This window comes from Williamsoniiplasma lucivorax ATCC 49196 (genome assembly GCF_000518285.1).
Lineage (GTDB): Bacteria > Bacillota_I > Bacilli_A > Mycoplasmatales > Mycoplasmataceae > Williamsoniiplasma > Williamsoniiplasma lucivorax.
Genome location: NZ_JADH01000013.1, coordinates 1 through 41,097, shown reverse-complemented (window position 1 = coordinate 41,097; position 41,097 = coordinate 1). Strand labels below are relative to the sequence as shown.

The window sequence follows — 41,097 nt, the reverse complement described above, 5'->3', positions numbered from 1 at the left end:
ACTAGCGTAGGGAGTCTAATCAGATGTTTTTTTGTTATCTCTTTAAAGGAGATTTTTTTATGAAAATAGCATTTACAAAAATAGAAAAACCACCATTGGTTAAAATGGGTATGGGTTTTGCAATTACATTTTTTCTCATTATGTTAAGTTTACTGATTACATTTTGTTTGATGAAAATATCGTGAACAAATATTAATGATGGTGAGGTGTTTGAAAATATTAAAACGATGATGATCATGGTCTTTGCTTTAAGTTTAGCTTTTAGCATTCTGATTGCCATTAGTTGGATTCTATCTAATTTAGAAAAAATTATAGACAATAAGATGCAATTTATATTGTTAAGTATTTTGTCTTTCAATTTTGTTAACATTGGAATTTTAATTTATTTATTCCACAAAAACAAAATTGAAAATACTCGAGAAAAAATCACATGAAAAGGCATAGCTCATCGTTTTGGTTTTAGAAAATTAACAGTTTATGATGTTGTTTTATGCGGAATGTTTACAGCCCTAACCATTACTTTTGAATATGTTGGGCAGTTTTTACCACAGCTACCTAATGGTGGAGGTCTTGGTATAAGTTACCTTCCCTTAATTACCCTGGCGGTAGTTTCAACACCAATTCTAGCAATCATTGCCGGAGGTACAACCGCTTTAATTGCTTTAGCTTTTATTGGTAATAGTTATATTATTTCGGCTTGGTCATATCTTTTGGATTATTTTATCCCAATGATTATTCCGGGAATTGTTGGATTCTTTAAATTCAAAATTAATTCTGATAAAGATTATGTCAGTTATGTTAATTTCATTATTATTGGTTTCTTTACTTTCTTAGGAATTTATATTTCTCAAACATTATCAGGGTATTTTGTTTGAGTTGCTACTTTTGGTCCTAGTTGAGGAGAAAGCGGATGAGCTTATTCAATTATTTACAATGCGATTTCCGTTTGAGCATTAGCTTATCCATTTAACCAAGTGTTAATGGTACCAACTATTAAAGCCGCTAAATTAGCTAGCCGTTATAGATCTAAAAGATAAACTTGATAAGTTTAAAAAATCTATTTTACAAAATAGATTTTTTTATGAAAATTTAACCTTTTCCAAAACAACTAAATATAAAGAGTATATTTTTCTATTCCAAAAATAAAATATTTTTGTGCTCAGTTATCTGGTTCAACCTTAATTATTAAATTTTTTTCATCAAAAATATATTTGTTTTCACCAATATTATTTTTAAAGTTATGGCGTCTTACTAATGTGCCCTTTTTATATTCATTATTTATTCCGGCTCTTTCAATACTAAATGTGCTTTCACCATAAGTTGTTTCTAGTTTCAAATCCTTATTCCAATGTTCTTGGTCCAAAATTTTATTTATATTAAAAGTTTGAACATTTTTTAATTGATCACTTTTAGCATATTTAATTAAACTTTGGTTTGGGTTAACAATAAAAATTATTGCTAAGAAAGTTGCAAAAAAAGCAATTGACACACAAAATCTAATCAACCATTTCTTTCATTTTATTTTTTGCAGTTTTTTATTTCAATATGCTAATCCAAAATAATTTAATGTTTTATTGCTATATTTAAAGAGCAATTTAGCAATAAATAAAAACGAAACCAAAAGAAGGGGTGTTCCTGGAATTGTGATTCAAGTTATGGAACTAGCTTCTCAAAAATCAAAATTTAAATAAAGTAATGTAGCAACAAAAAAACTTGCCACAGGTGTAAGAACAGCTAGAATAATTAATGCTATTCCTCCTAATAAAATAAAAGGTTGCAAAAACAACGAAAATGCATTTAAAAATTTTTGTTTTTTTGTTCTAGCATCACGATTAAGACTTTCGGGATCAATATTATATTTTTTGTATAAATTTTTAACCAAAACTTCAATAGGTTTTGCATCTGATATTAGATCATTAAACTCATTACCTTCTTTAATGTTTTCTTCAAAATAATCAGAGTAGATTGAAATTATTTCTTCTTGATATTCTGGCTTTAATAAAGCAATATGTTTTTCCAAATCTCGAAGTCATTTGTTAGATTGCTTTTTGGATTTTATAATTTTCATTTTATTCCTGCTTTCTGTTAGTTTTGTTTTTTGGGTGGTAAAACAGTTATTTTAAAACTGTCCTTTAATAGCGCGGAGTCTTCATATGCTTTAATCATAATTTCATCATCCTCAGTTAATTTCTTTGGAAGGTGAAGAATTGAATAGTCTCTAGCCAATTTAGCACCTACTACTTTATTAGAAATTCATTGTTCAATTTCCTGGATTGCCTCTTCTTGGTTCATTTCACCAAAAAGTTTTATATTTCATTCAGAAATAGATATTCTTCTATCTTGTTTTTTCACAAAAATAACCGCATGACCTTCTAATCATTTTGATTTTGGAGTTGCAATCACATGTATTTTTTCATATTCGGCAGTGACTTCACTTCCTTCAATTGTGTAATCATTCTTAAATAAGGCTCTTGGTTCAATTGCATCAATGGCTTTTGTAATTAAAGTTTGTACAGCATTTAATAACATTCCATGCTCAATCTCAACAAATAAATTATCAATTGTTTTTTTATTGCTGGTTTGGGGTTCATTACAAGCAACAACCGTGCTTGTGAGCATCGGTATAATTGTGATGCCAGACAATATCATGAGTGTTTTTTTCATTTTATAAATATCTCCATTTACTCTTTATTTTTTTCGTTTTGTTTATGCTCAATAAGAAAATCACAAGCATTATTTATTTCGGTCATCCTTTCATTTGTGTTGACTTGCAAATTTTTATCAGGATGATGTTGTTTTGCCATTTTTCTACGAAGTGCTTTAATTTGTGGAACTGAAATGTTTATATTTGGATCAATCCCCAACAATTCATATGCTTCAAATATTGGATCTTGGTTTTCTTCCCTTCACTTGATATATCCCTCAATCCATTCAGATGAGCTGCGGTGTGAAACATTCAATTTTGAATCATCATCACTAAACCCAATATGCCAAAAACTTCATTCTGGAACATCATCAGGTCATGTGTTAGTGCCAAAAAATAATTTAGCAGGATTTAGTTCATAATTTACACAAGGACGATCAAGATCTTCCCAAATTTCTCAAAAATCTATTTTATCAAAATTTAAAGAATACAAAAATTCTAATTGTTCATAACTATAATATCCTGTTTCATCATAAAATTTGGATTTATCTATTTTTGTGTCTCATTTCCAAATGTTTTCACTAGATTTTGATGCTTTTGCAAATAAATTTTTTGTGCTCATTATTTCAGGATCAAGTCCACTGGGGATTATTTCAGTTGTGAGCGGAAGTGGGTAAGCTCTACCATATTTATCCCACCCCAATATTAAAATTTCTCTTGTTCCTTCAGGAGCTGGTCCAGCAACAAATTCTTCTTCTCCACTTTTAACATCCACATATTTTGTCTTGGACTGATTTTTTCATTTATAAAAAATATCAATCAAAGGAGATGAAGAAGAAGATGTTGGTTCACCATAAAACTTACGAAGCACATGATTCTCACGAATCTTATATATAATTCAACCAATTATAACGATCCCAATTAAACAAGCTAAACCAATACCTATTCACATTAAAATATGCCCAAAATTTACGACTAATGAATAAATAACAACAACAAAAATAAGAAATCCAATAATTGATTCAACCATTTTAATAACTCCCTTAAATTCTTTAATAGAATCATCGATAGAAAAATAATTTCTATAATTAAATTATAATATTAAAATTATTTTTTGATATAAAAAATAAAACCTCCCAATTTGCTACTTCATTTGTTATTTAGCATATCTTTCAAATTCTCAACTTTGTCTAAAAAATTATTTATAATATATCTTACAACTTGATGTTGTAAGAGGTAGATTTAATATGAACCAAAATATTAGTGACACAAATTCAAAAAAAATTATTGAAACTGATAGAAAATGATATCAGCTTTCAGATAAAAAAATTGCAAAAATTTATAAAACTAATTTGAGTATCGGCTTAACCGAACAAGAAGCTACTGAGCGTTTAAAAAAATATGGCCCAAATTGCTTACCTTCTTCAAAAAAACCAAATATTTTTGTAATTTTTTTGAAAACTTTCTTAGATCCATTATGTATTATCATGGCTTTAGCTGGTTTAATTACAATTATTGCCGGGATCATTAATCAAGAAATGTCAATTCCTGATGTGGCTGGATTATGTATTATTGGCTTAATCATCATCACCAATTCCTTGATTTCAACTTATCAGGAAATTAAATCAATGAACTATATTTCTTCTTTGGGAAACAAAGAAGAAATCTTAATTTCAGTTTTAAGAGATGGTGTAATTAAACAAGTTAATGTCGAATTTTTAGTGCCCGGAGATGTTGTTTATTCCAAACTTGGAGAATTTATTCCAGCAGATTTACGCATTGTTGATCAATCAGTTTTAAAAATTGATGAGTCATCATTAACTGGTGAATCTGAACCAGTAGAAAAAAGTGCTGAAGTCATTAAAGAAGATAACCTTGTGATTTCTGATCAAAAAAATATTGCTTTTATGTCAACAATGATTTTAGAAGGAAAATTGGTTGGCTTAGTTTTAAACACGGGATTAGATTCAGAAATTGGCAAAATTGCTTCTAAAATTACCACTCATAAAACTAATCGCACACCTTTAGAAAAGAAAATTAAAGCTTTAACAATTCGGATTGGGATTATTGCCCTTATTTTTGGAGCCCTTTTACTAGCCTTTTCTTTGTTTATTCGAGATGAATTACCTGTTGCCTTGCAAGCTTGAAATACTTTACTTTTATTAGCTGTCTCAGCAGCAATTAGTGTTATTCCTGAATCACTTACAATTATTGTTAAGTTGTGTATGATGATTGCTACTAAAAAAATGGATAAAAATAATGTGCAAGTTAAAAATCCAAAATCAATTGAAACACTGGGGAATGTCAATGTGATTTGTTCTGATAAAACCGGCACTTTAACACAAAACAAAATGCATGTTGACCAATTTTTTGTTGACTTTAAATACCACCCCAATCCAAGTCAAATTACGAAAAATAAACATTTTTTAACTGCTTTTGCTTTATGTAATGATGCCATCACCAATCCTGATAACCAAATTCTTGGTGGGGCGACTGAAGTTGCTATTGTTAAATTTTTAGAGCAACAAAAAATAAATTATTTAAATCTGAAAAAACTTTATCCCCGAGTGGACGAAATTCCTTTTGATTCAAAACGCAAAATGATGACAACTGTGCATAAAAATAAAAATCATTTTACTTCATATACTAAAGGAGCTTTTGATTATTTATTAGCCAATTCCACACAAAAAATTATTGATGGAGAAATTTCAGCTTTAACCGCTGAAGACCGCACCACCATCGAAAATCAAGCTTTTGAATTTGCGAGAAAAGGAATGCGAGTTTTAGGGATTGCTTTTAAAAATTTAAAATCTCTTGATGATGAATATGAGAATGATTTAATTTTTATTGGTGCTGTAGCCATTATTGACCCACCACGTCCAGAGGTTAAAGAAGCAATCAAAACCGCTAATGATGCTGGAGTGAGGGTGGTGATGATTACTGGTGATCACAAAATTACAGCCCAAGAGATTGCTCAAAGATTAGGGATTTACACTGAAAAATATAACCAAGTGATCACTGGAGCTGAAATCGACACTCTTTCTCAAGAAGAGTTATCAGAAAAAATTAAAAGCACGAATGTTTTTGCACGAGTAAGTCCTGAACACAAAGCAGTGATTGTTAAACTCTTACAAGAACAAAAAAATATTGTCGCGATGACTGGGGATGGAATTAATGATACCCCAAGTATTGTTAAAGCTGATGTTGGAATTGCGATGGGAATTAGTGGTACTGAAGTTACTAGAGAAGTTAGTGATGTTATTTTAAAAGATGATAACTTTAAAAGTATTGTTTATGGAGTGCGAGCCGGGAGAAATGTGTATGAAAAAATTAAGTACTCCATTTCATTTTTAATTGCCGCTAACATTAGCCAGGTCTTAACCATCCTTTTTATTTTATTAGTCAATAAAGGGGTTGCTTTAAATTCGGTTAACATTTTATTCCACATCTTTGTCATTGAAACAATTGTAGCCATTCCAATTGGGATGGGTTATGACCGCAAAGGTGTGATGTGAAATCCACCCCCATCACACAAAAAAGAATCACTACTTAAAGGGATTAAAATGCAAATTATTATTACTACTACTTTGAGTTCACTGTTTGCAATTTTAAATTATGAATTTGCTAAATTTTTTACTGATAATGATATCTTAGCGCAAGAGTTTGGTAAAACTGGAGTTTATATTTCTATTATGTTTGCCCCTATTGTTTATTCATTTTTATACAATAATTTCTTTTTACCAATTAACCAAAAAGGTCTCTTGATCAAAAAGAAAGAAAAATTTATTCTAAATAAACGTTTACTGATTTTTTCTTTTTTAGCTTTATTTTTAGCAATCATTACTTTAGTTCCGGTTGAACAAATTAATAAGTTTTTTGATTTTAGTACTATTGGACTACCCGCCGGATTAATTGCCATTTTTGTCACCAACACGATTTTAACCATTCTCTCAATTTGATTAACTTACCAAGGATACATCAAAGTTAAAAATTGGTGATGGAATAAAAAGAGCCATGAAAAATAAATTTTCATTTCCTTTATTTTAATTTTTTAAACCCCCTTCCCAAATTGAAAATTTTCTTCAATTTCAGAAGGGGTTTTTTAAATAAACATCGAGATTTTGTCTATTTTAAGGACAAAAAAAGCGCTCTCACTAGCCAGGATTTACTTCTAACAAAAAAGTAGAAAATGTAGAATAGAGTTGTGGTAATAACACAAATGGAGGTAAAAATGAAAAATTTATTAACATTGTTAGGTTGTATTGGTTTGGTGGCAACAACAGCTACAACTGCTGTTGTTGCCACAAAAATGACCAAGAATCATCAGGGGCAATTAGCATTTCTGATATTCATATTGGTGATAAAGAAGTTGGCTTTAATATGAAAAGCTTGCAACAAGAAGTTCATAGCAAAATTATAGGCAAAATACCTGATGTAGAATTTGGGAAAGACTACACTATTGAAGGTGATACTAAACAAGCAGGACACATTATTGTTAAAGCAACAAAAGATTCAAAATGATTAGTTGACCAGTTTGAAATTAACATTGTTAAAGATGCGGGCAAGCATGTAGAAACTGCGAAAAAAAGTTTGCAAAAAATAAAATCAGAAGATGTTAGAGTTGAGTATAATATGGAACTTGTAAAAAATAAGATTTTGCTTGATGTTTATAAAATAGCACCGGAAGCAAAACTTGGTATAGACTTTGTCATTCAAGGTGATACAAAAGAGGTTGGAAAAATTGTGGTGAAGGCAGTTAGTTCTTCTAAAATATTAAAAGATCAATTTGAAATTAAGGTTATTTCATTATCAAGTAAAATAGTTAAGGAAAGTTTAAAACAAATCAAATTTACACCAGATCTTCGTATTGGGGCTGATATGAAACAAGTAAGGGCAAAAATTTTGGATAAAATTCATGAAATTGCACCCGAAGCAAAACTTAATGAAGATTTTGAAATTAAAGGTGACACTAAAAAAGAGGGTGGAATTTTAGTAAAAGCTAAACCTAATTCTAAGTTCATTAAAGATAGTTTTAAAATTAAAGTTGTTAAACCAAAAAGTTGAATTGAAAAAATTAATATTTCACATAAAATTGATATAAATCAGGTTAAAGTTGAGGATGATCTGGAACAAATCGAAGCTGATGTTATGGATGCAATTTATGCATTAGCACCAGATGCACAACTTAATCGAGACTATTGGATTTCTGGAAACACTAAAAATAAGGGAAGCATTCAAGTCCAAACACAAGAATCATCAAAATGACTTGAAGGTTCAAAAACTATTGCTGTTGTTTCTAGAAACATTTCGATACCAATTGATAAAAGAGTAACTATTAGAAAATTACACATTCGTACTTTTCCAATAAAAACTAAGATCGAAAACATATACTCTTGAGTTGAAGAGGAAATTCATACAGTAGCACCAGAAGCCAAAAAAGATATTGACTATCAAGTTATCGGGAGTACAAGAAAACCGGGTATAATTATGGTTCGATCATTACCGAACTCCCAATTAATTAAAAACAGTTTCCAAATTCCAATTCTTGATGTACATTAACAAGAGAAATGTTAGAAAGAATTTTGAACAATAAGTTTTTATTAAATAAATGATAATCAAAAACAACACTTTAATTAATTAAAGTGTTGTTTAATAAATATCCAAGAACAACTATTAGTGGTTGCCTTGCAAGAGGTAATAGCACAGCACTAACCATTCGCTATCTTAACCCTGAACACAACAATGGTGTTCTTCACCCGAACTTCCCGAGTATGTCTGGGACATTCTAAGCATCCCGACTCATATTTATTATACAACACAATTTATATTTTAATAATAAATGTTGTTTTTGATTACTAAATCCATTTTGGTTGGTAATACTATCAACGAAATAAATTAATAAAAGCTTATTTCTGATTAAAAACTCTTTTAAAAATTTGTTTGGTTTGACGATTGAAAAATTGCTTATCAAACAAAGTATCAAATTCTTGTTTAGAAATGAAATTCAAAATATCATTATTCAATAAAACTTCTTTTAAGTCTGTTTTTTCAACCATTGAAATAGTTGTACATTTTTGAATTAAATCATAAACTTCTTCACGAGTAACTAAAGCATTATGCATAATAATGTAAGTTAAAACACGTTGCGAAAAATAAATATTATGAGCTTCATCAATATGTTTTTGGATTTGGACTTTATTAATTTGAAGATTTTGTAATGTATCATTCATTCTTCTTAATGCATAAACTAGAGTATTGAAAATGTCAGGAAACATAATTCTTTCATTTGATGAGTGTGAGATATCTCTCTCATGTCATAAGTTATTATTCTCAAAAGCCAGATTTGTGAATGCACGAATAAATCTTGATAATCCTGCAATATTTTCAGAACTAATCGGGTTCTTTTTGTGGGGCATCGAACTACTTCCTTTTTGCCCAGCACTAAATCCTTCGGCTAATTCATTAACATCACTACGTTGAAATAACCTAATTTCTGTGGCAATTTTTTCTAAAGTTGAGGCCAGATTACCAAACACAGAAATTAGAAAAGCGTGACGATCACGTTGAGTAACTTGGGTTGATAAACTATCAACCCCCATTTTCATTTTCTTGGCCACAAAGCTTTCGACTGCTAATTCTAAATTGGCATAGTTCCCCATTGAACCTGATATTTTCACTAGTTCAATATCTTTTCTTGCTAGCTCTAAACGTTTGATTTGACGATTAATTTCTTCATACCATAAAGCAAATTTTAAACCTAATGATGTTGGTTCTCCATACATCCCATGAGTGCGCCCCATGATCAAAATTTTTTCATTTTTTAAAGCTAATGACTTTAAGGTTTTTAATAAATTTTTCAATTCTTGTTCAACAATAACATTAGAATTTTTGATTAAAAAATTTTGTGCCGTATCAACAATATCTGTTGATGTCACACCCAAATGAATTCATTTGCTTTCGTGGCCAATTTGTTCACCAAGCATTCTTGTAAAAGCCACAACATCATGTTTAGTTTCTTGTTCAATGACCAACATTCTTGGTAAATCAACTTTTAGTTGACTTAAAGCGGCTAAATCTTTTTGCGGAACAACTTTTAATGATGCTCATGCTTCAACAATATATTTTTCAACATCTAATCAAACTTGGTATTTGTTTTCATCAGTTCAAATTTTTTCAATATCTGCAACAGCATAACGACTAATCATCAAATTCACCTTTTAATAAAATTGTTTGTTCACGATCTGGTCCAACTGAAAACCCTAAGAATTTTGCTCCTGAGTGTTCAGCAATTGCTTTCATATAGTTTTTGGCATTAGTTGGTAATTCATCATATGAACGCACTTTGGTAATATCTTCATTTCATCCAGGCAGCTCAATATAAATTGGTTTACATCTTTGTAATTCTTGATCACTAATCGGCATGGTGGTAATTGTTTTGCCATCAAGTTCATAAGCCACACAAATTTTTAAAGTTTCTTCAGCATCTAAAACATCAAATAAAGTTAAGAATAATTCGTCAATCCCCCCAACTCTTACAGCGTATTTCATTGCCACTGCATCAAATCAACCAACACGACGTGGACGTCCAGTGTTTGAACCATATTCTCTTCCACGTTCACGGATACGGTTACCAATTTCATTAACTAATTCAGTCGGCATCCCCCCGGTTCCCACACGCGTGTTGTAAGCTTTTGCCACCCCAACAATTTTTTGAATATGTTTATAGTGAACACCACTTCCAATTGAAGCGTTGTTTCCACTAGTATTTGAACTTGTTACAAAAGGATAAGTTCCATGATCAATATCTAAAAGCACCCCTTGTGCTCCTTCAAATAACACAAAATTATTGGCTTCAATTGCATTAGCGACCATTTCTCCAGTATCTAAAACATTGTTTTTAACAACTTCAAAATTAGTCATTAAATTATTATAAATTTCCTCAAATGTAAATTGGACATCTGAGTTATACAAGTTTTTTAAGATTAGGTTATGATAATCAACTGCTTCTTTTAAAATCTCTTTAAAATTTGGCAGTAATAAATCATAAACTCTAATTCCACAACGAGATGCTTTATCAGCATATGTTGGACCGATACCACGTTTAGTGGTTCCAATTTTATTATCTTTTCGTTGCTCTTCTTGCATTTCATCGATTTTTAAATTATAAGGCAAAATCAAATGTGCTCTTCCCGAGATAAATAAGTTTGATGTATCAATACCAGCTTGTTTTAAACCAGTTAGTTCGCTGACTAATTTCTCTAAATTAACAACTGTTCCATTCCCAATGATATTTTTAACATTCTTGTTAAAAATTCCTGATGGAACAATGGTGACTTTATAACGTTTACCACCAAATTCGATCATGTGTCCAGCATTATCACCGCCAGCATAACGCACAACCATTTCCGCTTTTTGGGCAAAATAATCAGTAATCTTACCTTTACCTTCATCTCCTCATTGTGTACCCACCACAACAATAGTTTTAAAATTTCTTTTCATATATATATCCTTTAATTACTTTGTAATTATACCAATTAAATATTTTTTATGATTTACAAAATAAAAAAGTTGTTGGTTTTTGCAATAAAAAAACCAAATCACTAGCATCATTTTTTATGCTAGTGATTTGGTTAATTATTTTGGTTATCTTTAGCGTATTGTGATTTCAAATAGAATAATAACATTTGAATATCGGCTGGATTAACCCCAGTGATTCTCGAAGCTTGCCCAATGTTTAGCGGACAAACTTTTTTTAATTTTTGGCGAGCTTCAGTTGCCAGATTGGCCACATGATCATAATTTAAATCAGTTGGAATTTGTTTCTTTTCTAATTTATTGAAACGTTCAACTTGTTCAAGCTCTTTTTTGACATAACCTTCAAATCGCGAATTAATTGTAATTGATTGAACTTGGTTCACTCTTAAATTTTGCATGCTTGGAATAAAAGGAATTAATTCATCAACTGGAATGTTTGGCATTTTGATTAATTCATATCCAGAATATCCTTGTTTTAATTTGATGTTATATTTAGTATCTAAAATTTCAGCCAGTGGAGATTTGGGGGTAAATCTCATGGTTTTTAATTCTTCCAAAGCATTTTCATTTTCTTGTAAATAGTTTAAATATTCATTTCATTCGGCATCTTGAATTAAACCAATATCACGACCATATTGTTTTAAACGTTGTTCAGCATTATCATTTCTTAACAATAAGCGGTGTTCAGCACGACTAGTTAATAAACGGTATGGTTCTCAAACACCTTTGTTAATTAAATCATCAATCATGACACCAATATAAGCTTCATCCCTTCTTAAAATTAATGGTTCTAGATGATCAACTTTACGAGCAGCATTAATCCCAGCGATCAACCCTTGACCGGCAGCTTCTTCATATCCACTAGTTCCATTAATTTGTCCGGCTGTAAATAAATTATTAATTTGATGCAGTTCTAAACTTGGTTTTAATTGCATTGGATCAATACAATCATATTCAATAGCATAAGATCAATGCTTAACTCGCATGTTGGCAAAACCTGGTAAGCTTTTTAACATTTTTTCTTGAACATCAATCGGCATTGATGTTGAAAAACCTTGAATATATCAAGTGTCTAAATTTTTTGATTCTGGTTCAATAAAAATTTGGTGTCGGTCTTTGTTGGCGAATCTCACAATTTTATCTTCAAAACTAGGGCAATATCTCGGTCCAATTGATTCCACATCACCAGCATACATTGCTGATTTATGTAAGTTTTCTTCGATGATTTTTTTAGTTTCTAAAGTTGTGTGAATTAAATAACACATCTCTTGTTCTGCAATAGGGGTAAAAGTTTTGGTTGAAAAACTAAATGCTAATTTAGCATCAGTCCCTGGTTCTGGTTGGGCTTGCGAAACATCAACAGAATCTTTATAAATACGAGCTGGTGTGCCTGTTTTGAAACGAAATAAATCAATCCCTAATCTTTTTAAACTACCACTAATACCTTTAGTAGTCATCTCACCATTTGGTCCAGATTCAGTTTTTTCATTCCCTTGTAAAATCAATGATTTTAAATATGTTCCTGTTGTTAACACCACAGTTTTAGCATGAATAATTGTTTCATCAGCCAATTGGACACCAATAATTGTGTTGTTTTCAACAATTAAATCTTGAGCAACACCAACAATCAAATCAAGGTTAGCTTGATTTTGAATTTTGTTAATCATGTATTTTGAATACTCTTCTTTATCAGATTGCACCCTTAGTGCTCAAACCCCGGGTCCTCTCGATGAATTTAATAATTTGGTTTGCAGCGCAGTTGCATCAGCAGCTTTAGCCATTTCTCCACCTAATGCATCAATTTCACGCACCACAATCCCTTTAGCAGGCCCCCCCACACTGGGATTACATGGCATCAAAGCAATTTTGTCTGTATATAAATTAATTAATCCTGTTTTTTTATTTAAACGAGCAGAAGCTAGCGCAGCTTCAACTCCAGCATGTCCGGCTCCAATAACCAAAACATCATAGTTTGTTTGTTTCATATATTAAACTTCCTTTTAAAAATTAAGTTCGGCATATCTTTGACATATACTAATTAGTTTTGTTATCATTCTTTGACAATAAATAACTATCTTTAGTTTATACTTTTTTCTAAAATGTTCAAATAAAAAACGCAAACAAAAGTTTGTGTTTTCCAAAAAATAATTAATTATTATTTGCTGACTTTGAAAGTAACTGTGATAAATGCATCAGCATCAGCATATGCTTGAACTATCGCTCTATCGTGATTAATGTTAGTGATTACAAAGTCACCATGTTTAATTGGATTATTTGGATTAGCTTCTTTATTTATATCAATGATTTTATTTTCAATAGTTGTGTAACTATTATTTGGAATGGTTCCTAAATCAGTTTTCACAATCAAATTTTCTAGCACTTGAAATTCGACTATAATTTCACCACTATAACCTTTGAATTGACTAATTTTAGCTGATGTTAAAGTTCATTTTGAAACCATGAAGTCATCTCGTTCAAATCCTAAATCTTTATTTTTATTATAAAATTTGTCCCTGATAACTTGTTGATTGTTATTTTCTAAAACCCCTAATTGTAATCGCTCACCCGTCACAACTGTGTTAATATTTTTTAAATTATTTAGTTGATCTTGAGCTTCTTCTGCTAATGTATCACTACGATCTTTCGGAGGAATGCGATTAGTACATGCTGTCAATGTAGATGCACTCAAAACCATTATTCCAACACTTCCAAATATTGTTAATAACTTTTTCATAAAAATTCCTTAAAGAGTTAAAACTCTTACAATTATTTTATTTATTTTGTTTATTCTAATCAAGCATTTTTACTATTTTTAAAAAAGTATATAAAATCCTAAAAAAATTATTTTAATCTTTGATAAATGATTTTTTTGTCTCCTAATTTTTTAAATTTAATTGTTTTAAATGTTTTTAACTCAGCAAAACTAAATTCAACATTTGTTAATCCAACTTGTTCAGTCATTAACTCGTAGTTCTTAACTAAAACTGGTTTTAATAAATAAACAATAATTGCCAGCGTTCTTTGTAATGTGGCCATGACCATTTCCAGCTCTTTTGTTTTACCAAGTTTTTCTAGATTTCATGGTTCTTGGACTTCAATAAATTTATTAGCAGCAGCCCCAAGATCTAAAACAACTCGCATTGCTTCACTAATTTTATACTGGTCCATTAATTCAATATATTTATCAATTGTTTGATGTCCTAGTGTAATTAAATCAAAATCAACATTCTGGACATCTTGAATTTGACCAGCAAAATATTTGGTAATCATATTATTCACACGGCTAATTAAATTCCCGACATTGTTCGCTAAATGGGCATTAAAACTTTCTACAAATAATTCATTAGTAAAATTACCATCACGATCAGTTGGTAATTCATAAGCAATATAAAATCTTAAAGCATCAGCACCATATTGTTCAATATATTGAATTGGGTCCACAACATTTCCTAAAGTTTTACTCATCTTTGTATCTTTATTCAAGATTCATCCATGAGCTAATAAGTGGTTGGGAATTCTTAAATCTAAAGCTTGTAAAATTATTGGTCAGTAAATAGCATGAAAACGGACAATTTCTTTTCCAGCTAATTGTAAAATTTCACTATCTTCTGCTCAAAACTTTTTAAAGTTAGCATCATCATTTTGCAAATATCCTAAAGCAGTAATATAGTTGGTTAGGGCATCTAATCAAACGTAAACAATATGTTCTGGATCTTCATTAATCGGAATCCCTCATTTAAACGAAACTCTTGTCACTGATAAATCCTGAATCCCTGGTTCCACAAAGTTTTTTAACATTTCAGTACGACGATATTCAGGAATTAAGAAATCTGTTTTTAACAATTCTTCAATAAAATTTTGGAATTTGCTTGTTCTTAAAAAATAAGTATTCTCTTGAACTGTTTGTGGTTTATCATTAGAAATTTTGCAAATTCCATTTTCAATTTGGTCGGGAGATAAAAATTCTTCACAACTCACACAATACAATCCTTCATAAAAACCTTTGTAAATTAAATCTTTTTCAACAAGTGTTGAAAAAATTTTTTTGACAGTTTCTTTGTGATAATCATCAGTCGTACGAATAAATTTATCGAATTTAATATCTAGTTTTTCTCACAATTCATTAAAGTTGGTAATGATTCCATCAAGATATTGTTTTGGTTCTAATCCTGCTTCCTTGGCTTTTTTTTCAATTTTCTGACCATGTTCATCACTTCCGGTTAAAAAAAATGTTTGATAGCCTTGCATTTGTTTATATCTTGTTAAAATGTCAGCAAGGGTTGTTGTGTAAGCATGTCCAATGTGCAACTTACCGCTTGGGTAATAAATTGGTGTGGTTACATAAAATTTTTTTGGCATATATGATACCTCTTTCTTGGAATATTCTACTATAAAAAATGAATAAATGAATTTTATTCATCATCATAATTATTTTCGATTAATGCTGAAAAAGAGAAATGCTAAAGTTGTGATCGAAACACTAATGATCATCGAAAAAACTAAACCTTGTCATAAATATTTTAAAAACACCAGTCCATCTGTTGGCATAATAAGCTCAATATTTTCTGGACTATTGATCATCGACGAAGAAAACATAAAGATTAATCAAACAATATATTTGATTGGATCAACATAACCAAGAATGTTATAAAATAAATTTTTTTTCATAATTGCTGGATCTAAAATTAAATCCGAAACCATTAAAATATATAAAATTAAAAGTGCTAAAACAATATCAGCAATAAGCCTTTTTTTAATTTTACCAACAATCAAAATTGCTAATGATAAGGCTGTTGTGACTAATAAAATATAGCTAAAAATAAAGCCAAGATAGTTCAATCAATAATCATTTAATTGTTCGATAAAAGTCATCAAATTTTTCAATTGAAAAATTTTATCAATTAGTCAAACCGAGAATAAAGAAGAACAAAAAGCGAGAAGAACAAAACAAATGTTGATAAAATAAAATGCTAACAAAAAACCATTATTTGTTAATCCACTCATTCTGATTCTTTTAATCAAAATCGAATCCTTTCAATCAGCTAAAATCGTGTTGACTAAAAACATTGAACCTAAACAACCAATAGAAATGATCCCCCCCATTAACGGAGGTCTAACTTCTGATGCAAAAAAGAGACTAATAATGGCATATGCTAAAATAGTTAACAAAATTGGAAAAACAATCAAAAATAAATATGTTTCGGAACTTTTTAAATATGTTTTAAACATTAAACCAATTGTTCTGGTTTGGGTTGTAAATTTGTTATTAATTTTATTTTCAGTTTTTTGGTTTTTTACTAATTGCATAAATATATGTTTCTCCTAAAATTTGTTGGTCATATTTTTTATAAATTGGTTTAATCCCAATTCTTAATTCTTGATCAACTGGCAAGTTTTTAACGTAATAAATATTTTGGGTTGTTTCGCCTAATCGAATTTTTTTGTTATCACTATCAATAGCATAAATTTCATAGTAATCAAGATTAGTTTTATCTCCATTAAATTCTCATCCAATTCTTGCATTCAACGAGGTTTTTCTTTGCACCACATATTCTGAATTGAAATTTTGGATAGTACCAAAATTACTATTAGATAGTGTGGCTTGAGGCTGTCTTACCAAGGAAAATTGACCAACATTAAAAACCACATTTTGAACATCTTGTAGCGGTGTGAGAGCAAGACCAATTTTTGATAATTTTTGGCCTTCTGGAATTGGGTTTGGTATTTTAGATAAATCTAAAGTGATATCTAATCAATTAGAATCAAATTTATCGGGGGTAATAACTGGTTTTAATGAATAAAATTTAGCAAGATCTTTGTATCTAGTTAAACCATCAGTTTGTGAATGGTCTTGGGTAAATGAGCCATCAGATAAAACCACATTGAAATCAAACATTTTTTCTAAATCTGTTATCGGAATATGTCTTGAATCATTCAGTTTGGTATTTTCTGTTGCAAAATTTCCTTGAATTTTAAAAGAGATTTTTTGATCACTCAATTTGCTTCTATCTAGATTGGCTCCCATGATATTTCAGAGAATTTTTTGGTTTTGCTTAGCATCAAAACCAACCACAGAACCATCCATATTAATCTTTTTACCTAAAGCAATTGAATTACCTTTTTGATACATATTGTAATAATCATAAAATCCTGAGATTTGATTTTGCGGAAAATTTTCTAATTCTGAATTGTATGTTTTGGTGGTATCAAACTGTTTCACATCTCATTTATATGTTGGTTGAACATCTGCCAAACGTCGATTTGATCATGGGTATGCTTCAATTAAATTACCTTCAGCATCTTTAAAATAAATTCCATTTCCTGTGGAAAAATTAGTCACTAAATCATCTTCTAATTGGTTGTTGATGATTGTTGCTTCTTGACGAGCATTACCTTCTCCTGATGAATAAACATAATTACCATCTTGATCTTTGGCAAACATTCATTGACGTTGTTTTAAAGATAAATTATTATTATGTTTTTTTCAATCTTCAACTTTGGCAAAAGTTGGCAAGACGTCAAGTGTTTTAATGAGTGGTGCTCTTTGGGTTTCGTTTGGCCATTGACCTTTAACTCATTGGCTATTTCAACCATTATTGGTCATTCCATAATCACTTGTAAAATGACTATCAACTTTTCAATCATCAGGTTGGAATTTCGCTAATTCGGCATCACTTTTTGGTGTACCATCTGGATTAAGTCAACTAATTTTTCCTTTTTGTCCAGCATCATATTGTGGGTCTGCTTCTGATGCGTAACCACGGACAAAACGATTTCTTCCGGTAAATAATAAATCATCAGCCAGATTAGCCACTTGTTGAGCATACATATTTTCTTTTCATCAAGGTAAAAGTCCAGAATTTTTTGCTGCTTGATATTCACTTGTTTGCTCCATGATACCTAAAGCTTCAGCACCATAACCAGCTCCACCATCACCTTCGAAAAACCCAGCTGAAAGTAAGGGGTTTCCAAAAAATCTAACGCGATTATTTTGATTTAATGCATTAGTCCGATCATAAGAATTAGTGAATGGTGAACCATCATAATTTCTCGCTTCAGTTGTGATTGTTCTTGTATCATAAATTCCTCTTAACCCAGTGCCTGAAAGCTCCACAAGTGAGAATAATTTGTATGGGTCAAGATGTGGATTAAAACTCATCACATCTTTCATATTGTATGGATCAAAATCAAAATTTTGTTGATAAAGTTGAGATACTTTCACCATATCAGCAGTTTCGGGATAATCTGGACGACCAGCAGAATTGTATTGCAAACTAAAGTTGACATAATATTCATTTTGTAATTTAGCAACTTTGGGATCTTTTGATTCTTTAATAATTTTATTCATTTGTTCAAAAATAGTTTTAACTTCACGATAGTCTAAAATAGAACCATTCGGTAGACCTCCATTTGCTTCATTGTTTCAAAACCAACCATCAAGATTCATATAAGTGGCCATATTGATTAAAATTTGGGCAATCAAATAATTACCTTGATTATCTTTCTTTAAAAAATCTCTTAACATCCTTTTAGAGAGTCCATGAAAACCATCTAAAAAGACATTTCCAAAAACATGCGTTCCATTTTTGTGTGCTTGTTCAACAAAATCTGCTGGCGGGATTTTAATTAGTCCTTCAAATCAAGACCCACCTCAACCAGTCATGTAATCGGTGTATTGTAAGTTTGGAAAGGCAATTTCAAAATTGTTTTTTAAACCAATATTTGTGGTTGCTGGAACCCGCTTTTCAATATTTGGGCCTGATAACATTTGACAAAGAATTTGGGCATTTTGTGTTGCTGCTCACGGAGCAGCAACACGCATTGATTTTGCAGCATGGGGAATAGTTGGCACATTGTACTTCGCATCCATATCATTTTCAGGACTTCATGTTAAAAAAGAATTTAACTCTTGAAATCTAATTGCTCGACTAGTCAAACCAAAATCTAAACCAATATTTCCATTTGGTTGAAAAAGTTTACCAGTTGGTGCGCCGGTCACACCTTGTTTTGTGATTGAATCATGATATTGATAGCCAGTGTGAAAATTGGTGTAATCAAAAACCGAATCTCAAGCATCAGCATAAGTTGTATCAGGAGCAACAATATCTCGATTTTTCTTTAAATCAATTGGTTTAATTTTAATGCTTGGGGCACGATCACCATAATCAGAACTCCAATCAAAATCAGGTAATGTTTCAAGATATTTTCTAATACTTGTATTGCCAATATTAATTACAATAAAATTAGCAGTCATGCCAATGACTAATGTTGATATAATAAAAATCGGAAAAATTTTTTTCATAAGTTTTTACCTCCAGTTAAATAACACAAATGACAGTGGTGGTGTTGTACATAACAACACCCCTGATACCAGTGATGGAATTCACATTTTTGGAAATGATAAATAACCAAATACATAATCAATAATCTGGGTCACTCCTAGTGGGTCAATGTTAGCATAAGAATTGATAAACAAGAGCACTCACATGAAATATCTTCCTGGACTAAAATAGCCAATAATAATCATCCATTCTCATTGTGAAGACATTTGACTATTAATAATAATGTCAGAAAAAAGTAATGTGAATAATAAAAATGAAAATAAAATCACACGCACATAACCATTTTTACGAACTTTAAAAACAACAATCAAAATCATTGAAAAAAGAAAAATTGCAAAGAGAGTTAATATTAAAAAAGAAAAGATGAAAGTGTAGGGAGTAAAATTATCCAATGCTAAATTAAGAAAAGCTATTGTTGCTGCCATAAACATTTGTTCAGAAAATGGTATGGATTTAGCGATGATGACAAAAAATAACATATTGATCACAACCGATAACATAAACAACGGAATAAAAATTAAATATAAAATTAAGATGAAATTATATTTAGAAACCCCATTCATTTTAATCCGTTTTAAGATAATACTGTTTTTCCAATTAATCAAAGTTTGAATTACAAAAAAGTTAGAAAATATCAGATTTACACCTAAGAAGTTAATCAACATTGGTGGATAAATATTAGCACTAATGGCAATTGTTCAAATAAATAAAATCAATAAGAGCGGGAAGAGCGGGAAGATTAAATACAAGATGTAAGTTTTAGGATTTTTCACCATTAAGGTGAAAAATAATTTAAAAGTTTTGCGAAATGAATCAAGTTCAAAGTTTAAATTGTTATATTTTTTCGCCAGCATAATGTTTGATAATCATCTTTCTGATACTTCCGTGTTTCTTTACAACATCTTTGACATTAGCATCTAAAATCAAGTTGCCTTGTTCTAATAAAATAATCCGGTTACACATGATTTCCACTTCTTCAGGCATATGGGTAATCATAATCATTGTGGCCTGTTTTTCTTTTTGATATTGCTTAAAATAATCAATCAATTTAATCTGCATTTTCAAATCCAAACTAGTGATTAACTCATCTAAAATAATTACTTCTGGTTCATTGGAAACTGCCAGAAAAGCATTAAACCTTTGTTTTTGACCACCAGATAAGTTGGTTAAATCTGCTTTTAAAAAATCATTAATTTCGAACATATCGATAATCGTGCGAATTTGCTCTGATTGAGCAAATTTTTTACCTAAATAAAATTTGATAATATCATTAGTAGTAGTTCCTTTTGGTCATTCACCTTCTTGAAATTGAATGCCTAATTTAGTAAATTTTTCAGGTGTTTGGTCATCAAAAAAGACAGTTCCAGTAGTGGGAATTTGTAACCCTGCAATAATTTCAACAAGTGTGGTTTTTCCAGAACCATTACTCCCAATAAAAGCTACACTTTCACCTTGTTTAATTTCAAAACTCACATTGTTCAGTACGATGTGATTTTTGAATTTTTTCATAATATTATTAACTTTAATTGCTTTAAGCATCTTGTCCCCCTTTATATTCTTGCAAGGCAGCCGCATTGATAATTTCATCAGACAAAGGAATCTCATTGAGATTTACAACAACCTCATCTTTACTCTTAACTACAAAATCAATGGTGTTTTTTCCCTGTTTGGCTAGTAGCATGAAATGATTTTCTCAATCAGATATAACAAATTTATCTGGAATGACTAAGTCTGGAATGACTGTTTTAATTACTTGATATGTTGCTAAAGCTTGTTCTTTATAACTGATTTGATAAAAATTTAAAAGCATAAAGATTTTAAATTTAGGATGTTCTTTTACTTTATCAAGCAATTGTTGATGATTTAAATTAGTTTGTTCGGCAACTCATGTAGATAATTCATTTTGATAGATGGTAATATTTTTTGCAAATTGATCCAGTTCATAATTATATTGATCAAAACGGACTTGAATTTCTAATTTTTTCACAACTATTTTTGCTTCAATCTCCTCAATTATTTTTTCAGATTTGTGTTCTGCTTTAGCTTTTGCTAAGTCTAAATTTAATTGATTGAGTTCTTTGGCTTTATTTTTTTGATAATTTGCTTTTGTTAAATCAGCCATTTTACTAGCAAAATAATCTTTTAATCCTGATGTTCAAAGATTATTAATTTGATCATCATAAATTTTTAAACTCCTAATCTCATCGAGAGTTAAGTTGACCAAATTTCTCAAATCAGGATTTAAAGGAATATTGGTTAAAGCGATCGCACCTTCTTTAACAATGTTTCAAATAATGTAAGCATAATTATTAGAAGTTAAATTAATCAATTCAAATGGTACTAAATTATCTAAATCTTGACCTTGGATTTGATATGTTGTGGGATCTTGAGTAATTTTAAATAAATTAACATTAGCCAACATTTCTCGCAAAACATAAGCTAAATAAAATTGAAAATCCATGCCTTTTTCAATTTGAAAACTAATGTAATCATTCATTGATGTGTCATCCATTGTTTTGTTTTTTAATGCAGTATCATAAGCAAGATTTTCCACATTTTGAAAGTATCGTGTTTTGTTTTTAATCGCATCAACTCGTAACATTTCTCAACCTGTTTTAGTTGTAGGTTGTCTAAAATTTGCAATCGCTCAAAGTGAATTAGAAGACGCATTGAAATTAAAGCCGGTGACGACTGTAATGATTGGGACAGCAATTAAAGATGCACTTATTATTGTTAATGCAATGAGTTTTGTTTTTTTCATTTCTTTCATTATATATAGTTGAACAAAAAATAATATAAAAAAAATTAAATTCAAGAAATTTCTTTTTCTTGAATTTAATTGTATTTATTCATAATGTTTTGAAAGGTGTCTCCATTAATTCAATCTTGTAAAAATGATAATGAATTGTAAATGCTTTGGTCCAATAATTCTCGTTCTTCTTTAGTGAAATTACTCAAAACCCAGTCAGCCATCATGCGTGAGTTTTCAGGTAAACCAATACCCAATCTTCAACGATTGAAATCTTCACCACTTAAATGTTGAATCATGCTTTTAATCCCATTATGTCCAGCAGCAGAACCAGACGTTTTAAACTGGTTTTTTCCAATCGGAAAATCTTTTTCATCATGAATAACAATTACATCTTTTTTATTAATTTTATAATAGTCCATAATTTGACGAATACTAGCGCCTGAATTGTTCATGTATGTTAAAGGTTTGACAAATAAAACTTTTTCATTATTGATTGTTGAAAGATAAACCGTGGCATTAAATTCATTTTTCTCTTTAGTAAACCCATATTTAGCCAATAATAGATCGAGAGCCATGAAACCCGCATTGTGCCTTGTTTTTTGATATTCGCGACCAGGATTACCCAAGCCGATTATTAATTTCATTATTTATGATCTTTGATGTATTTGTCAATATGTTTGGCTAATTTACAACGAGCAGTATGATAAACATCAGTTAAGGAATGGTTTTGGACAGAAGCTTCAATCATGTTTGCTAATAAGTGGGCAATAGAGATGATTTTTAAACCATCGAATTTTTTGGCTTCAGGAATTTGAATGGTGTTTGTCACGACAACTCTTTTGACGATTCCTTCTTTCACAGCATCATTCATTCGTTTGACAGCTTCACCATTAAATAAACCATGACAAGCAAAGATGTAAACATCTTTAGCCCCGGCTTCTTTAAGTGCTTTGGCAGCATTAATAATGGTTCCACCAGTATCAATCATGTCGTCAATGACAAAACAAGTTTTCCCAGCAATATCTCCTAAAATAAATTCAACTTCGGCTTGATTTGGGGCTGGTCGTCTTTTAGCAATGACTGCAATTCCATCAGTCATTGCTCCTGTATAAGAATCAACATTATGAACACGCGTTAACCCACCATAATCTGGAGAAACCAAAATACAATTTTTATGGTCTAATTTTTCATCGATAATGGTGTTAACAATTTCAGTTGCCAATGTTTCTGCAGTTTGGAAATTTTCCATTGGAATATCAAAGAACCCCATAATTTGTTGTGAGTGAATATCAATTGTAATCACTTTATTAGCTCCAGCTTTAGTTAATAAATCAGCTACTAATTTAGCAGTAATTGGTTGTCTTCCTTTGGCTTTACGGTCTTGGCGAGCATAACCATAATACGGAATCACCACATTAATTTTGGCAGCATTTCCTCTTTTAAAGGCATCGATAGCAATTAATAATTCCATTAAATTTTCATTAACTGGTTGACTTGTTGATTGAATAATATAAATTTCTCTTCCACGAACAGAATCTAATGATTGAACTAAAAGTTCACCATCTGCAAATTTCATTGTTTTAGCTGTTTTTTGTTTGATATTTAAAATATCACACACTTCGTTTGTCAATTCTTGGCTAGCTGTTAATCCAAAAATATTGATTTCAAGTGGTTGTTTATTGTGCGTCATTTTGTTTTCCTTTTTTTACACTGATAATTATTTCTATATTATTTATAATATTACTTTTAGATAAAAAAGGAAACCTTTAAATTTGGTATTTTAAAATAATTTTGCAAAAATTGGAGTAAAAAAAGGAAAATCTTGCTTGGCATAGAAATAATTATACCAATACCTATCTAACAACCTACCATTTATCTTTTGAGAATTATGAAATGTTTTGTAGTCAGGTTTGAAATAGTCAAAAATGATTTATTATTTAAAAGATTTTATAACTCCTAGCCCAAAAAAATAAAGTGCTTTTTTACTATTATAAAAACGGATTAATTAGCTAAATGGAGTTAATTATTTGATAATTTTTTGGTAAAATAATGTTGTAGAAGGAGAATATAAATTATTAAATCTACAAACACATAATTACTATTTCTTTCTACAAGAAAAAACCAGTATATTTCAAATATACTAGGGGTAAATTATATGAACAAAAATCATAAAAATATTTTTTGTTTCATTTTTGATGAACAAGGGATTTTCGAATTTGCAATAGATAAAGAAAATGCAGAAATTTTACATTTGTTATCTAATCCCGAAAAAGTGGCAACAAGAAAAATTTTGAAAAAATGAATTAAAAAGTTTAGTGACGAACATTTAATAATTGAGGAAGAAATGGAACAAAAATTATTTCAATCTAAAGTTATGGCAGCTTTAAATCAATTAACTGGTGATGTTGGTGAAATCAAAGTACGTTTAACTAGTCTAGAAGTTAAAGTTGATAAACTTGATGAAAAAGTAACTAAACTTGATGAGCGTGTAACTAATTTAGAAGTTAAAGTTGATAAACTTGATGAAAAAGTAACTAAACTTGATGAGCGTGTAACTAATTTAGAAGTTAAGGTTGATAAACTTGATGAAAAAGTAACTATTGTTGACAAACGATTAGTTGTTGTGGAGGATCAAGTATCTAAATTAAATGATGCCGTATTCAATAAATAAGAACATTTTATTCTCACTTGTTACATGCATACTTAAATTAACAAAATCTAACAAAGAACTCATTTTGAGTTCTTTTTTATAAAAAACATTATGTTGTTTTGTAAGTTTTGTGTATAATTTATAAGTTATTTTAGGAGGTTTTTATGAGTATTGTCCACATCAAAAATTTATCACATCAAAACGGTGACAAATTTTTATATGAAGATGTCACTATCAGGGTTAATAAAGGAGAACACGTTGCTTTAGTTGGTGCTAATGGAACTGGAAAAACAACTTTATTTGATCTAATTGCCGGCAAAGATGTTCCTGATCATGGTGAAATTGAAATCCATCCTAAAGCTAAAATGGGTTATTTGGATCAACATCATGATGTTGATATGCAAATTAAAGTCATTGATTATTTAAAAGAAGTTTTTAATCATTTATATGAAGTTGAAGCACAAATTAATAAAATTTATGAACACATGGCAATTGAATATCGTGAAGATGATTTAGTGAAAGCACTTGCTTTACAAGATGAGTTAAACAACAAAGGTTTTGATACAATTGACAAAACAATCGGAAACTTAGTGGCTGGTTTAGGAATTAATATTGAAAACTTGGAAAAACAACTTGGTGAATTAAGTGGGGGGCAACGTGGTAAAGTTATGCTGGCTAAATTGCTTTTAAAAAATGATGATTTTATTTTATTAGATGAACCAACTAACTTTTTAGATATTGAACAAGTCGAATGATTAGCTAAATTTTTACAAGCTTATGAACATGCTTTTCTAATTATTTCTCATGATACTGAATTCATTAATAAAACAGTCTCAATTATTTACGCGATTGAAAATCGCGAAATCAACCGTTATGTTGGTAACTATGATAAATATTTAGAACTTTCTGCTCAAAGAGCAGAACAATATGATGCTGCTCGTGCTTCTCAACAACAACAAATTGCTAAATTAAAAGATTATGTTGCCAGAAATGCAGCGCGTGCTTCAACAGCTCGTAGTGCCCAATCACGCCAAAAGCAATTAGATAAAATTGACGTCATGCAAGAGCGTCGTGATTTAGTTAAACCCAAAATGAGTTTTAAATATAAACGTCCATCTTCGGCTGTTATTGTGAAAGCTGAAAACTTAGAAATTGGTTATACTTTCCCTTTAACTCATCCATTAACTTTTGAATTAAGGGAAGGACAAAAATGTATTGTGCGTGGTTATAATGGAATTGGAAAGACTACATTTTTAAACACAGTGGCCCATACTTTAAAACCTTTATCAGGAAATTTAATGGTTGGAAGTGGTGTAGATATTGCTTATTTCCATCAACAAGAAAAATTTGAAGAAATGACTCCAATTGCTTATTTGATGAGTCTTTATCCAAAAATTCTCGAAGGTGAAGCACGAGCAACGATTGCTAAATTCGGAGTTAAATCTGAATTAATGTTAAACACCATGGACACCTTGTCAGGGGGAGAACAAACCAAAGTGCGACTAGCTGCTTTAAGTTTAGAACCAGCCAGTTTATTAATTTTAGATGAGCCAACTAACCATATTGATGTTTTAGCTAAAGAAGCACTATTAGAAGCGATTCAAGCTTTTCCGGGTACAGTTTTATTAACAACTCATGATATTAATTTTGAAACTAAATGAGCTGATAAAGTTTTAAACTTTGAAGATTTGGTTGAATAAATGTTAAAACACCAAGATATTTCGTTTGGAATATCTTGGTGTTTTAATTTAAATCATTTTCCTTTTGTGTAGTTGGTTTAATTGCTTTTGGATATTGTATTGTGCTGAACCCTCACAATATTGTTGCATGTGTTGATCGGGCTTTTGATCGCTATTTTGCACATTATTTTATGATATACATCAACATATTAGTTGGTCAAATCATGCTTTCAAATAATTTTTTTGATTATCAAACTAGTTATCGTGTCGGTATTTAAAATAAGATGTGTTTTTCCATTTTTTAGATAATATTATTTCTTAATGTTTAAAAACTTATTATAGAACTTTTAGTTAATTTTTAGGGGGGGATAAATTTTTTTTTAAAATTTTGATAAGATGATTTACTTTTAAAAAACTTTGAATAAGATTTTATAAAAGAACTAGAAACAATAAAGGTAAATAATGAAAAAGAACATGATGTTATTAGGAGGCTTTTGTGTTGCTGTTGCAACATCAACTACAATTGTTGGATGTCTTCAGAAAAAAAATGAAGTAATAAAAATAGATCTTGAGGAAATCAAGGATTTTGATATGCAACTTGGTGCTTTAAATAATAATGAAAAAGACACAATTATTGCAAAATTTATTGCTAAAAATCCTAATAAAAAAATAGTTGCTGCCGGCTTAGATATTGAAATAAATGCAACAACCACCTCTAAAGCGATCATTAAGGCCAAAGATACTTATGATCTTTATACTGGTCGTGTTGAGGTGAGTTTTACAATCAAAGAAAATATTAACAATCTTAATTTAATATCAGACTTAGGGTTATTGCAAGATGATTCCCACTTCAACATTATTACAACATTTATTAGTAAAAATCCTAATAAAAATTTAGTTGCTAATGATTTAGAAGTTCTGGCAAGCAATGACAACATAGGAGACAACCTAAACCGTTTTAATCATGGTTATGTAATAGTTAGAATTAGTGTTAAAGACTCTTCAAACAATTATCAAGGAATCATTGATGCAAGTTACAATGTAGAAGAATAGACATTTTCTTATTATCATGAAAAAAATCACCAAATTACCCATCTTTATTTAACAATTAATTTAATAAACGCAAGCCCATCAATGGTTATCATCACTCATGTAAAAAAACAAAAATTACAAGCACAAAACTTGTAATTTTTGTTTTTCTAAAGCATTCTATTTTTTGGCAATGACTTCAATTTCAACCAAAGCTTCTTTAGGTAATTTCGAAACCTCAATCGTGCTTCTTGCTGGTTTATGATCACCAAAATAATTTTCATAAATTTTGTTTACAATTTCAAAGTGATCAAGGTTAGTTAAAAAGATAGTCGTTTTAACAACATTCATTTTATTAAAGTTAGCTTCTTCTAATATTGAATTAATATTAATTAAAACTGTTTGCGTTTGGTCTTCAACTCCAACAACTAATTCACCAGTTTCTGGATCACAACCAAGTTGTCCAGAAAGATATAATGTTTGGTCCGGTGCTAGAATAGCTTGTGAGTACGGGCCAATTGCTTGTGGTGCATTGTGTGTGTTTATTTTTTTCATTTTTATTCCTTACTGTTTTTCTTTATTTCGATTGTTTGATTTGTAACTATTGGTCCATTTAATTTAACCATTAATTCTGTTTTAGTTAAATTAGTTAGTTCTAATTTTCCCTCAGTCTTTTTGTATTTGTTTTTGATTTTAAGTTTTAAAATCAAACGTGGAATCAAGATCGCATCACTACCGTCTTTTAAACTACGCATTTTCATATCAAGAGCTTTTTCTTTTAAGATTGATAATTCTTTAAATTCTTCTGAATCCAATCAATCTGGTAAATCACTAACTTTTTGTAAAGTGATTTCACCACTTGCTAAACGTTTTTGATGTCTTGGGCGAATCCAAGCAAAGTACCAAATAATGGCCAGAACTGTTAAACCAACAAAAGTTAAGATTTGAAACTTATGTGCATTTCAATCAATAAAATACATCACACATTGGTAGAACAAGAAAACTAAGGCAAACATTCAAAACACACAAACAATTAAATTAGTTTTTGTTTTCTTTTTAAAAGTTAGTAGTAAAGCAATCACAATTACTGTTCCATAAATAATAAACATGACAATTGATTTAAAACCAACAATCGCGGCAAAATCAATTGATTTATCTTTGGTAATAAAAGGTAAAACAAGTCAAATCATCCCAAAAATAACAGTCAGGATAATATTTAAGAAAATCGCACGGATTGCTAATCCTGTTTCGTCTTTTTGAGCAAGTTTAGCTGAAATCATTTTTTGTTCAGCTAATGGTTGTAACATTCCCCCACTATAATATGTTCCTTGCATAAAGTTGTTTAGGTTTTGGGCAATTAAAGAAATTGCCACAAAAACTAAAGCCCCAGTTCCCATGACCATTTCAATAATTGCATTATTTGGGTTTTCAGGGAAGAAGCTACCAAGTCCTCCAATTAAGAAAACTAAACCAATTAAGTAAAAAACCACCGCAATTGCTAAAACAATCATAATTGCTTTTGGCATTGTTTTTTTAGGGTTTCTCACATTATCTCCAATTGTTGAGAATGTTTCAAAACCAGTGAAAGCATAGAAGAATGCTGTAAATGCAGTGTTAAAATTTCCCACTGTTAAACTCCCAGTTCCTAGTGCTTCATCAAAATTTTTACCACTATTACGAGCCATGATCACCATTGCTCCGACATAAACCATTAACATCACAATTCATTTAATAATACTAGTGATATTTGTGGCAAATTTAAATATTTTTGTCCCTAATAACACAGTTAAAGAGATTGCAATGTAAATTCCAATTGATATTAAGTTTAAATATAATTGTGTTAATTCTTCACTCCCTCACATTGTTGGTGAGTATAAACCTTGTAGAGAAATTGATAATAAAACCAAAAGGTTAGCAGTTGCTGAAATGGGAATTAAAACATATTGATAAATCCCAATCATTCATCCGGCAAAATGACCAAATGTTCTTCTTGAATATTCAAATGGTCCTCCACTTCGTTCTGAAAAGATGTTGGCGCATTTAGCAAAAGCTAAACCAGCAATTCCAGCCACAAAACCACCTAAAAGGATAATTCAAAAGAGATTATATCCAACCCCTTCGGCCCCACTAAATGTTTTTGATAAGATTAAAACAAAGCTCATTGAAACGGTGTAATCAAATCCTAATCATATTAGTTGTTTTAAACCAATTTTTTGGTCTGATGGTCTGTCTTTACGCTTAAACATATTTTTTATTTTGTCTTTATTCATAAAAAACCATAAATTCTTTCTATATTTTATTGGTGTGACACACCAATAAAATAAAATTAAAAAGGCGTTTAAACATTAGAAAATAAATCAGAAATTTTATTTTCCTACTTTCTACACACTTTTTATTTTTTTATTCTATCTATTCTTAAATTCTGTTAGAACTGCTTTTATTTCCTCAATTCCTTGAGCTAATTCAGCTCTTGGTAAGCCGATATTGACTCTAAATCAACCTGGTTCAGCTCCCATAAATGAATCAAAGAAACTGACAATCACACCATGATTGAAGAGTTCTTTTTTTAGAGCCACTCAATCAAGATCAAGATTAATTTTTGTTCAAATTAAATATGAAGCTTCAACATTCATTGGTTCTAAGAAACCAAGTTTAGTAAATTCTTCTTTAATGAATAGGTAGTTATCATGAATGTAATTTTTCATCGCTTTAAATCATTTAAATGATTCGTCATTAGCATAGGCCGCAATCAAAGCAGGTTGGAAAAAGACATTTGGTGTCATTACTCGACTTTGTTTATAAGTATTCATAACTAGATCCATAGTTTTTTGACTTGAAAAAATCATATATGAACCATACAATCCAGCTAAGTTAAAACCTTTGTTTGGTGAATTAACCACAATAAATTCTTTAACTTTATCAGCAAATCTTAAGATTGAATTATGTTCACCTTTTAAGACTAAGTCACCATGAACCTCATCAGATAAGATGAAGACATTGTGTTTGTTACAAATTTCAATAATTTTTAAAACTTCATCATCTCTTCAAACTCTACCACCTGGATTGTGTGGGTTACATCAAAGGAATAATTTTACTTTGTGATCAACAATTTGTTTTTCAAAATCATCAAAATCAATATGATATTCATTGTTTTTATGAACTAATTTATTAGCCACTAATTTACGTTTAGTATTTAAAATCACTTCTTCAAATGGTTTATAAACTGGTGTTTGAATTAAAACACTTTCACCTTCTTTGGTAAAACATTTAATCACTTCAATCATGGAATTAACAATCCCATCAACAATTTGAATCATACTTTTATCTAAAGTGATATTGTGAAGTTTTTTATATCATAAAACGATTGCTTCGATTGCTTCATTTTGAATATAACCATAACTATAAGTTGCTTTGTTGGCTCTTGTTTTAATTGCGTCAACAATTGGTTTTGGTGTTTCAAAATCCAAATCAGCAATTCATAAACTGTGTAATTTTTTAGAAAAATTCACAGGGAATGTTCTTTTTAGATGTTCTAAAGATCATTTTTTTTCTTCGTGGTTGCTTCTGTCTATTTTTTTGTCAAATATGTTATCCATACTAACTCCTTCTTCTAACTTTATTGGTGCTTAAATATTTAAATTGGTAATATTGAATATCAAAAAGAAAATCTTTCCAACATTGATGGTGTTAAACATGTCTAGTTTTTTAAAACTTTATTTACAAAAAATAATCATAACCCTTTAAGAGCAAGTTTTTAAATGTAATAACACACTCTGTTAGACTACTATTTACCAAAATATAAAAGCAATCCTTTGTCATTTTTTTATCTAGACATTGTTATTTTAACTAAAATAAATTCCAATTTATATATATTTCTTAGAAAATAAATTCCAACCGCTAGTATTATTGAATGATTTTTTGCTATTTAGAATTGGAAAACTAATTGAAAATCTATTCAAATTGGTGGAAAAAAATAATTAACAAAATAAGCAAAATTTTTAGAATAATAAATCAAATAACTTGATTCAAACTTATTATTAATTTGAAAAATTTTTAACAAAATAACCTTAGTTTTACACATTTTTATTATTAAAAATCAATTAGAAATAAATTATTTTAACCTTTAATTTTTTAGTATTTTTTTGGTGTTAATATAGGAGCAAGGAGGCATGTTGAAACTTGACTTCAACTAATAAAAATATGGAAATTATCAAGAAGATAAAACAAGCTATTGAAAGCTACGACACTATCATCTTGCACAGACATATCATCCCCGATGGTGATGCATATGGCTCTCAACTGGGTTTAAAATATTTAATTCAAAATAACTACCCCAAGAAAAAGGTGTTAGCTGTCGGTTTAGACATAAATTACCTGAAATTCATTGGTTCAATGGACACTAATGTTGCGGATTCAAAATATGATAATGCTTTAGTCATTGTCACTGATTGTGCCAACATAGAAAGAATTGACGACCAACGTTTTTCAATGGGTAATTTTTTAATTAAATTAGATCATCACCCCAACACTACTCCTTATGGAGATTTATTATGAGTCGATACTAGCTTTACAAGTGCTAGTGAAATGGTTGGGTATTTAGCCCAACAATTAAATTGAAAAATTAGTCCTGAAACTGGACGGGTTATTTATCACGGAATTTTAACTGATTCATTACGCTTTTCAATTTCAGCAACAACCCCAAGAACACTCGAGGTAGCTGCTCATTTATTGAAAAGTGGTTTTGATTTAAATGCTTTACATTTACAAATGTACAATAAACAATTTTCTGATTTAAAACTTCAAGCAGAATTGATGCAAACAGCTAATTTTGTTGAACAAGTTGGTTATATTGTTTTAACTGATGAATTGTTAAAAAAATATCATTTAAGATATGACGAAAATGGAAAATTTGCCAATTTATTGAGTGGGATTGATGGCATGGAAATTTGAATTACTTTTGCTATTCGTGAAGACCAAAAATACCGTGTCGAATTTCGCAGTAAAAGAATTCCTGTCAATGAACTTGCCACCAATTGAGGTGGTGGTGGTCATAAATTGGCAGCCGGAGCAATCATTGATAACCTCGATCAAGCAAAACTAATTATTCAAGAAGCACAAGAACTAATTAAAAAGGCAGGATAACAATATGCATTTTAAAAAAATCAAGAATTCAAAAATTCTTCAAATAGTCGCAGCACCAATTGGTTGTATAAATTTGTTGTAGGGGTTGGTGTAGAGATTTTAGATCATATTCCAACTGTCAAAAATATTTTAGCACAGATATAAAAAAGGTGTTGAATAGTGTCAAAAAAATATTTAGCATAGCAAAATAACCTTATTCAAGGCTTTTTTAAGTTAAACCACTCTTATATTCAATAAAAACTAAAAATGTCTTGTAATGGAGAGATTTTGGGGCAAATACAAGAAGTTAATAATTGATTAAACGCATAAATTGTTATTTATTTTAAAAGCACGCTCATTCAGAATGTTTTTAAAAACAATGTGAGAATAGATTTTTGAACCATAACCTAAAGCAGATTTGACTAAACGGGAAATCTCACACTCTGCTGAAACACCAATATTCCAAGCTGCACCTTGATTAATAATTCCTGTTTTATTATTTTTAAAATATTTAGCTACTTCATCAGTTGCTAGTTCTTGTAAGATTGCATATAAAATTTCATATTTACCATTTTTGAACAAATCTTTAGTTATGTAAAACAAATCTTTACCCACGATGCTCGTTGGAATATTGTACATAGTATGTAGTATGGAGTATGTAGGTATGTAGTATGTAGTGTTGTTATAAAATGTTGTTCTTAGTTTTTTAATTGCATGATAACGATCTAAAATGTAATCAGCATGTAATCATGAAGCAACATTTTTAATTCACCCAGCTCCATCTCCACCAACAACTAAATGACAATTTTCGACATTAGTATAGAACTGTTCTAAGTGTTCGAGTAATCGCTGGGATAATTGTTCTGTAGTTAAACTTTCTTCTTTGCCTAATCAATAAACAATTTTTTTATTAGCTAGTTTTTTGCGTTTACGAGAGTTATTGTTTCAGGCATAACCTGTACAAAAAGTAGCTACTCGGACTTTAACGTCTTTGTGACGTTTAATTTTTCTAATTTTATTTCTAACTTTCAAGCGATCCAGATTAACAAAAGTATCATCTAAAAAGATGTAAATTGTTTGTTTGTTTGGTAAAGCTATTTTATTATTTACATGTAATCTTTTTTCTTCATTTTTAACAGATTTAAAAATATTAGAAATCGACATTTGAGATAAATTAGCATGAGGAAATAAATCTTGAATATCACGATATCGTTTCCCGTCTCCAATATAGCTTTTGATCTCTTCAACTAAGTCGGGATGAATTTTTACATATTTAGGTAAATTTATTTTTTCTTCCAGCAATGATAGATATTTATCTTTAGATTTAGTATTATCCATATAGATACGTCTATTAAATGTTAAGATTCCAAACTTTGTAGAGATTGTTCTGGGTGCAACTTTTATTAGTATGTATCTTTTTTTATCTCTATTTTTTAATAACTTATAATCTAATTCTTCTAGTTCTAATTTCTTTTGGTCTAGAATTTTTTTATATTCGAGTTTTTCATTAATTCACATTTTTTGATACCTCAAAATTAATTATACTAAATAACCTATGTAGTATGTAGTGTTTAGTATGTAGTATGTAATATGTAGGATAGAAAAATATAAATCGACATTAGTCGATTTATAAATTTTTATAGTATTACACATTTATCGGGTCTTGGAAAACGAAATAAACTCGAATAGAACCCGTTATTTTTAATTTTTTTGCTTCTGCAGAAGCTTTTGAAATAATATTTAAGTCATTGGTATCTCAGGTAAAACCTAGTTGTTTTGTATAAATACCACCATAATTTATTATTTTTATCGCTTCAATCCCTGATTGAGTTAATTCAACATCATAAAAACCATCATAATCTTCATTTTGTGTTTCAGTTTCATTTATGTTCGATATTTTTAAATAGTTACTTTCTGTTGTACCAAAAAAATCTTTTCACTTTCCGCCATTCAAAATGATTTCATCAGTAATTTCATTAATTGTGTCATTTAAATAAATTTCATCTCTATCTCAATCTAAATTGTGAATAGGATTTCCTACAGGGGTATCATTTCAATGTATTGGATATTTAAATTTTTTAATGTAATTTTCAAAAGTTATTTCATATTTATTTTCAGGATCAACAGGTGGAGTTGGTTCTGGTGTTGGAGTTGGGTCTGGATTAGGTTTTTCATTCCCACCACTATTGGTATTTTTATTTTTATCACATGCAATAACAGTCGCTACAGCACTAATTGTAACTGTTAAAGACATTAAAGATAATAAAAGCTTTTTCATTTTTGACACCTAATAACTATTAACTTTAGTAAGTTTTGAAATAGTCCCTTCGCTAATTAAATGATACCAAATTTTATCCTAAAATTATGCTATCTCCTGAAAATGGCGGTGTCCATTCTTTTGGTACCAATTCTTGTACCAAAAGAGTTATGAACACCTGCTCCACCAAAAAATCCCGTGTCCAACTCGGGTCTTTTTGTTTTTTACAACAAAATTATGGCATTTCATGCCTTGATTTTGTGTAAAAAGGTGGAAACAAGATAAGAGGGAGTACCTTCACATCAAAAATTTTAATATTGAATATTCTTTTCATAGAAAAGAATATCATAAAATAAAACAAAACGAGTACTAATTATAAAAAAGAGTACTAATTTTAGTACCTTTTCAACATTTGACTTAATTTTTAGCCAAAATAAAAGCACTTTTTAAAGTGCTAATTATTGTTCATATTAACTCTTTTGCGGAGAATTATTTTGTTTAATTCGACAATTTTTTGTCTAATTTCAGGAGTCATTTCCCCTGTCTTTTTTAGTTCAATAAGTTGGTTCATTAAATTTTCTAAACGTTCATCTGTTAAAGAATTGGTTAAAATTTCTTGTCGAACAACATTAGAATTTTCATCAGTCATCATTTCTGTAACTGCATCAGTTGCCGCATTTTCTTTTTCCAATTCTTTAGCTTTCTTAGTTAAAGGGTCATAAAGTTTAATGTCATAACCCTCATTGTATAAGAAGTTGTTTTTAAATTGTTCTTGAACAGTTAAGGGTGAATGATCATAAACTTTATTGCCTAAATAATCGATAAAATTATTTTCTCCAATTCAAGTAGGTAAGAGATAAGAAATATACTTCTTGTCATTTAACAAAATGGCTACAAGTGGTTTTTTCAATTGCTCCAGTTCTTCGATTGGAAGTAAAGGTACTTTTTCTAAAGATTCAGATGTGCTTTCTTTTGTATCTTTATCGTTTGAAGAAAAGGTACGTTTTAATTCTGTTGTCATTCCAAAATCTTTAGAATACTTTTCATAATCACTACGCTCTTGAGAAGAAATGAAGTAAGTTAATTGACAGTTTCCAAGTATTGAAGATGAATTATTTTTCCCGTAAGTTTCTAATAATTGTGATTGCATTTGGAAACAAATTAACATATTAATGTTTCTACTGCGACAAATAGCAAAAGCATTAATAAGTGGTTCAACTCGTTTCATCAAACCAAATTCATCCAGAATGAAAAGAATTTTTCTTTCTAAACGCAAATCTGAGCGTTTTGACGCCTCAGAAATGAGTTGGGAGTACATTTGTCCCACAAAGAGTGAAACAAGGCCATTATAAGCAGTTTTAGTGTCTGGAATAATTAAAAACACAACTGTTGGTTTTGTAATTAATTCTTTAGCCTGAATAGTTGTTTCACAAATGATACTTTCTAATTCGATGTTGTCAAAAACTTGTAAAGCATTGGTCATTGTTTTTCATCAGTTTTCAACATTAGCAGGATCCTTATAAAAAGTTTGAGCAGTATCTGCTAATTTTGTTTGTCAATCATTTTCAATTAAACTGTTTAATTCAATAAAATCTTCTAATTCTTTAGCTTTGTTAATAACTTTATTAGAAATTTTATCCTCTTCAACTTCAAAAAGTTGTTTTATAATTTCTGCAGCTTTTTCTAAATCTGAAGTATGATTTGAAATTTTTTCAAAAAATTTGTTTTTGTTAGCAATAATTTTTCGAACTGATTTCAAATTAAAATTACTTCGATTAACAACTTCTGGGAATTGTGTGCTAATCGCTAATAAAAATTGTAAAGTTCCTTCAAAGAATTCTCGTGCAGCTGAATAGAAAAACTCACTTTTAGGATCGGGAATTGTATACAATATTGCTGCAAGTTCTGAAATTTGCCCAAAGGTTTCCCCTTTGTGAATTCTTTGACGTTGGTGTAATCATTTATTCATTTCTTCATCAGTTGCAAAATACACCTCAGTAGCTTCATTTTTAGTTGTGTCTTCAATTTGAACAAATCCAATCCCTCAATTAATGCTTTGATTGATATATTGTTCTTCGACAAGTTTTTCAATGCACTCACTACACCCTAGCATGAAGTGAGTGTAACAATGACTTGTTCAACAGTGTGCTTGAATCATTGCTTTAGCTTCATTAACATCGCCAACTTTAACTTTACGAATTTCTTGTTGGGTATTTAAATATTTTTGTCAATTATCAAAAATTGAAGTTAAAGGATTCCATGAATGGGATTTGGTTGTATCGAATAAATTAAAAACTTTAATTTCATAACCATTATTTTTTAATTCTTTAGCTGTTTTGTGATAAAGCTCACCTTTAGGGTCATTAATGACCATACTTGGTTTATTTTCTAATTTAGCATTATAAATTATTGTTGGCATGATAATCGAAGCGGTTTTCCCTGAACCGGTATCCCCATTAACTGCAGCATTAACATCATTAGCTATAACTGCATTCAATTGTTTAGTTTTGGCATCTCAGACATTGCGGACCAGAAAACCAGGATTATCCTTATTACTTTCAAATTGTAGAGACTTATTAAAACTTTCCATGACATTTTTTGGTTGTTTAGAACCAACATCATAAATGTCTGCATTTTTTGTTTTTCATTTTGGAGTGTTATCTAAAATTTGACGATCATCAATTGTTAAAAAACTAGTTGAAACATCAGTTGTATCAAAATGTTGGCGAAAACTACTTTTTCAAAATTTTAGATAAACAAAGATTGCTGCAAATCAATCGAATAATAATCCAATTAAAATAGCAACAAAGGCAAAACCGATGTTAACCATCATATTTCCTCCATTTATAGCGCTTAGTATGTTGAATGTCTCTTTGGACATCACCATATTAAAAGCAGCAATAATTAGCAATCAAACCAAGATTGCTAAAGGAATAAACACAATTAATTGGATTAAAAATAAATTCCTTATTATTTTATTTCATCATTTAAATTTCATTTAAAAACCTCCATTCATTATTAGTAAGGCAATACATATTAAATAGGTAACACCCATAAAAATATATAAACTTCTTCTAATTTTATTTTTAGATTTTTTGTAAGGTTTGACATTATCATATAAACCTTCATTGTTTCATTTTTTGATTTGTTTCTTAATTTTGAAAGAGTCAAAAAGTAATCAACTCATGATCATTAAATTAAGAGCAAACAAAATATAAATTGTTGTACCCATTTTTACCTCATCATTCTTTCTTGTTCTAAAGCGATGCGCTTTGCGCGTTCATATTGTTCAAGATTATTTTCAAAACGTTTTCTAATTTTATCCATTTCTTTTTCAAATTCAGCAGCAGCTTTGTTTGAACCAAAACTAAAAATATTATTAATTGCTTTATTAGCTATATTCATTGCTTTATTTAAATTAAATTTTTTAGAATGTTTATTTTTTTTATCTAATTGTTCTTTTTGGTTTTGAATTTCCCCAAAAAGAACGTTTGCTTGTTTAGCATAGAAAAATCCATTATTTTCTCAAAGTGCATTATTGATTTCTTTTTGGATTAATTTATTCCTTTGCTCTTTGGTTACATTATCAATATTAATTTCAGAATTATAAAGTTTGGTTGTGTCGATTTGCACACCAACTTTATCCAAATTATCCAGAATCTGTAAATTTTGCATTTTCATAGTCTGTTTTTTACCGATGTTATAAAAAGAAGCTTTAAACAATTCTTTTGTATACAAATCAATATTTTCTTTTTCTTTTTCCCACAGATTTTGAGTTTCGGGATTTTTTAGTAACATTTCTTCAATGTATTTAATAGCTATTTTTTTACCTTCATCAGTTAGGTTTTCATACCTTAAATATTTTTGGTCAGGAAGTAAAAAATTTTGCATTTTGTCATATCATTGGAAATAATTTTTATTTTCTTGTTCATGCCCTTTAACCATTTTTTTTCTCAATTGGTCTCATTCCAAAGAATTTACTTTAGTTAAATTAGCTGCAAAATCAATTGTTTTTAATTTAGAGACTTTTTCTTTGGATTCATTAAAGTTGTTTTGGCTAGATTCTAATTGTTTTTGTAACGTTTCCAAAATTTTATCGCCTTCAATAGATCCAGAAATCAATAGATTTTCAATTTCAAGCTTTAAATTTTGAATTTCAATTTCAAGCTTACTTATTTTTTGAATATCTCTATAAATATTTCATGTCCCATCATTTAAAAAATAAGTGCTTAGTTCTTCAAATATTTTTGTTTCATTAAAATTTAAACTTACTCTTGTACTAAAATATAATTTCAAATTTTCAACTGAATGCTTAAGCAAAATATTTTCTTTAGCTTCATTAAAATTGTTTTGGCTAGATTCTAATTGGTTTTGTAACGTTTCCAAAGTTTTATTATTTTTTGCTGGTTCAAAAAGTAATAAATTTTCAATTTTTAGCTTGAAATTTTGAACTTCGACCTCCAATTCATTCATTTTGACAATATCTCTATGAATGCTTCACTTTTCATCATTACTTAAAATAAACTTCCCAGCAATTGGTTCGGTTAATAATTTAGTGGTTTCATATTGAATGCTTTTCATTTGTTGTAAATAAAGGGTGTTAATTTGAGCATTCAAAGCAACCCTTTGATAAAAAGCAGACATACTTTCTTCTGTGAGCTCGCCCTTTAGTCTTCATTCACCATTTTTTTGTGTGTGTTCTTGAAAAAACAAATGAACATGAGGATTATTTGTATTTCCATGCATTGAGAATCCCCAAAACATTCTTGAAGGGTCGAGGTGATTCTCTTTAAAAAATTGGTCAATATGTTTTTCGATTAATTTACCAATTACTTCTGGCGTAAGAAGTTTGTTTTGTTCTGCAAATTTTTTGTCAAAAGACAGTGTGGTATCTCACATGAGGCGATCATCTTTTTTCATGGCTAAAAATTCTTGTTTTTTTGACAAAAATTCTTTTTTGGACATTTCTCCAAACTTAAAACTTCCTTTGCTTTTTCAGGCAGCATCATTTGTATAAATGCCAGTTCCTCATTTTTGTTTCAAAAATTCTTCATATACTCGATGTTTTTTTGCCTCATATTTTTCAAATTCTTTAATTTCATTTCATAATTTTTCTTTTAATTCTTTAGATAAAGTATCATCTTTAGGGTCAATTCATCGTTTTATGTTATCAAAGTATTTCTTTTTAAAATTTCAACCATAACGCTTGTTAACGGTTTCTCATCTGTCATTTCAATCACTTCAAACGTTATATCTATCATCGATAATTTTCATTACCTCTTTTAAATATTTTTCAGAAGCCCCATATTTTTGTCTTCACTCCCGAACTAATCCGATTCGATGACCTAAACGTGCTTCTTCTAATTCTTCTAATACTTGCATTGCTTTTTCGGGCAAAGCTTTTTTAATACATGCTTGATTACGTGTAATGTAATCTAAATATGTCATATTTTTGCCATTTTTAGTTCCGCGATAATAACTGGACAAATGTTGATCTTTATTGTTCGGGTCATAAAAACGAATAACTTTAAAAATGGCTTTTTGTGTTTCACTCATTGGTTTCCTTTCTTTTTAGCTAAGTAGTATGTTTTGTCATTATTTTTTTGGGGTGGTAATATATAAATATGACATATAATGAGTTTTTTAATTTAATAATAGGATTGTTGTTTGGGGGAATTGGATGATGACTTTTATTTTGAATTATTTTGTTTTTGGTAAAAATAATTGTCAATAAAAAGGGTTTCGAAAATTTAGGTGAAATTATCAATAATTTTTTGAAAAAAAGTATGTTAAAGACATCATCAGTTTTTGTAATAAATGTTATTTTATTAATAGCTATTGGAATTAGTTATTTAATTTCATCAAACAACAATTTGGTTTTGGAAATTTATAATTTAATTCTGGGGATTGTTGGTCAATTATTTACTATAGTTATTGTTTCACTATTTTTTATTCATATAACCGGATTTATGGTTTGAAATTGGCATATAGGTCAAACATTAAAACAAAGCAGATTTTATTAAAGGATTAAATAAAATACAAAGAATAATTATTGAAATTAATATGATTAAACACATCAATATTAAGC

General features: G+C 29.5%; 31 protein-coding genes. 8 read left to right on the top strand and 23 right to left on the bottom strand.

Features of this window, described 5'->3' with window-relative positions:
* The first annotated feature begins 59 nt into the window (after positions 1-59).
* Entirely contained in the window at positions 60-1,037 is a 978-nt protein-coding gene (locus P695_RS0103805) for an energy-coupled thiamine transporter ThiT (RefSeq protein ID WP_028126928.1), read from the top strand.
* A 71-nt stretch (positions 1,038-1,108) separates the two neighbouring features.
* Here the strand turns inward: P695_RS0103805 and P695_RS0103800 are convergent, their stop codons facing one another.
* From P695_RS0103800 to P695_RS0103790, 3 genes are read right to left on the bottom strand one after another with little or no spacing between them, the layout of a single operon-like run.
* Positions 1,109-2,068 (bottom strand): DUF1700 domain-containing protein, encoded by a 960-nt coding sequence (locus P695_RS0103800; RefSeq protein WP_028126927.1) that lies wholly within the window; start codon positions 2,066-2,068, stop codon positions 1,109-1,111.
* 17 nt (positions 2,069-2,085) lie between these two features.
* Positions 2,086-2,664 (bottom strand): hypothetical protein, encoded by a 579-nt coding sequence (locus P695_RS0103795; RefSeq protein WP_028126926.1) that lies wholly within the window; start codon positions 2,662-2,664, stop codon positions 2,086-2,088.
* 17 nt (positions 2,665-2,681) lie between these two features.
* Positions 2,682-3,674, bottom strand: a complete 993-nt coding sequence (locus P695_RS0103790) for a J domain-containing protein (protein ID WP_028126925.1) — start codon at positions 3,672-3,674, stop codon at positions 2,682-2,684.
* 217 nt (positions 3,675-3,891) lie between these two features.
* On the opposite strand from P695_RS0103790, the gene P695_RS05570 reads away from it, so the two are divergent.
* The 3 genes from P695_RS05570 to P695_RS0103775 all read left to right on the top strand — a co-directional run bounded on the left by P695_RS05570 (position 3,892) and on the right by P695_RS0103775 (position 8,203).
* The gene (locus P695_RS05570) at positions 3,892-6,669 is read left to right on the top strand and encodes a cation-translocating P-type ATPase (RefSeq protein ID WP_051437381.1); all 2,778 of its coding nucleotides are present in this window, start codon (positions 3,892-3,894) and stop codon (positions 6,667-6,669) included.
* 206 nt (positions 6,670-6,875) lie between these two features.
* Positions 6,876-7,064, top strand: a complete 189-nt coding sequence (locus P695_RS06185; protein ID WP_028126924.1) for a lipoprotein — start codon at positions 6,876-6,878, stop codon at positions 7,062-7,064.
* Positions 7,025-8,203: a hypothetical protein gene (locus P695_RS0103775; protein ID WP_028126923.1), complete on the top strand. Its 1,179-nt coding sequence runs from the start codon at positions 7,025-7,027 to the stop codon at positions 8,201-8,203. Before P695_RS06185 ends, P695_RS0103775 begins: the two co-directional genes overlap by 40 nt.
* Before the next feature lie 347 nt (positions 8,204-8,550).
* Here P695_RS0103775 and purB read toward each other — a convergent pair whose 3' ends face one another.
* From purB to P695_RS0103715, 12 genes are all read right to left on the bottom strand, one after another.
* The gene (gene purB / locus P695_RS0103770; RefSeq protein WP_028126922.1) at positions 8,551-9,849 is read right to left on the bottom strand and encodes an adenylosuccinate lyase; all 1,299 of its coding nucleotides are present in this window, start codon (positions 9,847-9,849) and stop codon (positions 8,551-8,553) included.
* The gene (locus P695_RS0103765) at positions 9,842-11,143 is read right to left on the bottom strand and encodes an adenylosuccinate synthase (RefSeq protein WP_028126921.1); all 1,302 of its coding nucleotides are present in this window, start codon (positions 11,141-11,143) and stop codon (positions 9,842-9,844) included. Before P695_RS0103765 ends, purB begins: the two co-directional genes overlap by 8 nt.
* 131 nt (positions 11,144-11,274) lie before the next feature.
* Entirely contained in the window at positions 11,275-13,164 is a 1,890-nt protein-coding gene (gene mnmG / locus P695_RS0103760) for a tRNA uridine-5-carboxymethylaminomethyl(34) synthesis enzyme MnmG (protein ID WP_028126920.1), read from the bottom strand.
* A gap of 170 nt (positions 13,165-13,334) precedes the next feature.
* Positions 13,335-13,913, bottom strand: a complete 579-nt coding sequence (locus P695_RS0103755; protein ID WP_028126919.1) for a Vmc-like lipoprotein signal peptide domain-containing protein — start codon at positions 13,911-13,913, stop codon at positions 13,335-13,337.
* A 107-nt stretch (positions 13,914-14,020) separates the two neighbouring features.
* Positions 14,021-15,538, bottom strand: coding sequence for a methionine--tRNA ligase (metG, locus tag P695_RS0103750; protein WP_028126918.1), 1,518 nt, complete (start codon positions 15,536-15,538; stop codon positions 14,021-14,023).
* Positions 15,539-15,607: 69 nt separating this feature from the next.
* Positions 15,608-16,486 carry a hypothetical protein gene (locus tag P695_RS0103745; RefSeq protein ID WP_028126917.1) on the bottom strand — a complete coding sequence of 293 codons (879 nt, stop codon included), beginning with the start codon at positions 16,484-16,486 and terminating at the stop codon, positions 15,608-15,610.
* Complete coding sequence (locus tag P695_RS0103740; RefSeq protein ID WP_028126916.1) at positions 16,452-19,481, bottom strand: endo-beta-N-acetylglucosaminidase; 3,030 nt, start codon at positions 19,479-19,481, stop codon at positions 16,452-16,454. Before P695_RS0103740 ends, P695_RS0103745 begins: the two co-directional genes overlap by 35 nt.
* Positions 19,482-19,487: 6 nt before the next feature.
* On the bottom strand, positions 19,488-20,375 hold the full coding sequence (locus P695_RS0103735) for a hypothetical protein (protein WP_028126915.1): 888 nt from the start codon (positions 20,373-20,375) through the stop codon (positions 19,488-19,490).
* Positions 20,356-21,060, bottom strand: a complete 705-nt coding sequence (locus P695_RS0103730; RefSeq protein ID WP_028126914.1) for an ATP-binding cassette domain-containing protein — start codon at positions 21,058-21,060, stop codon at positions 20,356-20,358. Before P695_RS0103730 ends, P695_RS0103735 begins: the two co-directional genes overlap by 20 nt.
* The gene (locus P695_RS0103725) at positions 21,053-22,282 is read right to left on the bottom strand and encodes a hypothetical protein (RefSeq protein WP_028126913.1); all 1,230 of its coding nucleotides are present in this window, start codon (positions 22,280-22,282) and stop codon (positions 21,053-21,055) included. The genes P695_RS0103730 and P695_RS0103725 overlap by 8 nt, the downstream gene beginning before the upstream one ends.
* Positions 22,283-22,356: 74 nt before the next feature.
* Positions 22,357-22,917, bottom strand: coding sequence for an aminoacyl-tRNA hydrolase (pth, locus tag P695_RS0103720; protein ID WP_028126912.1), 561 nt, complete (start codon positions 22,915-22,917; stop codon positions 22,357-22,359).
* Complete coding sequence (locus P695_RS0103715) at positions 22,917-23,963, bottom strand: ribose-phosphate diphosphokinase (protein ID WP_028126911.1); 1,047 nt, start codon at positions 23,961-23,963, stop codon at positions 22,917-22,919. Before P695_RS0103715 ends, pth begins: the two co-directional genes overlap by 1 nt.
* Before the next feature lie 465 nt (positions 23,964-24,428).
* On the opposite strand from P695_RS0103715, the gene P695_RS0103710 reads away from it, so the two are divergent.
* From P695_RS0103710 to P695_RS0103700, 3 genes are all read left to right on the top strand, one after another.
* Complete coding sequence (locus P695_RS0103710; protein WP_028126910.1) at positions 24,429-24,944, top strand: coiled-coil domain-containing protein; 516 nt, start codon at positions 24,429-24,431, stop codon at positions 24,942-24,944.
* 143 nt (positions 24,945-25,087) lie between these two features.
* Entirely contained in the window at positions 25,088-26,623 is a 1,536-nt protein-coding gene (locus tag P695_RS0103705) for an ABC-F family ATP-binding cassette domain-containing protein (RefSeq protein ID WP_028126909.1), read from the top strand.
* Positions 26,624-27,064: 441 nt separating this feature from the next.
* Positions 27,065-27,655 carry a hypothetical protein gene (locus P695_RS0103700; RefSeq protein WP_028126908.1) on the top strand — a complete coding sequence of 197 codons (591 nt, stop codon included), beginning with the start codon at positions 27,065-27,067 and terminating at the stop codon, positions 27,653-27,655.
* A 156-nt stretch (positions 27,656-27,811) separates the two neighbouring features.
* Here the strand turns inward: P695_RS0103700 and P695_RS0103695 are convergent, their stop codons facing one another.
* The 3 genes from P695_RS0103695 to P695_RS0103685 form a co-directional block, all read right to left on the bottom strand.
* Positions 27,812-28,186 carry a Rid family detoxifying hydrolase gene (locus tag P695_RS0103695; protein ID WP_028126907.1) on the bottom strand — a complete coding sequence of 125 codons (375 nt, stop codon included), beginning with the start codon at positions 28,184-28,186 and terminating at the stop codon, positions 27,812-27,814.
* A gap of 2 nt (positions 28,187-28,188) precedes the next feature.
* The gene (locus P695_RS0103690; RefSeq protein WP_028126906.1) at positions 28,189-29,901 is read right to left on the bottom strand and encodes an APC family permease; all 1,713 of its coding nucleotides are present in this window, start codon (positions 29,899-29,901) and stop codon (positions 28,189-28,191) included.
* 135 nt (positions 29,902-30,036) lie between these two features.
* Positions 30,037-31,227, bottom strand: a complete 1,191-nt coding sequence (locus P695_RS0103685; RefSeq protein WP_028126905.1) for a MalY/PatB family protein — start codon at positions 31,225-31,227, stop codon at positions 30,037-30,039.
* A 583-nt stretch (positions 31,228-31,810) separates the two neighbouring features.
* Between P695_RS0103685 and P695_RS0103680 the strand changes: the two genes are divergently transcribed.
* Positions 31,811-32,773 carry a DHH family phosphoesterase gene (locus P695_RS0103680; protein WP_051437380.1) on the top strand — a complete coding sequence of 321 codons (963 nt, stop codon included), beginning with the start codon at positions 31,811-31,813 and terminating at the stop codon, positions 32,771-32,773.
* A 297-nt stretch (positions 32,774-33,070) separates the two neighbouring features.
* On the opposite strand, the gene P695_RS0103675 is transcribed toward P695_RS0103680, so the two are convergent.
* From P695_RS0103675 to mobL, 5 genes are all read right to left on the bottom strand, one after another.
* Positions 33,071-34,270, bottom strand: a complete 1,200-nt coding sequence (locus tag P695_RS0103675) for an Mbov_0401 family ICE element transposase-like protein (RefSeq protein WP_028126903.1) — start codon at positions 34,268-34,270, stop codon at positions 33,071-33,073.
* 127 nt (positions 34,271-34,397) lie between these two features.
* On the bottom strand, positions 34,398-35,030 hold the full coding sequence (locus P695_RS0103670; protein ID WP_028126902.1) for a hypothetical protein: 633 nt from the start codon (positions 35,028-35,030) through the stop codon (positions 34,398-34,400).
* A 433-nt stretch (positions 35,031-35,463) separates the two neighbouring features.
* A complete protein-coding gene (locus P695_RS0103665; RefSeq protein ID WP_028126901.1) occupies positions 35,464-38,007 on the bottom strand; it encodes a type IV secretory system conjugative DNA transfer family protein in 2,544 nt (847 codons plus the stop codon).
* Positions 38,008-38,241 (bottom strand): hypothetical protein, encoded by a 234-nt coding sequence (locus P695_RS0103660; RefSeq protein WP_028126900.1) that lies wholly within the window; start codon positions 38,239-38,241, stop codon positions 38,008-38,010.
* Between the two features lie 2 nt (positions 38,242-38,243).
* Entirely contained in the window at positions 38,244-40,565 is a 2,322-nt protein-coding gene (gene mobL / locus P695_RS0103655; RefSeq protein WP_028126899.1) for a relaxase MobL, read from the bottom strand.
* Positions 40,566-41,097: the final 532 nt, after the last annotated feature.